At 73.3% G+C, this 57,671-nt stretch carries 40 protein-coding genes (1 of these 40 only partly in view); 17 read left to right on the forward strand and 23 right to left on the reverse strand.

Annotation, left to right across the window (positions count from 1 at the left end; genetic code table 11):
- Positions 1 to 944, forward strand: the 3' portion of a protein-coding gene (locus tag ACFW9Z_RS27605) for a glycosyltransferase (protein ID WP_384645274.1). Its footprint begins 220 nt before the window's first position; the window shows 944 of its 1,164 coding nt (coding positions 221-1,164); its start codon lies beyond the left edge, outside the window; its stop codon occupies positions 942 to 944.
- A gap of 13 nt (positions 945 to 957) precedes the next feature.
- Here ACFW9Z_RS27605 and ACFW9Z_RS27610 read toward each other — a convergent pair whose 3' ends face one another.
- The 5 genes from ACFW9Z_RS27610 to gmd are packed head-to-tail and all read right to left on the reverse strand — an operon-like array spanning position 958 to position 8,420.
- Positions 958 to 1,797, reverse strand: coding sequence for a glycosyltransferase family 2 protein (locus ACFW9Z_RS27610; protein ID WP_384645275.1), 840 nt, complete (start codon positions 1,795 to 1,797; stop codon positions 958 to 960).
- Complete coding sequence (locus ACFW9Z_RS27615) at positions 1,794 to 2,564, reverse strand: hypothetical protein (RefSeq protein ID WP_384645276.1); 771 nt, start codon at positions 2,562 to 2,564, stop codon at positions 1,794 to 1,796. Before ACFW9Z_RS27615 ends, ACFW9Z_RS27610 begins: the two co-directional genes overlap by 4 nt.
- A gap of 4 nt (positions 2,565 to 2,568) precedes the next feature.
- Positions 2,569 to 4,824, reverse strand: coding sequence for a LamG-like jellyroll fold domain-containing protein (locus tag ACFW9Z_RS27620; RefSeq protein WP_384645277.1), 2,256 nt, complete (start codon positions 4,822 to 4,824; stop codon positions 2,569 to 2,571).
- A complete protein-coding gene (locus ACFW9Z_RS27625; RefSeq protein ID WP_384645278.1) occupies positions 4,825 to 7,410 on the reverse strand; it encodes a LamG-like jellyroll fold domain-containing protein in 2,586 nt (861 codons plus the stop codon).
- Positions 7,407 to 8,420: a GDP-mannose 4,6-dehydratase gene (gene gmd, locus ACFW9Z_RS27630; protein WP_384645279.1), complete on the reverse strand. Its 1,014-nt coding sequence runs from the start codon at positions 8,418 to 8,420 to the stop codon at positions 7,407 to 7,409. The genes ACFW9Z_RS27625 and gmd overlap by 4 nt, the downstream gene beginning before the upstream one ends.
- A gap of 116 nt (positions 8,421 to 8,536) precedes the next feature.
- Between gmd and ACFW9Z_RS27635 the strand changes: the two genes are divergently transcribed.
- Complete coding sequence (locus tag ACFW9Z_RS27635; RefSeq protein ID WP_384645280.1) at positions 8,537 to 9,502, forward strand: GDP-L-fucose synthase family protein; 966 nt, start codon at positions 8,537 to 8,539, stop codon at positions 9,500 to 9,502.
- Positions 9,503 to 9,585: 83 nt separating this feature from the next.
- On the opposite strand, the gene ACFW9Z_RS27640 is transcribed toward ACFW9Z_RS27635, so the two are convergent.
- The 9 genes from ACFW9Z_RS27640 to ACFW9Z_RS27680 form a co-directional block, all read right to left on the reverse strand.
- Positions 9,586 to 11,136 carry a sugar transferase gene (locus ACFW9Z_RS27640; protein WP_384645281.1) on the reverse strand — a complete coding sequence of 517 codons (1,551 nt, stop codon included), beginning with the start codon at positions 11,134 to 11,136 and terminating at the stop codon, positions 9,586 to 9,588.
- A gap of 373 nt (positions 11,137 to 11,509) precedes the next feature.
- Positions 11,510 to 13,804: a hypothetical protein gene (locus ACFW9Z_RS27645; RefSeq protein WP_384645282.1), complete on the reverse strand. Its 2,295-nt coding sequence runs from the start codon at positions 13,802 to 13,804 to the stop codon at positions 11,510 to 11,512.
- Between the two features lie 93 nt (positions 13,805 to 13,897).
- Entirely contained in the window at positions 13,898 to 14,434 is a 537-nt protein-coding gene (locus ACFW9Z_RS27650; RefSeq protein WP_384645283.1) for a hypothetical protein, read from the reverse strand.
- 133 nt (positions 14,435 to 14,567) lie between these two features.
- Positions 14,568 to 17,081, reverse strand: a complete 2,514-nt coding sequence (locus tag ACFW9Z_RS27655; protein ID WP_384645284.1) for a SpoIIE family protein phosphatase — start codon at positions 17,079 to 17,081, stop codon at positions 14,568 to 14,570.
- Between the two features lie 136 nt (positions 17,082 to 17,217).
- Positions 17,218 to 17,847 carry an alpha-ketoglutarate-dependent dioxygenase AlkB gene (locus tag ACFW9Z_RS27660; protein WP_384645285.1) on the reverse strand — a complete coding sequence of 210 codons (630 nt, stop codon included), beginning with the start codon at positions 17,845 to 17,847 and terminating at the stop codon, positions 17,218 to 17,220.
- A gap of 52 nt (positions 17,848 to 17,899) precedes the next feature.
- Positions 17,900 to 19,471 carry a GMC family oxidoreductase gene (locus tag ACFW9Z_RS27665; protein ID WP_384645286.1) on the reverse strand — a complete coding sequence of 524 codons (1,572 nt, stop codon included), beginning with the start codon at positions 19,469 to 19,471 and terminating at the stop codon, positions 17,900 to 17,902.
- A gap of 14 nt (positions 19,472 to 19,485) precedes the next feature.
- The gene (locus ACFW9Z_RS27670) at positions 19,486 to 21,087 is read right to left on the reverse strand and encodes an APC family permease (RefSeq protein WP_384645287.1); all 1,602 of its coding nucleotides are present in this window, start codon (positions 21,085 to 21,087) and stop codon (positions 19,486 to 19,488) included.
- Positions 21,075 to 22,544, reverse strand: a complete 1,470-nt coding sequence (locus tag ACFW9Z_RS27675) for an aldehyde dehydrogenase family protein (protein ID WP_384645288.1) — start codon at positions 22,542 to 22,544, stop codon at positions 21,075 to 21,077. The genes ACFW9Z_RS27670 and ACFW9Z_RS27675 overlap by 13 nt, the downstream gene beginning before the upstream one ends.
- Before the next feature lie 176 nt (positions 22,545 to 22,720).
- Entirely contained in the window at positions 22,721 to 24,217 is a 1,497-nt protein-coding gene (locus ACFW9Z_RS27680; protein ID WP_384645330.1) for an MFS transporter, read from the reverse strand.
- A 310-nt stretch (positions 24,218 to 24,527) separates the two neighbouring features.
- Between ACFW9Z_RS27680 and ACFW9Z_RS27685 the strand changes: the two genes are divergently transcribed.
- A complete protein-coding gene (locus ACFW9Z_RS27685) occupies positions 24,528 to 27,815 on the forward strand; it encodes a BTAD domain-containing putative transcriptional regulator (RefSeq protein WP_384645289.1) in 3,288 nt (1,095 codons plus the stop codon).
- Here ACFW9Z_RS27685 and ACFW9Z_RS27690 read toward each other — a convergent pair.
- Positions 27,760 to 28,464: a response regulator gene (locus ACFW9Z_RS27690; protein ID WP_384645290.1), complete on the reverse strand. Its 705-nt coding sequence runs from the start codon at positions 28,462 to 28,464 to the stop codon at positions 27,760 to 27,762. The genes ACFW9Z_RS27685 and ACFW9Z_RS27690 overlap by 56 nt on opposite strands.
- Positions 28,461 to 29,822, reverse strand: coding sequence for a sensor histidine kinase (locus ACFW9Z_RS27695; protein WP_384645291.1), 1,362 nt, complete (start codon positions 29,820 to 29,822; stop codon positions 28,461 to 28,463). Before ACFW9Z_RS27695 ends, ACFW9Z_RS27690 begins: the two co-directional genes overlap by 4 nt.
- A 160-nt stretch (positions 29,823 to 29,982) precedes the next feature.
- On the opposite strand from ACFW9Z_RS27695, the gene ACFW9Z_RS27700 reads away from it, so the two are divergent.
- A complete protein-coding gene (locus ACFW9Z_RS27700; RefSeq protein ID WP_384645292.1) occupies positions 29,983 to 30,690 on the forward strand; it encodes an ABC transporter ATP-binding protein in 708 nt (235 codons plus the stop codon).
- Entirely contained in the window at positions 30,687 to 33,035 is a 2,349-nt protein-coding gene (locus ACFW9Z_RS27705) for an ABC transporter permease (protein ID WP_384645293.1), read from the forward strand. Before ACFW9Z_RS27700 ends, ACFW9Z_RS27705 begins: the two co-directional genes overlap by 4 nt.
- Before the next feature lie 86 nt (positions 33,036 to 33,121).
- Here ACFW9Z_RS27705 and ACFW9Z_RS27710 read toward each other — a convergent pair whose 3' ends face one another.
- Together ACFW9Z_RS27710 and ACFW9Z_RS27715 are read right to left on the reverse strand one after the other, a co-directional pair.
- On the reverse strand, positions 33,122 to 34,720 hold the full coding sequence (locus ACFW9Z_RS27710; protein WP_384645294.1) for a PQQ-binding-like beta-propeller repeat protein: 1,599 nt from the start codon (positions 34,718 to 34,720) through the stop codon (positions 33,122 to 33,124).
- Entirely contained in the window at positions 34,720 to 35,277 is a 558-nt protein-coding gene (locus tag ACFW9Z_RS27715) for a hypothetical protein (protein WP_384645295.1), read from the reverse strand. Before ACFW9Z_RS27715 ends, ACFW9Z_RS27710 begins: the two co-directional genes overlap by 1 nt.
- A 221-nt stretch (positions 35,278 to 35,498) precedes the next feature.
- Here ACFW9Z_RS27715 and ACFW9Z_RS27720 point away from each other — a divergent pair, with 221 nt between their 5' ends.
- The 7 genes from ACFW9Z_RS27720 (at position 35,499) to ACFW9Z_RS27750 (ending at position 44,246) form a co-directional block, all read left to right on the forward strand.
- Positions 35,499 to 38,750, forward strand: a complete 3,252-nt coding sequence (locus tag ACFW9Z_RS27720; RefSeq protein ID WP_384645296.1) for a BTAD domain-containing putative transcriptional regulator — start codon at positions 35,499 to 35,501, stop codon at positions 38,748 to 38,750.
- Between the two features lie 155 nt (positions 38,751 to 38,905).
- Positions 38,906 to 40,066, forward strand: a complete 1,161-nt coding sequence (locus tag ACFW9Z_RS27725) for an NAD(P)/FAD-dependent oxidoreductase (protein ID WP_384645297.1) — start codon at positions 38,906 to 38,908, stop codon at positions 40,064 to 40,066.
- On the forward strand, positions 40,063 to 40,326 hold the full coding sequence (locus ACFW9Z_RS27730; protein ID WP_384645298.1) for a (2Fe-2S)-binding protein: 264 nt from the start codon (positions 40,063 to 40,065) through the stop codon (positions 40,324 to 40,326). Before ACFW9Z_RS27725 ends, ACFW9Z_RS27730 begins: the two co-directional genes overlap by 4 nt.
- Positions 40,327 to 40,399: 73 nt before the next feature.
- Positions 40,400 to 41,887, forward strand: coding sequence for an NAD(P)/FAD-dependent oxidoreductase (locus ACFW9Z_RS27735; protein WP_384645299.1), 1,488 nt, complete (start codon positions 40,400 to 40,402; stop codon positions 41,885 to 41,887).
- A 9-nt stretch (positions 41,888 to 41,896) separates the two neighbouring features.
- On the forward strand, positions 41,897 to 42,823 hold the full coding sequence (locus tag ACFW9Z_RS27740) for a dihydrodipicolinate synthase family protein (RefSeq protein WP_384645300.1): 927 nt from the start codon (positions 41,897 to 41,899) through the stop codon (positions 42,821 to 42,823).
- 1 nt (position 42,824) lies between these two features.
- Positions 42,825 to 43,826, forward strand: coding sequence for a proline racemase family protein (locus ACFW9Z_RS27745; RefSeq protein ID WP_384645301.1), 1,002 nt, complete (start codon positions 42,825 to 42,827; stop codon positions 43,824 to 43,826).
- Between the two features lie 192 nt (positions 43,827 to 44,018).
- Positions 44,019 to 44,246, forward strand: coding sequence for a proline racemase family protein (locus tag ACFW9Z_RS27750; RefSeq protein ID WP_384645302.1), 228 nt, complete (start codon positions 44,019 to 44,021; stop codon positions 44,244 to 44,246).
- Here ACFW9Z_RS27750 and ACFW9Z_RS27755 read toward each other — a convergent pair.
- Positions 44,225 to 44,935 carry a GntR family transcriptional regulator gene (locus tag ACFW9Z_RS27755; RefSeq protein ID WP_384645303.1) on the reverse strand — a complete coding sequence of 237 codons (711 nt, stop codon included), beginning with the start codon at positions 44,933 to 44,935 and terminating at the stop codon, positions 44,225 to 44,227. The genes ACFW9Z_RS27750 and ACFW9Z_RS27755 overlap by 22 nt on opposite strands.
- A gap of 394 nt (positions 44,936 to 45,329) precedes the next feature.
- Between ACFW9Z_RS27755 and ACFW9Z_RS27760 the strand changes: the two genes are divergently transcribed.
- From ACFW9Z_RS27760 to ACFW9Z_RS27770, 3 genes are all read left to right on the forward strand, one after another.
- Positions 45,330 to 47,630: a collagenase gene (locus tag ACFW9Z_RS27760; RefSeq protein WP_384645331.1), complete on the forward strand. Its 2,301-nt coding sequence runs from the start codon at positions 45,330 to 45,332 to the stop codon at positions 47,628 to 47,630.
- A 235-nt stretch (positions 47,631 to 47,865) separates the two neighbouring features.
- Positions 47,866 to 49,083 carry an MFS transporter gene (locus ACFW9Z_RS27765; RefSeq protein ID WP_384645304.1) on the forward strand — a complete coding sequence of 406 codons (1,218 nt, stop codon included), beginning with the start codon at positions 47,866 to 47,868 and terminating at the stop codon, positions 49,081 to 49,083.
- Positions 49,080 to 50,195, forward strand: coding sequence for a sugar ABC transporter permease (locus ACFW9Z_RS27770; protein ID WP_384645305.1), 1,116 nt, complete (start codon positions 49,080 to 49,082; stop codon positions 50,193 to 50,195). Before ACFW9Z_RS27765 ends, ACFW9Z_RS27770 begins: the two co-directional genes overlap by 4 nt.
- Here ACFW9Z_RS27770 and ACFW9Z_RS27775 read toward each other — a convergent pair.
- Positions 50,182 to 51,396, reverse strand: a complete 1,215-nt coding sequence (locus tag ACFW9Z_RS27775; protein WP_384645306.1) for an acyl-CoA dehydrogenase family protein — start codon at positions 51,394 to 51,396, stop codon at positions 50,182 to 50,184. The two genes, ACFW9Z_RS27770 and ACFW9Z_RS27775, sit on opposite strands and share 14 nt — an antisense overlap.
- A gap of 145 nt (positions 51,397 to 51,541) precedes the next feature.
- On the opposite strand from ACFW9Z_RS27775, the gene ACFW9Z_RS27780 reads away from it, so the two are divergent.
- Together ACFW9Z_RS27780 and ACFW9Z_RS27785 are read left to right on the forward strand one after the other, a co-directional pair.
- Entirely contained in the window at positions 51,542 to 53,452 is a 1,911-nt protein-coding gene (locus ACFW9Z_RS27780) for a CoA transferase (RefSeq protein ID WP_384645307.1), read from the forward strand.
- Entirely contained in the window at positions 53,449 to 55,137 is a 1,689-nt protein-coding gene (locus ACFW9Z_RS27785) for a class I adenylate-forming enzyme family protein (RefSeq protein ID WP_384645308.1), read from the forward strand. Before ACFW9Z_RS27780 ends, ACFW9Z_RS27785 begins: the two co-directional genes overlap by 4 nt.
- A gap of 54 nt (positions 55,138 to 55,191) precedes the next feature.
- Here the strand turns inward: ACFW9Z_RS27785 and ACFW9Z_RS27790 are convergent, their stop codons facing one another.
- Genes ACFW9Z_RS27790 through ACFW9Z_RS27800 form a run of 3 tightly spaced genes read right to left on the reverse strand, consistent with a single transcriptional unit; the run spans position 55,192 to position 57,460 of the window.
- On the reverse strand, positions 55,192 to 55,995 hold the full coding sequence (locus ACFW9Z_RS27790) for an ABC transporter substrate-binding protein (RefSeq protein ID WP_384645309.1): 804 nt from the start codon (positions 55,993 to 55,995) through the stop codon (positions 55,192 to 55,194).
- A complete protein-coding gene (locus ACFW9Z_RS27795; RefSeq protein WP_384645332.1) occupies positions 55,953 to 56,777 on the reverse strand; it encodes a metal ABC transporter permease in 825 nt (274 codons plus the stop codon). Before ACFW9Z_RS27795 ends, ACFW9Z_RS27790 begins: the two co-directional genes overlap by 43 nt.
- A 47-nt stretch (positions 56,778 to 56,824) precedes the next feature.
- Entirely contained in the window at positions 56,825 to 57,460 is a 636-nt protein-coding gene (locus tag ACFW9Z_RS27800) for a metal ABC transporter ATP-binding protein (RefSeq protein ID WP_384645310.1), read from the reverse strand.
- Between the last annotated feature and the right edge of the window lie 211 nt (positions 57,461 to 57,671).

The following is a 57,671-nucleotide window of genomic DNA, read 5'->3' on the forward strand; positions in this document are numbered from 1 at the left end:
TCAGCGGCATCACCTCCGCCGCCCTCCTGCGCACCGCACACCGCATGATGCGCGGCGCCGACCTCGTCCACATCCATCTGATGCGGGACCTGGTGACCCTGCCCGCGGCGCTGCTCGCCCTCGCGACCCGTACGCCCCTGGTCGTCCAGACCCACGGCATGATCGACCCCACCGAGAAGAAGGTCGCCCAGCTCACCGATGTGCTCGGGGTCCGCAAGGTGCTGCGCGAGGCCGACGCCGTCCTGCACCTGACCGAGATGGAGCGGGTCGATGTGAACGCCGTCGCCGCCCCCGTCCCGCTCACCCGCACCGTACGGCTGGTCAACGGTGTCCGCCCGCAGGAGCGCAAGCCCGCCCGTGAGCCCGGACGGCCGCCCACCGTGCTCTACCTCGCCCGGATCCAGGAGCGCAAGCGGCCCGAGGATTTCGTCTCCGCGATCCCGCACGTCCTGGCCCGCCACCCCGACGCCCGCTTCGTCCTGGCCGGACCGGACACCGGCTCGCTGCCCGGCACCCTCGCCCTCGCCCGGAGGCTGGGTGTCACGGACTCCCTGGACCATGTGGGCCCGCTGGAGCACGACGAGGTGCTGGCCGCCCAGCGCGAGGCCGATGTGTATGTGCTGCCCGCGATCGAGGAGCCGTTCCCGGTCTCGGTCCTGGAGTCGATGTCCGTCGGCACCCCCGTGATCATCACCCGCACCTGCGGGCAGGCCCCCGATGTGGCGGAGGCCGGGGCGGGCCGGGTCATCGACAGCCGGGTCGGCGAGGACGCGGCCAACGCCCGCAAGGTCGCCGACGCGATCCTGGAGCTGCTGGAGCCGGAGGCCGCCGAGCAGGCGGGCAAGGCCGCCTGGGAGCTGGTCAACGAGCGGTTCACCATCGAGGCCGTCACCGCCACCCTCCGGCGGACCTACGATGACGTGGTCCGCCGGAGGCGAGGGTGAACGGCCCGGCCCGTCAACGTACGGGCTTCTCACGGGACTTGAGGGCGATCTGCCAGCGGTAGAAGCTCATGGCCAGCGCGAAGTCGAACCCGGCCCGGCCGTCCAGGAAGCCCCGCCGGTAGAGGTACATGTATGCGAACGACACCACCGGCTTGAACGGCGCCTTGTGGAACAACTGCCCCTGGCGCGACTTGACCTGACGCACCTGCTCCTTCACCTCGGGGTGCTGCTCCAGCCAGGCCTCCCAGTCCGAGTACCGGTTGTGCCGCTCGAACCAGGCGGTCACCGGGTCGAGATCCTGGTGTTCGATGGAGTGCTCCAGCGTCCCCACACTCGCCGCGACCGGCTGGTAGTGGCCCTCCACCTCCCCGATCCCCGGCGCGTCCAGGTCCCCGACCTCCGGGTAGTGGCAGCGGGTCCGGTCGGTCAACGACCGCTTGCGGATGGTGTATCCGTGCCGCAGCCGCTTCCCCGAGAACCAGTAGCCGAGCGGAATGTCGTACGCGGCGGGCTTCGGCGCCGCCGGATCGCGGAAGGTCTCCCGCAGCTCGGCCAGCAGCCCCGGGCTGAGCCGCTCGTCCCCGTCGAGCAGCAGGATCCAGTCCAGATCGGTGCGGACGTTCTCCAGGCACCACTGCTTCTTCCGGGGGTGGCCACCGTCCCAGGTGTACGTGATCACCTCGGCCCCGCACTCCTCGGCGATCTTCACGGTGTCGTCGGTGCTGTGGGAGTCCACCACGACGACCGCCTCGAAGTGGCCGAGCACCGATTTCACCGCCTCGGCGATGTTCAGGCCCTCGTTCTTCGTGGGGATCGCCACGGCTATGGGCAGCTTCCTCTTACCAGCGGTCATCCCTTGGCTCCTTCGGCCAGCCAGGCGTAGCAGCCTGTGGAGGTGAACGTGCGGGCGGACTTCGGGATCGTGATCTTCCGGGACTTGCCGGTGTCGGAGCTCCCGGAGGCCAGCTCCTTCCCGCCCGCGCCCTCGATCTGCCAGGAGCAGTTCGTGGTGGGGGAGGCGGAGCGGTAGACGCCCGGCCGCAGCGCCTTCCCGGTGTGGGTGCCGTCCGGATAGGCGTACGCGGCCTCGTCGACCAGGTCCTGGTGCTGGGGGCAGAGCCCCGCCACCGCGGCCGGGGCGTCGGTGATCTCCTCGGTCGCGATCGCGCCCACGGCGGTGTCCCGGTCGACCCTGACCAGATAGCGCAGCTTGTCGCAGGTCTCCTGCCCGGTCTGGAGCACGGCGGCCGGGTCCATGCCCTGGGGCACCCGGTCCTCCAGGTACTCCTTCTGCTTCTTGGTGAAGCTCCCGGTGGCGGGGGTGAGTTGGTCGGTGGGTGTCTTGGGGCCCTCGGCGGTGGCGGCGGGAGCGGACGGCGGCCCGGGGGCCGCCGGATCCTCGGTGGCGGGCTCCGCGGGTGCCTTGGGCGGGGCGGGTGCCGTCGGTGTCGCGGGCGGGTCGGAGGCCTCGGTGGACGGGCCGGGGACGGCGGGCCCGGAGGCCGCGGGGCGCTGGGCGCCCGCGGCCTCCGGACCGTTCCCGTCCGCGGACGAGCCGCAGGCGGCCAGCGCCGCCACCGTCAGGACGGTGACGGCGCCGGCCAGGAACGGGTACCTCATCGGATCAGCTGTTCCTCAGGGCGTAGTGCGCGCTGACCTGGGAAGCGGTCAGTGCGGTCGGGTAGACGGCGGTCTCGTCGATCTGTCCGGCGAAGAAGTTGCTCGTCGGCCGGTTCGGCCAGCCGGAGAGGTTGTCCCCGCCGACCCGCCAGTACCCCGGGTAGTTGTCGTTGGTGGTGTACAGGATGCTCGACGCGCGCAACTGCCCGTCGACGTAGAGCGCCATCCCCGAGGGGCCCTGGGTGGCGACGACATGGTGCCACTGGCCGTCGTTGTACGCCGCCGAGGTGGCGATCGTACGGGCCGAGCCGCTGCGCACCCCGAACTGGAGCCGTCCGTCGTTGCGCATGTAGACGAGCTTGTCGTGGCGGGTGCTGTTCTGCTGGGTCAGGTTCCCGAAGCCGATGATCCGGCCGCCCTGGGTGGTGGTGGTCTTGATCCAGGTCTCCACCGTGAACCGGGCCGGGTGCGGGTGGAGCCGGTTGCTGTAGGCGTACTGGTTGGTCCCGTTGAACCCGATCGCGGTGGACGGTCCGGCGACGGCCGCCGGGGTCTGCCGGTAGGAGGGGGAGTTGCGCATGAACCCGTTGTTGAGGTTGTCGCTGCTGTCGTGGGCGAAGGTGGAGATGCCCTCGTCGTACCGCCAGTAGAGCGAGGCCCCGTCGGCCCTGACCCGGGCCGGGTACGCCTGGGTGCCGGTCGCCACGGTGGCGGACTGGGCGGGGGACCGGGCGCTGGTGTTGGTGCCGTCGCTCGCGGTGATCCGGTACGAGTAGGTCTGGCCCGGTACGACGTCGGTGTCCGTCCACTTCAGCTGCGGCCGGTTCCAGAAGACGGAGTAGCCGGTCGTGGTGTGGACGGGGGTGTACGAGCCGTCCTTGTAGATCCGGTAGGTCAGCTCCCCGTCGTCGGTGTCGAAGCTGGTCTGCCAGTTGACGTCGATCTGCCCCGGGGTCAGCGTGGACAGGCTGACGTTGGGCACCCAGGGCGCCCCGGTGTCCGGACCGTCCCAGAACCGGGTCAGCCCCTGCTGGGGGGAGCTGTTGACGGTGGTGAACTCGCCGCCGACCCAGAGGTAGTGGCGGTCGCCCTTGCCGGTCTGGGCCATCACACGCGGCCCGACCGGCTCACCGATGCCGTCGTTGGTGTCCGGGAACCACGGCAGCAGCGTCGGGTCGTCGACCGACTGGGCCAGCAGGTGCTTGCGCGGCTGGTCCGGGAAGGCGCCCATGGAGGAGCAGTCATGGGCGTGGCTGCCGCTGTAGAGCACACCGGAGTAGACCGCCACCGACTGGGTGGCGCCCAGGCAGGTGTCCCGCCAGCGCTGCTGGAAGTCGCTGAGGTTCAGGGCGATCCGGCCGTCGAACACCCCGCCGCCGGTGCCCTCGTTGGCCGTGTAGAAGCCGGTGGCGTCGGTGGTGATGTCCATCACCGTGGACCGGTCGTGGATGAACCCCGGGTAGGACTTGGTGAGTTGACCGGTGGTGGCGTCGACCACGGCCAGTGCGTGGGTGTTGGTGCCGTTGATCCGGAAGAAGTCACCGCCGAGCAGCACGTGCTGTCCGTCCGGGGTCACCTCGACGGCCCGGCCCACCTCGTCGCCGTTGGCCGTGAACGGCAGCAGGGCGGCGCCTGCGGTGCTGACGGCCGCGAACCTGCTTCTGGTCTGGCCGCCGACGGTGCTGAAGTCCCCGCCCAGATAGACCGTGTCGGCGGTGACGGCGAGCGCCCGCACGGTGGCCGAGACGGAGATCTTGAAGTCGTTGCGGACGGTGCAGGTGGCGGTGTCGATGGCCGCGATGTTGCTGACCCCGATCCCGTTCACCGCCCCGAACTGCCCGCCCGCGTACAGGGTGTTCCCGTCGGGGGAGAGCGCCAGCGAGCGTACGGTCGCGGTCCCCGAGGAGACCGTGAACGACAGCGAGCAGTCGGTGGGCGCCCCCGTCGCCGCGTCGAACGCGGCGAAGTTCACCGCGGGCTGCTGGTTGGTGCCGGGTGCGGCCTTGGGGGGCCGCAGGGTGGAGAAGGTGCCGCCCGCGTAGACGACGCCGTCGCCGGCCGCCATGGCCCAGACGATGCCGTTGGTCTGCCAGGTGGAGAGATCGTCCGCGGTGAGGGCCACCGGAGGGGTCAGCGCCGCTGCCGGGGCGGTCCCGGCCGCGGTCGCGGACAGGGCTCCGGCGAGTAGGCCGAGAGCGGCGGCGACGGCCCGGACACGGCCCCGCCTTCCGGTTCTCTGCCCCGTGCTTTCGTTCATCATTCAGCTCCGAAGGTGAGATTCGTGCTGCGGCCGGAAGGCCGCCGATCCTGCCTCGCCCGGCCAGCCACGCGGACGGTTCGTCCCGCCGCTGGCCGGGACGAGTGGGTAGGCGGGGCCGAGGGCCCCGCCCGGTGCCGACGCGATGAGCTCCACCGAAGGGCCGGTGGAGACGGCGGTTGCGCCGGTATGGATCCCCGGCCCGGACGCGGGAAGCGCCGGCCGGGTGTCGTGGGTGACCGCCGACTCGGTCCGGGTGCCGGTGAGCGGCGCCCCGGTGTGGCTGTCGGTGGGGCCCGGCGCGGCGGGCGCCTGGGCCAGTCGGTGGTGGGCGGCGACCTGGGCGGCGGTCAGTGCGGAGGGGTAGACGGCCGTCTCGTCGACCTGCCCGGCGAAGTAGGTGCTGGTGGGCCGGTTCGGCCAGGCGCTGTGCATCGCGTCACCGCCGACCCGCCAGTACCCGTTGTACGAGCGGTTCCCCGCCGTCGTGTTGGAGGCGACCCGCACCCCGTCCACGTACAGCGTCATGCCGCCCGGCCCCTGGGTGGCGACGGCGTGGTGCCACCGGCCGTCGTTGTAGCTCGCCGGACCGGTCAGGGTGGGGCGGCTGTTGGTGCTGCCCACCTGGACACCGAAGGCGAGCCGCCCGTTGTCCGTCAGGTAGAGCAGTTTGTCGGAGATCGAGCTCGTATGGCCCTGTGCGGTACCGATGTTGTTGCCGAACCCGACGATCCGCCCGCCGCGCGTCGATGTCGTACGGAACCACGTCTCGACGGAGTACGGGGTGGGGGAGGTGTAGCGGTGCAGCCGGTCGCTGTACACGTACTCGTCGCTGCCGTTCAGCGAGAGCGCGGCCGAACCGGCGACGGCCGAGGGCGTGGACCGGTACGTCGGGGCGTTCACGTACACCCCGCCGTTCCGGCTGTCCGAGGCGTCCGCCGCGAAGGCCCCGCCGGGCTCGTCGTAACGCCAGTACAGATCGGCCCCGTCGGCCAGCACCCGCTCCTGGTAGGGGGAGGCGGCGGAGGCCGCGGTCACGGAGGCGGCGGGGGAGAGTGCGCTGGTGTTGCCCGCGCCGTCGGTCGCCGTGATCCGGTAGGAGTACGTCTGCCCCGCGACCACGTTCCGGTCGGTGAAGGTCAGTTGGGGGTGGCTGAAGAAGAGGGACGAGCCGGTCGTCGTGTGGACCGGAGCCGAACTCCCGTTGCGGTACACCCGGTACGTCAGCAGGCTGTCGTCCAGGTCCAGCGAGGACCGCCAGCTCACCCGCACCTCACCCGCGCGCGGCGCCGACACACTGGCAGCGGGCGTGCTCGGCGAGCCGGTGTCCGGGCCGTTCGCGAACCGGGTCAGCGACTGCTGCGCCACCCCGTTGACCGTGGTGAACTCCCCGCCCACCCACAGGAAGTCACGGCCCTCGCGCGAGGAGACGGTCAGCGCACGCGGCCCGACCGGCTCCCCGATCCCGTCGTTCGTGTCGGGCAGCCAGCCCAGCAGCGCCGGATCGTCCACGCGCTGCGCGGTGAGGTGCTTGCGCGCCTGGTTGGGAAAGCCGCCCATCGACGAGCAGTCGTGCACATGGTTCGCCGCGTAGAGCACCCCCTTGTAGACCCGCACCGCCTGCGTCGCGCCCTGGCAGGTGTCCCGCCAGCGCTGGCCGAAGCCGTCCAGCTCCATCGCGAGGCGGCCGTCGAAGGAGTTGCCGCCCCGGCCCTCGCCCGCCGCGTACCAGCCGCCGGACGCGGAGTCCGTGACGATGTCCTTGATGACGGCGGTGGACGGGATGAAGTTGTTCGGATAGCCCCGGGTGAGCGACCCGGTGGTGGCGCTGACCACCGCGATGGCATGGGAGTCGGCGCCGCCCACGGTGAAGAAGTCCCCGCCGATCAGCACCGACCGCCCGTCCGGTGTCACCTTCAGGGTCCGGCCCGGGTCGTCCGCGTTCGGATTCCACCCGGTGACCGCGCCCGCCGGGGTCACCGCGGCGAAGAAGCGCCGGGTCTGCCCGCTGACGGACTGGAAGTCGCCGCCCGCGTAGACCGTGCCGTCCGCCGCCACGTCCAGCGCGCGGACCGTCGCCGAGAAGCCGGGCGAGAACCCGGCCCGCCGCGTGCAGGTGGCGGTGTCGACGGCGACCAGCCCGTTGGCGCTCGTCCCGTTGACCGCGTTGAAGTAACCGCCCACGTACAGCGTCGACCTGTCCGGCGAGACGGCGAGCGCCCGCACGGTGGCGGTGCCGCTGTTCCGGGTGAAGGAGAGCGAGCAGCCCACCGGGGCCCCGGTCGCCGCGTTGAACGCCGCGAAGTTGACGGCGGGTGTGGAGCCGCCGCCCGAACCCGCCGGGCGGACGGCGGAGAAGGTGCCGCCCGCGTAGACGACCCCGTTCGCCTCCGCCAGCGTCCACACGATCCCGTTGGTCTGGTACGTGGGCAGATGGTCGGCGGTGAAGGCGACCGGCGGGGTCAGCGCGGCGGCCGGGGGCGCGGCGGCCACCGGGGCGAGCACCCCGGCGGCCAGCGCGAGGACCGCGGTGAGGACCCCGCCGCGCAGTCGGCCCAGGACCCCGGGGGGCCGCCCCGGCGCCCTCATCTGTCCACCCGGACGGCGGCCCCGGTCAGCTGGTCGGAGAGCTGCCGGATGTCCGCGTCCACCATGATCCGGGCCAGCTCGCGCGACTTCACCTCGGGCTTCCAGCCCAGCAGCTCCTCCGCCTTGGAGGCGTCCCCGATCAACGCGTCGACCTCGCTGGGGCGTTCGTACTTCGGGTCGTAGCGCACATGCTCGGCCCAGTCGAGGCCCGCGTGCTCGAAGGCGAACTCCAGGAACTGCCGGACGCTGACCCCCTCGCCGGTCGCCACCACGTAGTCGTCAGGGGTGTCGCACTGGAGCATCCGCCACATCGCGTCCACGTACTCCGGCGCGTACCCCCAGTCCCGGACCGCGTCCAGGTTGCCCAGGTGCAGCCGGTCCTGGAGCCCGGCCTTGATCCGGGCCACCCCCCGGGTGATCTTCCGGGTCACGAAGGTCTCCCCGCGGCGCGGCGACTCGTGGTTGAACAGGATCCCGTTGACGGCGAACATGCCGTACGCCTCACGGTAGTTGACCGTCGCCCAGTACGAGTAGACCTTCGCCACGCTGTACGGGCTGCGCGGGTGGAACGGGGTCTTCTCGTTCTGCGGCGGCGGGCTCGCGCCGAACATCTCGGAGGACGACGCCTGGTAGATCCGGGTCTCGATCCCGCTGGCCCGGACCGCTTCGAGCAGCCTGATGGTGCCGAGCCCGGTGACGTCACCCGTGTAGAGCGGGGCGTCGAAGGAGACCCGCACATGGGACTGGGCGCCCAGGTTGTAGACCTCGTCGGGCTGGATGTCGCGCAACAGGTTCACCAGCGCCACCCCGTCGGAGAGGTCGGCGTGGTGCAGGACGAAGGAGCGCTCCGGCTCCTCGGGGCCCTGGTAGATGTGGTCGATCCGCTCGGTGTTGAAGCTCGACGAGCGGCGTATGAGGCCATGGACCGTGTATCCCTTGTCGAGCAACAGCTCCGCCAGGTACGAGCCGTCCTGGCCGGTCACTCCGGTGATGAGCGCGGTCTTCGCCACGATTCCCCCTTCTCTGCTGTCCGTCCGTGCGACGAACAGGTCACCGACATATCGGAATTGGAGCGTTCTGCGGCAAAACATCACCGCAGTCCCTTACTGCTGGCACAATCCGAGCCATGACGACCGAACTCCCCGTCCCACCCCAGGAATCCGCCCGCCCCCTACTGCGCCCGGGCTCCCGCATATTCGTCGCGGGCCACCGCGGTCTGGTCGGCTCGGCGGTGGCCCGCCGCCTCGCCGACGACGGCCACGAGGTGCTCACCCGCGGCCGGGACCTCCTCGATCTGCGCGACGCCGCGCGGACCGAGACGTATCTGAAGGACATCCGCCCGGACGCGGTCGTGCTGGCCGCCGCCAAGGTGGGCGGGATCATGGCCAACAGCACCTACCCGGTGCAGTTCCTGGAGGACAACCTGCGCATCCAGCTCAGCGTGATCGCCGGGGCGCACGCGGCGGGGACCGAGCGGCTGCTCTTCCTCGGCTCGTCGTGCATCTACCCCCGGCTCGCCCCCCAGCCGATCCGCGAGGAGTCGCTGCTCACCGGGGAGCTGGAGCCCACCAACGAGGCGTACGCGCTGGCCAAGATCGCCGGCATCGTGCAGACCCAGTCCTACCGGCGGCAGTACGGCGCCTCCTACATCAGCGCCATGCCCACCAATCTCTACGGGCCCGGCGACAACTTCGACCTGGAGACCTCGCACGTCCTGCCCGCGCTGATCCGCCGCTTCCACGAGGCGCAGCGGGACGGCGCGCCGGAGGTCACCCTCTGGGGCTCCGGATCGCCGCGCCGCGAGTTCCTTCACGTCGACGACCTGGCCGCCGCCTGTGTCCGCCTGCTGGAGGCGTACGACGGTGACGAGCCGGTCAACATCGGCTGCGGCGAGGACCTCACCATCCGCGAACTCGCCGAGACTGTCGCCGAGGTGACGGGCTATCAGGGCCGGATCGGCTGGGACACCTCGAAGCCCGACGGGACCCCCCGCAAGCTCCTCGACGTCTCCCGCCTGACCTCCCTCGGCTTCAAGCCGCAGATCCCGCTGCGTGACGGCATCGCCCGTACCTACGCCTGGTGGCTCGGCTAACTCCCGCCCGCCGCCTGACCGTTCGCCGCCGCGCGAGCGGCGGCGAACCGCGGCCCCTCCTCGTATCCGCACGCCCGCCGCCCTCAGTAGGCCCCGCGGCCGTCGGTGACGGCACGCACCGTACGGGCGAGGAGTCCCATGTCCGTGGCCACGGACCAGTTGTCGACGTACCAGAGGTCCAGCGAGACCGTCTCCTGCCAGGAGAGGTCGGAGCGCCCGCTGACCTGCCACAGCCCGGTCAGCCCCGGCTTCACGGCGAGCCTGCGGTGCTCCCGCTCGTCGTACCGGGACGCCTCCTCGGGCAGCGGGGGCCGGGGCCCCACCAGCGACATCTGACCCAGCAACACATTGAAGAGCTGCGGGAGTTCGTCGATGGACGTCCGGCGCAGCGCCCGCCCCACGGGCGTCACCCGGGGGTCCCGGCGCATCTTGAAGACCGGACCGTCGACCTCGTTGGCCTCGGCGAGCTGGGCCTTGCGCGCCTCCGCGTCCGCCACCATCGTGCGGAACTTCCACATGGTGAACGGCCGGTTGTGCTGCCCCTGGCGGACCTGCCGGTGGAAGACCGGGCCGCGCGAGGAGAGCCGTACGCTCAGCGCCACCGCGAGCAGCAGCGGGGCGAGCACCAGAAGCCCGAACAGGGCGCCGAAGCGGTCCAGCACCGCCTTGAGCACCCCCTGCGGGCCCCCGCGCAGCGGCGGGGCGATGTGCAGCAGGGTGAGCCCGGCCACCGTCACCGGGCGCACCCGGGACGCCGCGACGCCCGAGAGCTCGGAGAGCACGCAGAGGGCGACGCCCGCGTCGTGCAGCCCCCAGCCGAGCCGCCGCAGCCGGTCCCCGGTCAGCCGGGGCCCGGGAGCCACCAGCACCAGGTCCGCCTCATGGGCGTAGGCCCCGCCGAGGACCGTCGTCACATCGTCGTCCGCCGGGCACGAGGCGAGCCGCCCCGGCACCTGCACGCCCTCGTGCGTCGGCCGGTCGGGCCCGACCGGGATCGCGGCCACCAGCTGATAGCCCTGATCCGTACGGGAGCCGAGCTCCGCGGCCGCCCGGTCCAGGCCCGCCGCCTCGCCCACCAGCAGCACCCGGCGGACCGCCCGGCCGCGCCGTGCGGCATGGAGCCGGTGCCGCAGCCCCTCCACGGCGGTGGCGGCCAGCAGCCCCGGCGCCACGGCCACGACGGCCGTCGCCGGGTCGACATGGCCCCCCGCCGCCGCGTGCAGGACGGCGAGCACCCCGAGGAGCACCAGCCAGTCCCCGAGGGAGCCGAGCGGACCGCCCGGCCCGGGCCGCACCGGGTCCGCGTACCGGCCGCGTGCGCCGCGTAACCCGGTCCACACCAGACCGGCCACCGCGGCGGCGAGCCACGGCCGGGGCTGCTCGCCGAGGTGCAGCAGCAGCCAGGCCGGGCCGGCCAGGCCCACCAGGTCGGTCAGTGCGGCGAGCGACGGGTGGTGCCCCGGCTTCCTGCGGGCCGGAGCCCTTCCTGCCGGGTCGCGCTGTGCTGTCGGGGCCTTCCAGAGCTGTTCCAGGGCGGCCGTACGGTTCCGGGACGCGGCGGTGCGGGGGCGCGGCGCGCCCCGGAGCCCCACCGGCCCGGATATGTCAGTCTCCGGTATTTCGACATGCCCCATGAACCCCCCAGTCACAGTCGCACCCCAAACGGGACGCATCCGTCGATCCCATGGACAGACGGATGCGCCCTCGCTCGGTGCACGATATCCACACACGTGCCATTTCGCTGGAGTTCTCGTGAAGTTCAGACGGCCCGGGCCGGGCACCCGCGATGCGCCGGAAGCGCGCGATCTCGCTTGTGGCGGACGGTTGTTGACGGATCAACATGTCCGCAAGCGCTTGTGCGGTGCGGCCCCCGGCGGCCGCAGGCGGAGGCTCTCGCTCCGGCGCACGCCGGTCCCAACGCGCGAACCCCCTGGCGGCGACCTGCGCAGCCAGGGGGTTCGTGGTCCGTGGGCGGCCCGCCCGGGGTGGAAGGGGGCGCCCACGGGGTCAGGCGAGGCCGGTCGTGCGCCTCCTGGCCTGTCGGTGGATCAGCAGCCCGCCGCCAAGGAGCGCTGCCGCAAGGAGAGTTACCGAGATCACAGTGATCCCGGTCGCCGCGAGACCGCCCCCGGAGGTCGTCTCCACGCCGTTTCCGCCGCCGACGGAACCGCCGCCCGCCGTGGCTCCGGTGGCCCCGGCCGAGCCCGTACCGCCGGAGTTGTCGCCGCCGCCCGTGGCAGCGGAGCCGACGGAGGAGCCGCCCGTGGAGGCGTCACCCGTCGAAGCTCCGCCCGCCGAGTCACCACCTGTCGATCCGTCACCGCCGGTGTCCGAGCCGCCGGTTGAGGAGTCGCCCGGCCCGCCGCTGTCACCGCCTGTGTCTCCACCCGTGTCCCCACCGCTGTCCCCGCCGCCGGTCGCCGCGGTGACCGTCAGCGTGATCGGGGCCGTACGCGTGGTGCCGACGTCGTTGCGGAACTCGGCGCGGTAGCGGTAGCCGTCCTGGGCCGTCCGCGCGGTGAACGTGAGCACCGGCTCGGTGGCGCCGTCCAGCTCCCGCCAGGTCTGCGCGTCGTCGGTGGAGACCTGCCAGCGGACCGTGGGCTCCGGGGTGCCCTCCGTGCGGGCGGTCAGGGCCACTTCCTCCCCGGCCCGCACCGTGCGGTCGGCGGGCGCCTGGGTCACCAGGGGCGAGACCTGCCGGGTGAGCCGGGTGATCTTCCCCTCGGCCGGGCTGGTCACGAAGACCGTGTCCCCGCCCGGCTCCACGGCGAGCGAGGCGGCGCCCGCCTGCGAGTGGTTCCCGGGCAGGGAGAGCTCCGTGGCCGCCGGAGCGAGGCTCTCGGTGTCGTACACCGTCAGGGTGCCGTTGTTGTCGTTGGCCGGCTCGGAGAGGTTCCCGCCGTCCTGCCAGACGACGAAGGCGCGGCCGGTCCGCGGGTCGAAGGCGGCGTCCCGGGCCAGGTCCTTGCCGGGCAGCGTCTGCACCAGCGTGCCCGAGGCGTCGAAGACCAGGACGGACCGGCCGACGCCCACCCACACGGCACCGCTCGCCGGGTCCGCCGCGGTGAATCCGGCGATCCAGTCGGTGCCCGGCAGGTCGAAGGAGGCCGTCACGGAGAACGACACGAGGTCGACCCGGTGGAGCTTCCCGGCCGTGAAGTCGGTGAACCACAGCGCGCCCCGGGCGTGATCGGCGGCGAACCGGTTGCCGCCCGGCAGCGTGAGGCTCCGGGTGGCCGTACCGGTCGCGGTCTCGATCTCGGAGAGCTTCGCGCCCTGGGCGATCAGCACCGTGCCCGGAGCCGTCCCGGGGGCGATCTCCGTGATCGTCGTCCCGGCGAGCCAGACGCCCGAGGCGGCCGCGTCACCGGACTTGGCGGAACCGACGCCCCGCAGCGGGTAGTTGTAGACCACGCCGTCGTCCGGCAGCGGGCCGGAGATCCGTGCCGCCGTCGAGGCGCGCAGCTCTCCGGTGGGGCCGGGGGCCTGGCTGATCCAGCTCTCGGCCTTTCCGTCCTGCGGGTTGAGCACATACAGGCCGCGCTCGTCGACGTCGGCCGTGTCGGGGAGGTTGTCCGCACCGACGTACAGCTTCTTGGAGTCGGGGTGCAGGAGCAGGTCCAGCGGCTTGCCCGCCGAGGTGAAGTCGGCGACCGGCTTGTACGAGACGGTCCCGGCGGGTACGTCGACGCCCACGCCGCCCGGTTCGCCGGGCTCCTGGTCCGAGAAGGTGACGGGTATGCGCACGTCCTGCGTACGGTCGCCGCTCGCGCGGTGGTCGGCCCGGGTGACGACGGAGCACGGTACGTCGGCGCAGTCCAGCCCGTCGCCCTTGGACCGGATCTCGATCTCCACGTCGAAGGAGCCGCCGGGGCCGAACGGCGAGGCCAGCTCGCCCTCGTACGGGTCGCCCGGGGGCACGATCCACTGGGAGTTCTTCGAACCGCCGCTCATGTCGGCGCCGCCGAGGCAGGGGGAGGGGACCCGGTTCGCCCCGTTGTCCTTGCAGAGCGCGACGTAGATGCCGGTGGTGAGGCCGTACCCCTCGCCGGTCACCCGGACCTTCTCGCTCGCCGGGTCGAGCCCGGTGGTGGCCGAGACGGTGAGCTTCTGGCCCTTGGGGCCGGTGGCGCTCTTGGGGGTACCGGCGTCGGCGCTGCTCGCGGCGCCCGCGGGGATCGCCGCGAGCAGCAGGGCGGCGACGGCCGCCGCACCGGCCCGGCGGCCTAGTCCGGCGGCTCCGCGGGGGCCGCGTGGTCTGCCGGGGCCGGAGAGCGGGGTGCCCGGAGTGGGTGTCATGTCATTCCTCGTCACGACGCGGGGAGCCCGGCCCCGGCGAGGAGCGCCGGGGCCGGGCCGATGGCTGGTGGGGCGGACGGCTGGTGGTGGGTCCTACACGAAGTCGATCGGGGTGTGGACGTCGTACCCGCGCTCGTTGGTGTTGGTGTGGTCGGCGCGGGTCACGATGGCGCAGTCGACGGTGTCGCCGCAGACGTTGCCGCCGCCGAGGTCGGCCTTGACGTGTATCTGCACGCTGAAGGTGCCGCCGGCGCCGAACGGCGAGGTGTTGGGGAGGCCGCCGCCCAGGCTGGAGACCCAGTGGGAGGCTCCGGTCGTGCCGGACTCGTCCTGGCCGCCGAGACAGGGGGAGGGCTTGTTGGCACCCTGCTCCCCGTCCACCACGCAGAGGCTGACGTAGACACCCTGGCCGACGTTGTACCCGCTGCCGGTGACGGTGATGTTCTGCCCCGTGGCGTTCGCCGTGTCGGGGGCGGTCAGCGACAGGTTGTAGGTGGTGCCCCCGACGGAGACCGTGCGGGTCCCGGTCGCGGCGGCGGCGGGGGAGGCGAGGGAGAGCGCCAGAGCGGCGGCGGAGAGGACGGCGAGGCCCGTGCGGGCGACGGTACGGGTGGAGGGAACAGCACTCATCGAATGAGCACCTTTCTCGGCATCGGAACCAGGACCACGGACACCCAGTCGACTTAGGTAAGGCACACCTAAGTCCAAGAATGATTGGGTTGTCAACAAAAGGGCCCGCGGAGGCCGGGGAAAGTGATCGGAATCAGCCGAAGTCGACCGAGGGGAAGGCCTGTTCCGTCCAGATGGTCTTCCCGGCCGGGGTGTAGCGCGTCCCCCACCGCTGGACGAGCTGCGCGACGATGAACAGCCCGCGCCCGCCCTCGTCGTCCTCCGCGCTGTGGCGCAGGTGCGGCGAGGTGTGGCCGGTGTCCGCCACCTCGCAGAGCAGCGTGCGGTCACGGATCAGCCGCAGCCGCAGCGGCCCGCCCCCGTACCGGACCGCGTTGGTGACCAGCTCGCTCACGACCAGTTCGGTCGCGAAGGACAGCTCCTCCAGCCCCCAGGCGGCCAGTTGACGAGTGGTCAGCTCGCGCGCGCGGCTCACGGTCACCGCCTCGGCGGGCAGCTCCCACTCGGCCACCCGCGAGGCGTCCAGCTGACGGGTGCGGGCCAGGAGGAGGGCCGTGTCGTCGGCGGTCGTGGCGTCCGGCACCAGCGTGGAGACGGCTCGGTCGCAGAGATCCTCCAGCGAGGCGCCGGGGTCGCCGAGCACCCGGCCCAGCGCGTCCAGCCCCTGGTCGATGTCGTGGTCGCGCGCCTCCACCAGGCCGTCCGTGAAGAGCGCCAGCAGGCTCCCCACCGGCAGTTCGATCTCCATGGACTCGAAGGGCAGGCCGCCCAGACCCAGCGGCGGCCCGGCCGGCAGGTCCGGGTAGGTGACGTGTCCGTCGGGGTGTACGACCGCCGGCGGCAGATGCCCGGCGCGGGCCATGACGCACCGCCGCGAGACCGGGTCGTACACGGCGTACAGGCAGGTCGCCCCGGTGGTCAGTTCGTCGTACGCGTCCGAGGCCGGGCCGTCACGGCTGCCCGGCCGCTCCTCCAGCGGCTGCCCCACCAGATCGTCCAGCCGGGTCAGCAACTCGTCCGGGGCCATGTCCAGTTGGGCGAAGGCGCGCACGCTGGTGCGGAGCCGTCCCATGGTGGCGGCCGCCTGGAGACCGTGGCCGACCACGTCCCCGACCACCAGGCCGACCCGGGTCCCGGAGAGCGGGATCACGTCGAACCAGTCGCCGCCGACCCCCGTCACATCGTCCGACGGCAGATAGCGGTAGGCGATCTCCACCGCCGACTGCGGGGGCACATGGTGGGGCAGCAGCTGCCGCTGGAGGGCGAGGGAGGCGGAGCGTTCGCGGGTGAAGCGGCGGGCGTTGTCGATGCAGACGGCGGCGCGGGCGGCCAGCTCGTCGGCCAGGGCGACCTCGCCGTTGTCGAAGGTGGTGGCCGGACCGTGGGTCACCGCACGCTCGTACGGGTCGGGGCGCGGACCGCGTACGAAGGTGACGAGCCCCAGCACGCTGCCGCCGACGCGCAACGGGACCACCAGGACGTTGTCGTCGAGCACCAGACCGCCGGAGGCCAGGCTGCGGTCCTGCGGCGAGCCGGGCGGATAGGTGACCGGGGGGTAGCGGTTGGCCGGGCTCCCCGGCCCCTCCGGGTGCAGTGCCGCGTCGGGCACCCCCGGGGGCACGGAGTGCTCACCGACCCGCAGGAGGTCCATGGCCGCCGAACTCCCGGCCGCCGGGATCTCCCCGGTCATCACCGTCGCCCGCGCGACATCGACCCGTACGGCGGCGGCGAACTCCGGCACGGTCACCTCGGCGATCTCCTCGGCGGTGGTGACCACGTCCAGGACCGTGCCGATCCGCCGGCCGACCTCCACGAGCAGGGCCAGGCGCTGCTGGGCGCGGTACCGGTCGGAGATGTCGAAGGCGTCCTCGCAGACCCCGAAGACATGCCCGTGGGCGTCCTCCAGCCGGTAGTAGGAGCACGACCACAGGTGCTCCGTGCCCGGGTCGCTGGGCGGGATCCCCTGGAAGTGCAGGTCGAGGACGGGCTCGCCGGTGTCGAGCACGTGGTGCATCACGGCGTCGAGCGTCGAGGGGTACCCAGGGGTGACGAAGCGGCCGCCGGAGTACAGCTCGTCGGCCCGCATCCCCAGGTACTCGGCGAGCGGCCGGCCGATCTCCCGCTCGTAGGCGGTGTTGCTCCAGGTCAGCCGGAGCTCGGTGTCGTAGATCGCCAGACCGACGGGCGACTGGGTGGCGAGCCCCTGGAGCAGCGCGAGCCGGGACTCCCACTGCCGCAGCGCCCCCAGCTCGGCCGCCACGAGCACCCGCCCCGGCGCCTCGCCGCCCGGCCCGCCCGCCGCCGCACCCGCCAGCGGGCACATGATGGTGGCCACCAGCAGCTCTCGCCCGTCCCGGTGACGCGCGAGACGGATCTCATTGCCCGGGGGTGGCGGGCCGGGGCGGGGGTGGTCCGGCGGGCCCCGGCGGTCCGTGGCCGCCGGGAGGGGCCCGTCAGTGGGCAGCGGTGACAGGAACGCGCTCAGGGGCCGTCCCGCGGCCTCCCGTGCCTCGTAACCCAGCAGCTCCGTGGCGGCGGGGCTCCACCCGACGACGGTGTCCCGGCCGTCCAGAACCACCGTGGCCGCCCTGGAGATGTCCAGGGGGCCACGGAAGTCGGCGGCGTCCGCCGCTCTGGTCGCGCTCACCGCGCCACACCGGCCTGGTCCATGGTCTTCAGAATCCGCCCTGCCCCCGGTCGGCACAACTGCGGTACGCCCGTGGCACGGCCGATCGGGGCGTGCGGGGTGTGCGGGGCGGCTTCCGGGGGGCGGCCCGGTGGGCTCAGCGCACCCCGGCCGGCCGGAACTGGACGCTGATCCGCGGCCCCACCGCCCGTGCCGTCTTCGGGACCGCGTGCTCCCAGGTGCGCTGGCAGCTGCCGCCCATCACGATCAGGTCGCCGTGCCCGAGGGGCCTGCGTACGGGGGCGGGGCCCGGACGGCGGGGCCGCAGCGCGAGATGGCGCGGGGCTCCCAGGGAGACGATCGCGACCATGGTGTCCTCGGTCGAGCCCCGGCCGATCGTGTCACCGTGCCAGGCGACCCCGTCCCGGCCGTCCCGGTAGTAGCAGAGCCCCGCCGTGGTGAACGGCTCACCGAGCTCGGCCCCGTAGTGCGCGCTCAGCGCCGTACGGGCGGCATCGAGCGCGGGGTGCGGGAGGGGGTCCCGGTCGCCGAAGAAGGCCAGCAGGCGCGGCACGGCCACCACGCGCTCGTACATGACCCGCTGCTCCGCCCGCCAGGTCACACCGCCCGCCAGTGCCTCGAACAGGGCGTCGGCCCCCTGGAGCCACTGCGGGAGCACGTCGATCCAGGCGCCGTGGCCGAGCTGCTCGCGGCGCAGCCCGCTCAGAGGGCGGACGGCGATCTCGTCCCCCTGGTCGAAGAGCGAGGTCTGGAGGTGGACGGCCATGGAACGAGCGTAACGTTATTCGTACAGGTGTGCGAACGAAGAGGGTGGCCGGTCAGCTCTCCTTGATCAGGTCCGCGCACTTCTCGCCGATCATCATGGTCGTGATGCACGGATTGGCCGTGGTCAGCACCGGCATCACCGACGCGTCCGCCACCCGCAGCCCGGTGACGCCCTTGACCCGCAGCTGTGGGTCGAGCGGGGAGTCCGGGTCGTCCGCCGCGCCCATCCGGACCGTCCCCGCCGGGTGGTAGACGGTGTTGTGGGTCTCGCGGATGTAGTCGAACAGCTCGGCGTCCGTGGTCGCGCCCGGCCCCGGGGCCAGCTCGGCGCCCGCCCAGGCGGCCATCGCGGGCCGCGCCACGATCTCCCGGGCGAGCCGGAGCCCGTACGTCATCACCCGTACGTCGTGCTCGTCGGTGAAGTAGCGCGGATCGACCCGGGGCTTGTCCCGGAAGTCCCGGGTGCGCAGGCGGACCGTGCCCCGGGAGCGGGCCCGGGTGACGTTCGGGGTGAGGCAGAACGCGTTCTCGGAGGTGGGGTAGCCGCGCCGGTAGGTGTTCAGGTCGAACGGCACCGAGCCGTAGTGGAACATCAGGTCCGGCCGGTCGAGCCCCGGTTCCGTGTCGGCGAAGATGCCGATCTCCCACCACTGGGTGGAGGCGGTGACCATGGGCTGCTTCGCCTCCCACATGATCACGCCCTCGGGGTGGTCCTGGAGGTGCGAGCCGACACCGGGGGAGTCCACCCGGACGTCGATCCCGGTCTCCCGCAGATGTCCGGCCGGGCCGATCCCGGAGAGCATCAGCAGCTTGGGGGAGTCGATCGCCCCGCAGGCCACGACCACCTCGCGCCGGGCGTGCACCCTGCCGCTGTGGACGGTGTCGGGCTCCAGATACTCCACTCCGGTGCACCGCTGCCCGTTCTCGCCCTCGAAGAGCAGCCGTTTCGCCTGGAGCCCGGTCCGTACGTCCAGGTTGGGCCGCTTGCCCAGGACCGGATGCAGGTACGAGACCGAGGCCGAGGCCCGGGTGCCGTCCTCGCGGGCGTTGATCTGGAACCAGTGCGCGCCCCTGAGCACCGTGGTGCCCGTGTTGAACGGGGTGGTGGGGATGCCCGCCTGGGCGCAGGCCGCCAGCAGGGCCGTACCGCACGGGTCGTCGGGCGGGACCGTACGGAGGGTGACCGGGCCCGAGCGGCCGTGGTGGTCGCCGGGCGCGTCGTTCGTCTCCAGCCGCCGGTAGAGCGGGAAGCAGTCCGCCGCGCTCCACCCGGTGCAGCCCAGCGCGCCCCACTCGTCGAGGTCCTCGGCCGGGGCCCAGAACGCGATGCACGAGTTGTGCGAGGAGCAGCCGCCGAGCACCTTGGCGCGGGCGTGGCGCATGAAGCTGTTGCCGTACTCCTGCGGCTCCACCGGGTAGTCCCAGTCGTAACCGGATTCCAGCAGCGCCATCCACCGGTCCAGCCGCAGGATGCTCTCGTCGCCCACGTCCGAGGGGCCCGCCTCCAGGACGCAGACGGTGATGGCGGGGTCCTCGGTCAGCCGGGCGGCGACGACGGCACCTGCCGTACCGCCGCCGACCACGACGTAGTCGTACGTGGGCACAGGGCTGCTCTCTGCGGGCATCGCGTCTCCAGGACTCAAGGACGGGTCGGCGGAACGGTGGGGTCCTCGGCCAGGACGCGGTGCTCGGCGAGCACTCCCGTACGGTGCCGCTGGACGAACCAGTAGTAGGCGAAGCCGCCGAGCGCGACGACGCCGATGAACAGGAACGCGCCCCACCGCAGATACCAGTGCTGCGGGCCCGTCGCGTTGTAGACCTCGGCGCGCGGCCAGGCCAGGTTGATGGACATCGCCGTGCCCCAGAGCACCGCGAGGACGTTGACCGGCAGCCCCCAGCGGCCCAGTGAGAACGCGCCCTCGCGCGGCTCCCACGTGCCGCGCAGCCGGCGCAGCAGCATGGGCACGGTGACCAGCAGATAGGCCACGTAGATCATGATGATCGCGATGCTGGTGATCACCGAGAAGATCTGCGGCTGGTTGATGTTCACCACCAGGATGACCACGCCCACCACCCCGATCAGCACGGCGGGCACCACGGGCGTCTGGAAGCGGGGGCTGACCTTGGCCAGCGTCGATCCGGCGGGCAGGTTGTTGTCCCGGGCCATGGCGAACATCAGCCGGATACCGGCCGCCTGCACGGCGAGCACGCAGATGGTGATCGCGACGACCACCGACCAGAGGAAGATCTCCCCGATGGTCTCGCCGAGCGTCGCCAGCACCACGTACTGGAGCCCGCCCGTGGACAGCTCCTCGGCGTGCAGGTCCGGCACGGCCAGCAGGGCGAAGAGCAGGATGAACGCGCCGATGGTGAACGACGCGATGAGCGCCCGGAGGATGGCGCGGGGCGCGTTGCGGCCCGGGTTGTGCGACTCCTCGCCGAGGGAGGAGGCGGTGTCGAAGCCGTACATGACGTACGCGGAGGCCAGCGAGGCGGTGAGGAAGGCGCCGAGGTAGCCCAGGTTCGTGCCGCTGCCGAGCCCGTACGTCTCCGTCAGCGCGGTGCTGGGCCCCCGGGTGATGTGGGCGCCCAGGAAGATGATCAGGGCGACGGCGGCGATCAGCTCGATGAAGACGCCCGCGGAGTTGATCCGGGCCATCAGCTTGATCCCGAACGCGTTGACCAGCGTGGAGAAGAGGATGAGCACCGTGCCGAGCAGGACCGCGTTGGCCGCCTGGTCGTTCTGGCCGCTGCCGTCCCCGATGAACTGGAACCAGCCGTCGATCTGCGGCAGCGTGATCTGGTAGGCCAGCGCCACCGCCGAGAGCGTGACCATGGTGGCCGTCATCATCATCCAGCCGCCGAGCCAGCCCACGTGCGGGCCGCCCATCTTCTTGGCCCAGTTGTAGACCGAACCGGCCACCGGATAGCGGGCCGCCAGCTCGCAGAAGCACAGGGCCACCATCAGCTGCCCGCAGAAGACCATCGGCCAGGACCACCAGTAGGCGGGGCCGCCGAAGCTGACGCCGAAGTAGAAGAGCTGGAAGGTGCCGGTGAGGATCGAGATGTAGCTGATCCCGGCGGCGAAGGTGTGGAAGTTGCCGAGGGTGCGCCGGAGTTCGGGGCGGTAGCCGAGCTCACCGAGCGCGTCGTCGTCGTGCTGGGTCTGGGTCCGGTCCCGGGGCCTGTTCCCGGGTACGGGGTCGGGCCCCGGACCCGTATTCGTACTCACTCGAACCACCGCTGCGGGGTCGCGGCGACATTGCGCCAGATGTGTTTGGCCTCCTGGTACTCCGCGAGCCCTGTCGGCCCCAGCTCACGGCCGAAACCGGACTGCTTCATACCGCCCCACTCCGCCTGCGGTACGTAGGGGTGGAAGTCGTTGATCCACACGGTGCCCGCCCGCAGCCGCGCGGCCACCCGGTGGGCACGCCCGCCGTCCCGCGTCCAGACCGCGCCCGCCAGCCCGTACACCGTGCCGTTGGCCAGCCGGACCGCCTCGTCCTCGTCCCGGAACCGCTCCACCGTGAGCACCGGCCCGAACGACTCGTCCCGCACCACCGACATGGACGAGCGGCACTCGTCCAGCACGGTCGGCGGGTAGTAGAAGCCGTCCGCCAGCGCGGGATCCTCGGGCCGCGCGCCCCCGCAGCGCAGTACGGCGCCCTCGGCGATCCCCTCGGCCACGTACGTCTCGACCTTGTCGCGGTGGGCGGCGGAGATCAGCGGGCCGCTGCGGGCGTCCTCGTCGAAGGGGCCGCCGAGCCTGATCCGGCGGGCCCGCGCGACCAGCTCGTCCACGAACCGGTCGTGCAGCTCGTCCTGGACCAGGAGCCGGGCCCCGGCGGAGCAGACCTGGCCGGAGTGGAGGAAGACCGCCATCAGCGCGTAGTCGACGGCGGTCTCGAAGTCGGCGTCGGCGAACACGATGTTGGGGTTCTTGCCGCCCAGCTCCAGGGCGACCTTCTTCACCGAGGGCGCGGCGGCCGCCATGACGGCCCGCCCGGTGACGAGCCCGCCGGTGAACGACACCATGTCCACGCGTGGGTCCTCGCTGAGCGGAGCCCCCACCGCAGCCCCCGCCCCGAGCACCAGATTGGCCACCCCCTCCGGCAGCTCGGCCTCGACGAGCAGCCCCATGAGGAGGACGGCGGTGTGCGGGGTCAGCTCACTGGGCTTGAGCACGAAGGTGTTGCCCGCCGCGAGCGCCGGGGCGACCTTCCAGGCGGTCTGGAGGAGCGGGTAGTTCCACGGGGTGATGAGCGCGCAGACACCGACGGGCTCGTACACGATCCGGCTGTCCACGTCCGGCATCCCGGTGTCGACGACCCGGTCGGTGGTCCCGGCGGCGACGAGGTTGCCGAAGTAGCGGAAGCAGTTGGCGATGTCGTCCATGTCGTACGCGCTCTCCACCAGCCGCTTTCCGGTGTCCAGCGACTCCGCCCGAGCGAAGGTGTCCTTGTCGCGCTCCAGCAGCTCCGCGACCCGCAGCAGCAGCCGCCCGCGCTCGGCGGCCGGGGTACCGGGCCAGGGCCCGTCGTCGAAGGCCCGGCGCGCGGCGGCGACGGCCGCTTCGGCGTCCTTCGGCCCGCCCTCGTCGACGGTGGCCACCAGGGTGCCGTCGGCGGGGCAGCGGATCTCCCGCGTCCCCCCGTCGGCGGCGGTGGTCCACCGGCCGTCGATGAACAGCTCCGGCATGGGCTCCTCCTGTACGGGGGCGGGGCGGGCGGCCCGCCGCCCTTCTGGCACCTCGGCACCTTCTGTGGCGACTTCAGGACAGACAGTAAGGTCGCCGGGGGGTGCGCGCAGCGCGGGCGGGGCCGATCCGGGGGCTTGGCTGTGCGGGGGCGTCCCCGCCGTCCGCCGCTCGCCGATCATGTGCGCGGCGGAGACCCCGGGGCCTCCACCGCCTCGCCCCCGGCCGGGATGTGCCGCAGCAGCACGATCGCGGCGACGGCGAGCACGATCACGATGACGCCCGCGAGCCCGGCCGCGATGTTCAGGCCGCTGGTGAACGCCTCCCGGGCCCGGTCCAGGAGTTCGGTGCCCGCCGGGCCGGACAGGTTCCCGGCCACGGAGTCGGCACCGGCGAGCGTGTCCCGGGCCGTGTCCGCCACCGGGGCGGGCAGGTCCGGGGACAGGGCGCCGGTGATCTCGTCCCGGTACACGGCGGTGACGACGCTGCCGAGGCCCGCGATGCCCAGCGCGATACCGAACTCCATGCCCGCCTCCGACATGGCGGCGGCCGAACCGGCCTTCTCCGGCGGTGCGGAGCCGACGACCAGGTCCGTACCGAGCACCATCATCGGGCTGATGCCGGTGTAGACGAGCACGAAGCCGGTCACCAGCAGCGGCAGCCCTCCGTCGCTGCCGACCTGGCTGATCAGGCCGTACCCCAGCACCGAGAGGAGCAGGGAGCCGCCGACGACGTACCCGGGACGGACCCGCTGGGCGACGGCGGGCGTCAGCGAGGAGGCGATGATCAGCGCCCCGGCCGCGGGCAGCAGCCACAGCCCCGCCTCGATCGGCGACAGGCCCTCGACCAGCTGGAGGTACTGCGTGATGAACAGGTAGAGCCCGCCCATCAGACCCAGGCCGAGCAGCAGCACCAGCAGTGCGGCGCCGAACGCGCGGTCGGCGAAGAGCCGCAGGTCCAGCAGCGGATCGGCCAGCGCCCGCTGACGCCGGACGAAGACCACGCCGAAGAGCAGGCCGGCCGCGAGGGAGCCGAACGCCAGGGCTCCCGGGCCGTGCTCGGCCAGGCGCTTGATCCCGTAGATCACCGGCAGCACCGCCACCAGGGACAGCACCACACTGGCCGGGTCGAGCCGCCCGGCGTCCGCGTCCCTGTACTCGGGGAGCAGGACCGGCGCGACGACCAGGAGCAGCACCATCACCGGCACGGCGAGCAGGAACACCGAGCCCCACCAGAACCACTCCAGCAGCGCACCGCCCAGCACCGGGCCGACGGCGACACCGACGGAGAAGCAGGTGACCCAGATACTGATGGCGACCCCGCGCTGCCGGGGGTCCTTGAACATGTTGCTGATCAGGGCCAGCGTCGAGGGCATCAGCGTGGCGCCGGTGACACCGAGCAGTGCGCGTGCCGCGATCAGCATCTCCGGACTGGTGGAGAGCGCGGCGAGGACCGAGGAGAGACCGAAGCCGAGCGCCCCGATCATCAGCAGCCTGCGCCTGCCGATGCGGTCGCCCAGGGTGCCCATGGTCACCAGCAGACCGGCGATCATGAAGCCGTAGATGTCCACGCTCCACAGCAACTGGGCGCTGGTGGGCCGCAGGTCCGCGCTGATCTGCGGAACCGCGAGGTTCAGCACGGTCGCGTCGAGGGCCAGCAGGAGGGTGGGGAGCATGAGGACGAAGAGCCCGAGCCACTCCCGCCGTCCGGCTCTCTCCTCCGTGGCGGCCGGAGCCGTGGGTGTTCTGCCGGGGGCCGGGGACTGTCCCTCGGGGGCCGGGGACGGCCCTTCGAGGGCCTGGGGCTGTCCCTCGGGGGCGGGGGACGCTGTCGTCATGTCGGGCATCGGACACTCCTGCTCGGGGTCGGCCGGGCGCCGACGGTGATGGACGGTGCCCACACTGCGGTGGGCCGCTCACGACCGGCTCTCCACTCGCTGTCGACCGGCTCACCGCACGTCACAGCGCTGCGTTACGGTGACGACCATGCGATTCGGGGTGCTGGGGTCACTGGCCGTGTGGACGGCCGACGGCAGCCCCGTCACGGTGCCCGGTGCCAGGACCCGGGCGCTGCTGGCCGCCCTCCTCGCGCACGAGGGGCACCCGGTGAGCGCGGACCGCCTCGTGGACGAGGTGTGGGGCGGGGGCGGACTCCCGGGCAACCCCGCCGCCGCCCTCCAGACCAGGGTCTGGCAACTGCGCAAGGTGCTCGGCGACGCAGAGCCGGGGGGCCGCGACCTGCTGACCCTGCGCGATGACGGATACCTGCTGCGTACGGGGCCGGAGAGCGTCGACCTGGGCCGGTTCCTGGCCCTGGTGGCGCGCGCCCGGGCCGCCGACGGCCCACGGTCCCGCGCGGCTCTGCTGACCGAGGCGCTCGGCCTGTGGCGTGGCGCCCCGTTCTCCGGGTTCGAGGACACCGCCTTCGCCCGTCCGCTCATCACTCGCCTCGAAGAGAGCCACCTCGCCGCCGTGGAGGAGCTGGCCGAGGCCCGGATCGAGCTGGGTGAACAGGTCGCCGTAGCGGGGGAGTTGCAGGAGCTGGTCGGGCGCCACCCGCTCCGTGAGCGGCTGCGCGGCCTTCAGATGCGCGCGCTGTACGCCGCCGGGCGGGCGGGTGAGGCGCTGGCCGGATACCAGGAGCTACGGGCCCGGCTCGCCGACGAACTCGGCCTGGACCCGGGCCCCGAACTCACCGCCCTACACCAGGCGATGCTGGAACGGGCCCCGGAGCTGACCGCCCCCTCCGCCGCCCCGGACCGGCGGCGCCCCGCCACGAACCTGCCCGCCCCGCTGACCGAACTCATCGGCCGTGAGGAGGCGTTGGCCGAAGTGGAGCGCCTTCTCGCCACCGCGCGCCAGGTGACTCTGACCGGCTCCGGGGGCGTCGGCAAGACCCGCTTGGCGCTGGAGGCGGCGGCCCGGCTCGCCGACGGCTTCCCCGACGGTGCCTGGCTGGTCGAGCTGGCCGCGCTGGGCCGTACGGACAGCGCGGACACGGTGGACGCGGTGGCGGAGGCCGTCATGGCGGCGCTCGGCATCCGGGAGGACACGGGGCCCGCCTCGCCCGGTGAGCGGGGCCTCTCCCCGGCCGCCGGGCGTCTCGCGGAGGCGCTGTCGGGCAAGCGCCTCCTGCTGCTCCTGGACAACTGCGAGCACATCGTCGACGCGGTCGCCGAGCTCGCGGCACTCCTGCTGAAGCGCGCACCTGGCCTACGGCTCCTGGCCACCAGCCAGGAGCCGTTCGGGGTGCTGGGCGAGGTGGTGTGGGCGGTTCCTCCGCTGGAGGTGCCCCGGAACGACGGGACCGGGCGACCGCCCCGCGAGCCGGAGTTCGACGAGGTGGCCCGTTCCAGTGCCGTCGCGCTGTTCGCCGCCCGTGCCGCCGCCGCCTCGCCCGGCTTCACGCTCGACGCGCACAACGCCCGGGACGTCGCGGTGATCTGCCGTCGGCTCGACGGAATCCCCCTGGCACTCGAACTGGCCGCCACCCGCGTACGGGCCCTCGGCGTACGGGGGTTGGTCGCCCGGCTGGACGACCGCTTCCGGCTCCTCGCCACCGGCTACCGGGGCGCCCCGCCCCGTCAGCAGACGCTCCGGGCGATGATCGACTGGAGCTGGGACCTGCTGACCGGGCCCGAGCGCGCCGTCCTCCGTCGGCTCGCCGTGCACGCCGACGGCTGCACCCTGGAGGCGGCGGAAGAGGTCTGCGCCGGGCAGGGTGTGGACCGGGACGAGGTCCTGGACCTGCTGGCCCGGCTGGTGGACCGCTCCCTGGTCGTCATGGCCGACGGCGGCGACGGGCCCCGCTACCGGCTCCTCGAATCGGTCGCGCAGTACGGCCTGGCCCGCCTGGACGAGGCGGGCGAGAGCGACGCGACGCACCGCCGCCACCGCCGCTACTACACGGAACTGGCCGAGCGCACAGCCCCGTTGATCCACGGCCCCGGCCAGCGCCACCGGCTGGGCGCCCTGGACACGGAGACCGCCAACCTGCGGCGGGTGCTCCGGTCCGGGGACGGCGACGGTGCGGCCGAGGAGGCCCTGCGCCTGGCCAACGCGCTGACCTGGTACTGGTTCCTGCGGGGCAGGCTGCGCGAGGCCACCCGGTCCCTGGACACGGCGCTCACGGCGGCCGGGCCGGGGGCCCCGGAACCGCTGCGGTCCCGGGCGCGGGCGTGGCGGGCCGGGTTCGCCGTGCTCATCGGCGACGGTACGGAGCGGGCGCGGTACGGCCGGGTCGCCGTGGAGCTCGCCCGCGATGTCACGGACCGGCGGGAGCGGGCCAGGGCCCAGTGGTTCCTCGGCTTCGCCCTGTTCGGCGTCGGGGACCAGGCCACCAGCGAGGAGCTCATCGAGGGGGCGCTGGAAGGGTTCCGGGTGCTCGGCGACACCTGGGGCACCGCCGCGGCACTGAGCGTACGGGCCAACCAGGCCCATGTCCGGGGCGACCTGGACGGGCTCGCGCGCGACGGACACCGCAGCACCGAACTCTTCGCCGAACTGGCCGACGACTGGGGCCAGTTGCAGACCGTCGAGCCGCTTGCCGCGCTGGCGGAGATGGCCGGCGACTACGACCGTGCGGCCCGGCTCCACCAGGAGGGGCTGCGCCGGGCCGAGGACCTGGGGCTCTGGCCGGAGGCCGCCGACCGGCTGACCGGCCTGGGCTCCACCGCCATGCTCACCGGGGACCACGCCCGGGCCCGCGCCTTCCACCAGCGGGCGATGCGGCTGGCGGCCGAACACAGCTTCAAGCCGGGGGAGATCCACGCCGGGATCGGCCTCGGCCTCGGTGCCCGCCGCGAAGGCCGGCTCGACACCGCCGAGACCCATATGCGCCACGCGCTGGAGTGGCAGACGGCCATGTCCTTCGAACCCGGCCGCGCCCTGGTCCTGGCCGAGCTGGGCTTCATCGCCGAACAGCGGGGCCAGGCGGCCGAGGCCCTGCGCCTCCACCGGGAGGGCTGGACCTCCGCGTACAACACCGGCGACCCCCGGGCCATGGCGCTCGCCCTGGAGGGCCTGGCCGGAGCACACGCCCTCGCGGGACACCCCGCGTACGCGGCCCTGCTGCTCGGCGCGGCCCGCACGGCCCGGGAATCGGTCGGCATGCCCCTGCCCCCCGCCGAACGCGGCGACGTCGACCGCATCACGGCGGCGGTCCGGGCCGCCCTCGACGAGGACGCCCACCGGGCGGCGTACGACCGGGGCACCGGGCTCACCCCGGCGGAGGCGCTTGCGGACTGCTGGGCGCCTCGCGAGCTCCGGCGCTGACCAGCCCCGTCTCGTAGGCGACGATGACGGCCTGGACCCGGTCGCGGAGCCCGAGTTTGGCGAGGATGCGGGCGACGTGGGTCTTCACCGTCGCCTCGGCCAGATGGAGGCGGGTGGCGAGTTCGGCGTTGCTCAGTCCTCGGGCCAGCAGACCGAGGACCTCCAGTTCGCGCGGGGTGAGCGAGGCGAGGTCGCGGTGGAGGGCGGCGGTGTCGCCGTCGCGCTGGGCGAACCGCCGCACGAGGCGGCGGGTGATGGCGGGCGCCAGGAGCGCGTCGCCGGTACGGACCGTGCGGACGGCCGCGGTCAGATGCTCGGGGGTGACGTCCTTGAGGAGGAAGCCGCTGGCCCCGGCCGAGAGCGCCGCGTAGACGTACCGGTCGAGGTCGAAGGTGGTCAGGATGATGACGCGGGGTTCACCGGGGGCGCCGGTGAGAATGCGGCGAGTGGCCTCCAGACCGTCCGTCCCGGGCATCCGGACGTCCATCAGGACCACATCGGGACGGGTGCGGCGGACCGCTTCGACCGCCTCGGCCCCGTTGACGGCCTCGGCGACGACGTCGATGCCGTCGGCCCCGAGGATCAGCCGGAAGCCGGTCCGTACCAGAGTCTGGTCGTCGGCGAGGAGCACGCGCAGCGGCTCGGTCACGGGGTCTCCAAGGGGATCAGTGCTTCCAGCCGGTAGCCGCCGGTCAGCCGTCGGCCGGTGTTCAGGGTTCCGTCGTGGACGGCGAGGCGCTCGCGCAGCCCGATCAGGCCCCGGCCGTTTCCGGCGGGCGCGCCCGCGCCCGGGTCCCCACCGGTGTCGGTGACCTCCACCCGGAGCCGCTCCGGTCCGTACTCGACGGTCACGGCGGCGGAGGCGCCGGACGCGTGCTTCACGGTGTTGGTCAGGGCTTCCTGGACCACACGGTACGCGGCGAGTTCGAGGCCGGGCGGCAGGGGGCGGGGCGCTCCGGTCACGGTCAGGTCGACGGGCAGCCCGGTGTCCCGGACCCGACCGACCAGCGTCTCCAGCTGGTCCAGGCCGGGTTGCGGGGCCAGCTCCGCCGGGTCGGCCAGGTCCGCGCCTCCGCCCGCCGCCTCGCCCTCGTCGGCCATGGTGAGCAGCCCCATGACATGGCGCAGCTCGGTCATGGCGGCCCGCCCGCCCGCCTCGACGGCGAGCAGCGCCTCGCCGGCCTGCTCGGGGGAGGTTCCCATGATCTTGCGTGCGGCGCCCGCCTGGATGATCATCACGCTGACGTTGTGCGTGACGACGTCGTGCAGTTCGCGGGCGATCCTGGCCCGCTCGTGCTCGACGGCCCGGCGCAGCGCCTCGGCCTGTTCGTGCTCCAGGGCGGAGAGCCGGGTGCGGCCCTCGTCGGTCCGGAGCTTCCAGGTACGCAGGCCGACGGCGGTCACGGCCATCGGGACCAGGATCAGCAGGGCGATGTGCTCGGTGGGGACGATCGGGGTCACCGAGTTCGCCGAGGTGCCGACCAGGACGACCGACACCGGCAGCGCCCCCAGGGCCGCCACCCGGTACGGGCTGTACACGACGGCGCTGTAGACGGCGACGACGAACGCGTAGAACGTCAGCCGCAGGACGCTCTGCGGAGTCGCCAGGGTCGCGACCGTCACGACGCACAGCACGGCGAGCGGGTAGCGGCGGCGCAGCGCCAGAGCGCCCGAGGCCAGGGCCGCCAGGGTCACCATGAAGGCCAGGCCGCCGGGGCCGGACGGGCGCGGAACGACGTGCTCCACGCCGGGCGTGATCGTACGCACCACGACGACACCGACGTTGTCGATGGCGTAGTAGACGGTGGCGATTCCGAGTACCAGCGCCACCAGCCCGTCGAACTGCCGGGCCCGCCGGGTGGGCCGCAGTGGTGGACCGCTCGGAAGCCCGGCATCGCGGACCGCCCGGCGGGCACCTTCCCGCAGCCGCTCCAGCGTCGTACGTACGTCCGTCACGGGTTCATTCTCGCCGCCGCACGGAGCTGCGGAGTCCGTCCCGGTGGCCATTCCCACCGCACCGGATACATCACCCGACTACATCGCGGGGATGACGTCTCCGGGGATCGTCCCGGCGCGGTACCGCAAGGGGTCCGGACGGGCGACGCGCGCGGGCCGGGCCCGCTCCTAGCGTTCACGGGGCCGACCACCCGTATGCAAGGAGCCCTTCATGACCACGCCGGTGATCGAACTGCGCGAGGTGAGCCGCCGCTACGACGACGGCCCGCCCGCTCTGGACAACGTGTCGCTGACGGTGCGGCCCGGCGAGGCCGTCGCGGTCCTCGGCCCCTCCGGCAGCGGCAAGTCCACGGTGCTCAATCTGATCGCGGGCCTGGACCGGCCCGATACGGGAACCGTCACCGTGGACGGGGTGCGGGTGGACCGGCTGGGCGAAGCAGGATCGGCGCTCTACCGACGGTCGAAGATCGGCATGGTCTTCCAGTTCTTCAACCTGCTCGACGATCTGACCGTCACCGACAACGTCGTCCTGCCCGCGCGCCTCGCGGGTACGGCACGGGGCGAAGCGGACCGCCGGGCGGCGGAACTCCTGGAACTGCTGGGCATCGGCCGGCACGCCCGCGCCCACCCGGGGCGGCTGTCCGGCGGCGAGCGCCAGCGCGTCGCGGTGGCCCGGGCGTTGATGAACCGGCCGGCGCTGCTCCTGGCCGACGAGCCGACCGGGGCCCTGGACACCGCCGCCGGACAGGACGTCAGCAAGCTGCTCACCGAACTCAACGCGGAGGGCCAGACCGTCGTCGTGGTCACCCACGACCTGGCACTGGCCCGGTCCTGCACGAACCGTACGGTCCGGATCGCCGACGGCCGGATCACCGAGGACGTCCGGACGCAGGCCGTCGCCCCGGAGGCCGTCCGATGAGCGCGCTCGGCACGGTGGTGCGCTCGGGGGTGGGACGGCGCCGGGTGCAGACGCTGGTGATCGGGCTCGCCACGATGATGGCGGTGGCCGCCTCCGTCCTCGGCGGAACGCTGCTGGTGGTCTCCGGCGCGCCCTTCGACGACGCCTTCGCCCGGCAGCACGGCGCACATCTGTCCGTGCACTTCGACGCGGGCGAGGTGAGCGCCGGGCAGCTGTCGCGGTCGAAGGAGGCCGAAGGGGTGAGCAGCGCGGCCGGGCCGTTCCGTACGGCGACGGTCACCCCACGGTCGGACGGGCCGGGCCCCGGGTGGCCGATGACCGTGGTCGGCCGGGGCGATCCCGGCCGGGACGTCGACGAGGTGGCCCTGCTCGACGGGCGGTGGCCCACGCGGCCCGGCGAGATCGTGCTGTCCGCCGACTCCTCGCTCCTCCCCACCATGGGCATGGAGATCGGCTTCCCGGCTCTGCCCGGCGGTCCGACGCTGACGGTGGTCGGTGTGGCCCGCTCGGTCACGGGGACCGCTGACGCCTGGGTGGTGCCGTCCCAGATGGCGGCCCTCACCGCGTCCGGCGGCGGCGGCCACCAGATGCTCTACCGCTTCACCGACGCGGACACCGCCGCGCAGATCACCGCGGGCGGCAAGGCCGTCACGGAATCCCTGCCGCCGGGATCGGCCGTCGGCGAACAGTCCTGGCTCACCGTCAGGAAGTCCGCCGAGCGCGACACCGCCCTCTACATCCCGTTCCTCATCGCGTTCGGCGCCCTGGGCCTCGTCATGTCGGTGCTCGTCGTCGGCAACGTCGTCGCGTCGGCCGTGGGCACGGCGACGCGCCGCATCGGCATCCTCAAGGCCGTCGGCTTCACCCCGGCCCAGGTCGTCCGGGCCTACGTGGGCCAGGCGCTGATCCCGGCCGCCGTCGGCACGGCCCTCGGTGTCCTCGTCGGCCATCTGCTCGCCGTCCCCGTACTGGCCGAGACCGGGGAGGTGTACGGCACCTCGTCCCTGGCCGTCGCCCCCTGGGTGGACCTGACGGTGATCGCCGGGGTGCTCGGGCTGGTGGCGGTGACCGCGTGGGCGAGTGCCTTGCGGGCCGGGCGGCTGCGTACGGTCGACGCGCTCGCCGTGGGCCGTACGGCTTCGGCGGGGCGCGGCCGGTGGGCGGCCCGTCTGGCCGGACGGCTGCCGTTGCCACAGCCGGTCGCCCTGGGCCTGGCGAGGCCCTTCGCGCGGCCCGCCCGCGCGCTGGCCCTGGGCACGGCGGTCCTGTTCGGCACCATCGCCGTCACGTTCACCGTGGGGACGGTCGCCTCGCTCGGCGAGGTGATGAAGGCCCGGGCCCACGATGCCGCCGATGTCGTCGTGCCCGCGCCCCCGCCGGACTTCGGACCTCAGAGCCCGGCCCCCGGGAAGCGGCCCGAGGTCGATCCCGCCGCCGTCACGGCGGCCATCGGGGCCGCCGCCGGAACCGGGAAGCACTACAGCGCCGCGAAGGTACGGGCGACCGTGTCGGGCCTGACCGGCACCGTCGACGTGATCGCCTTCACCGGCGACGCCTCCTGGGGCGGCTACACGATGGTCTCGGGCCGCTGGATCGACCAGCCCGGCGAGGCCGTGGTCCCCACCCCCTTCCTGGCCGCCACCGGCACCCGTATCGGCTCCACCGTCACCCTGGACGGCCTGGCCGAGCCGGTCACGGTCCGGATCGTCGGCGAGGTCCTCGACCCCCGCAGGGGCGGCATGCAGGTCTTCACCGACGCCACGACCCTCACGGCCGCGCATCCCGACCTGACGGAGACGAGCCATCACATCGCGGTCACGTCGGGCACCGACGTGACCGGTTACGTCGACGCGCTGAACGAGGACCTGGCGCCGCTGGGGGCCGGCGCCCGGACCGGCGGGCTCGACACCGGCGGCGACATGGCCGTCACGCTCAACGCGCTGTCCGTGACCCTCACGCTGATCCTCGTCGCCGTCGCCGCGCTCGGGGTGCTCAACGGCGTGCTGCTCGACACCCGCGAGCGCGTCCGGGAGATCGGGGTCCACAAGGCGCTCGGCATGACCCCCCGGCAGACGGTCGCGACGGTCCTCACCCCGGTCGCCGTGACCGGGCTGGTCGCGGGGGCTCTGGGCGTGCCGCTCGGCGTCGCCCTGCACGGCTGGGTCGTCCCCGCGATGGGCGACAGCGTGGGGCTCCGCCTCCCCGATTCCGTCATCGCCGTCCACCACGGGGCCGTACTGCTCCCGCTCTCACTCGGCGGCCTGCTCATCGCCACCCTGGGCGCGCTCCCGCCCGCCTGCTGGGCCGCCGGAGCCCGAACCTCCACGGCTCTGCGCACCGAATAGGGAGGCCGGGTCCGGGGCTCGCGCCTCTCACGGGCTCCCGGGGGCCTTCATGGGCCCCCGGGACCCTTATGGGCTCTCGGGGACCCTCATGGGCTCCCGGGAGCGAAGGAGATCATGCGGGCCTCGCGCCTGGTGTCCTCGCCGTCCACGATCGACGGCGTGATGACGATCCGGTCCTTCACATAGGCCAGGCGCCCGGCGAACATCCCGGACTCCGTGGCACGGGCCGACTGAGGATGGAGCAGCACCTGCTTCTTCGTCTCCACCCCGCCCGGCCCGAGCCGGATGATCCCGCCCTCCCGGCCCGGCAGGGACCGCTCGTAGACGTGCGCGAACGTCCCGTTCTCCTCGCGCAGGGGGTGCAGGGTGCTCTCCTCGGACTTCACGCCCCAGACGAACTTCCCGGTGGAGAGGTCGTAGGCGCCCACCTGCGCGGTGCCCCCGACATGGACGGCGTTCTTGCCGACGATCATTCCCGGACAGTTCTGGATGCCCTGGCCCGAGTCCCCTGAGTCGCCGCAGTACGCGAAGCCCTTCGGCCGGGCGTCGATGGTGGTACGGAGCTTGCCGCCGGGACCGAGGACGGCGATCCGCCAGTTGTTGATCCTGTCCTCGACGTCGCGTGTGGTGAAGACGGCGGGGGCGACGGAGATCACCTTGCCGACCGTCCAGCCCGCCTTGGTCCGGTGGCGCCAGCGGACCTTCCCGGTGCGCGGGACGATCTCGCGGAGCTGGCTGTACGTCTTGCCCCGGTCGGCGCTGATCGCGCAGGTGGAGTGCAGCAGGAGCCGGGGGCCGCCCGCCACGTCGTCCGGGTAGCACCTCCCGGGGTTCTCCATCGGGATGTCGTAGAGCTTCTTGCCGTCGTCGACCCCGTACGCGGCGGCCTTCATGCCCTGGACGACCGCGAGGACATCGCCGCTGATGGCGGTGTGCACGATGATCGTGTCGCCTCTGGAGGCCTCGGTCAGCTCCTTCTGCCACCCCGCCTTCCCGGTCCGCAGATCGATCATCTGGAGCTGGTTGCACCGGTTCCCGCTGTGCGCCTGGCTGTTCTTGTAGACCACGACGACCTTGCCGTCGGGGGTCGGGTTGACCGGCGTCTCGCAGACGGGCGCGGGCAGCGGCACGCTCCACACCTCGGCGCCGTCCGAGAGCCGGTAGGCGGTGACCTTCCGGTGCATGGCCTGGACGACCGTGTCACCGACGATCCACAGATCGTGGAGCAGGATGTTGCGCCCCGGCAGATCGGTCGGGTCGTCGACGACCCACGCCGTGGCGTCGCCCGGCGCGCGCCCGGCGTTGATCTCCTCCGACGTCGGGATCCGCTTCGGCTCGGGCGTGCCGACCGAGGGCGAAGGGGGAGCGGAGGGCGTCCCGGAAATGGACGGTGTCTCCGCAGGAGTCGGTGTCTTCTCCTTCGCCGCAGGAGCCCCGGGCGCGGCGGAGCCGCCCCACCTGCCGTCGGTGACGGCGTACACCCCTCCCCCCGCCACCAGGAGCAGCAGGACGACGGCGGCGGCGATCAGCGGCACCTTGCTCTTGCTCTTGCCCTGGCCCGACCGCGCGGGGCGGCCCGGCTCCACCGGAGGGCCGAAGCTCTCGGTGGCGTACGGGTTCCCCGGCAACGGCCGGTTCTCCGGGGGCAGTTCCCAGGGGTGGGGCGGGCGCGGCCGGTCCGCCATCAACGGTCCCGCTGGGAGGCGAGGCGTTCCCCGGTCGGCTCGGCGACGACGATCTGGATGTGCGCCGGGGCGTACTTGCGGGCCTTGCGGACCATCTTGTCCAGGTCGAACTTGCCGCTCGGGACGGCGACATGGAGCTGGGCGGGCATGGCCGGGTGCGGGGCCGGGCCGTTCGCACCGGGCGGCAGTGCAGCTCCGGGGCGCAGCCGGGCACCGATCAGCGTCTGCCGGTCGTCCGGCGTGGCCACCACGAACTGCGTGACGTCCGGCCACGGCAGCAGCAGCTCGCCGAACCGGGCGCCGGCCGCGTCGAACTGGAAGGCGGTGCGCCGCTTCTCGTACCAGGAGATGATGAAGGGGATCGCCAGGACGATGACCGTGCCGCCCTTCATGTCGAGCGCCCAGCCGAACAGCAGGGCCAGCGCCACGACACCCAGGATCAGCCCCCACAGGCCCGCCTGGTCCTGGGCGGAGAACGGGTGGGCGACCCGGTAGCGCTCCCAGCGCGCACCCCGGCGGGTGGGCTGCGCGGCGGGAGCGCGATTGCCGTGGGACATGGTGTTCTTCCTCTCTCGACGACGCGCCGGCCTGCTCGGTTCCCCGGTGACCGAGCAGGCGCCCCGGCGGCGCCGACACCGACGCAACCTGGCAAACTCTGTCGCGGCGCGCTGAAATACCGAAGAAATTCCGCTGAAGCAGGTACGGGAAGCAGGTACCTGAAGCAGGGGCCGGGGAGTTGCGCGGGCTCGGGGCGCACGGGGGACGTGGGGACGGCGACATGGACGTGGACGCAGAGACACCGGCCGCGCATCCGGCCGGTGCGGACGGGTCCGTACGGATCGATCTGCTCGGGCCGGTCAGGGCCCGGCGTGGCGAGGTGGGGCTCGCACTCGGCCCGGTACGGCGGCAGGCGGTGCTCGCGGCCCTGATCCTGCGGGCGCCCGCCTTCGTGACGTACGGGCAACTGCTGGACGACGTATGGGGATCCGAGACCCCGGGTACGGGCCACCGGGTCCTGTCGAGCTACGTCTACGCGCTGCGCAAGGCCCTGGACGGGGCGGCCGCCGGAGCGTACACCGGTACGGGTTCCGGGGCGGCCCGGTCGGTCATCCGGGGCGGGCGCGGCGGCTACCGCTTCGCGCCCGAAGGAGCCCGGACCGACCTCGCCGACCTCGCCGAACAGGCCGGGCTCGCCCAGCGCGCGAAGGCCGCCGGTGACCTCGGCGCGGCGCTCGTCCACGGCGGCCGGGCCCTGGAGCTGTTCCGGGGCGAGCCGCTGCCCGGACTGCCCGGACCGCTCGCCGACACCGAGCGCACCCGCCTGGCCCGGCAGCGGCGCACCCTGCATCAGGACCGGGCGGAGTGCCTGGTGCTGCTCGGGCGCCACCCGGAGGCGCTGGACGCCCTCATGGCGGCGCCCCTGGCCCAGCCCCTGGACGAGCCGCTCGCCGGACTGCGGATGCGGGCGCTGTACGGGAGCGGCCGGCAGGCCGAGGCGCTCGACCTCTACCAGGAGACGCGGCGCCGCCTCCTCGACGAGCTCGGTATGGAGCCGGGCGATGAACTGCGCCGCGTGCACCAGGCGGTGCTGCGCCGGGACGAACTGACGCTGCTCGGCCGCGAGGCGGGGTCGACCACGACCGGCAGCCGTGAGGCAGGGCCGACCGCAACTGGCAGCCGCGAGGCGGGGTCGACCACGACCGGCAGCCGTGAGGCAGGGCCGACCGCAACTGGCAGCCGCGAGGAGAGGCCGACCGCGACCGGCAGCCGAGAGGCGGGGCCGACCGCGACGGGCAGCCGCGAGGCGGGGCCGACCGCAACCGACACCCCAGCCGCCGTCCCAGCCGCTGCCCCCGCCTTCGCCTCCGCCTCCGCCCCAGGGCCGCCCGACCCCTCCCCCGACCGCACCACCCCCACCCCCGCCCCCTCCCGCCCCCGGCGCAACGACCTCCCCGGCGACACCGCCTGCCTGATCGGCCGGGAGGAGGAACTGACCCTGCTCACCGCCCCCGTCTCCCCGGAGGGCGTCTCCGTGGTGGCGGTCGACGGCACGGCGGGCGTCGGCAAGACGGCCCTGGTGGTGCGCGCCGCCCGGGCGCTCGGTGATGCCTACCCCGACGGCTGCCTCTTCGTGGACCTGCACAGCCACGGCGCCGCCCACGAGAGCGTCACCCCTCAGAGGGCCCTGCGCCGACTGCTGCGGGCGGTCCGGGGCGGGGACGCGATCCCGGACGACCTGGACGACATGGCGGACCTCGTCGCGGCCTGGCGCGCGGCCACGAGTGAGCTGCGCCTGCTCCTGGTCGTCGACGACGCCCGCAGCGCCGCGCAGGTGCGCCCGCTGCTGCCCGCCGGACCGGGCAGCCGGGTCCTGGTGGCGGGGCGGCAGCGGCTGCTCGGCCTCGACGCCGATCTGCGGCTCACCGTGGAACCGCTGGACACCCCCGGAGCCGTCGGCCTGCTCCGGGCGCTCATCGGGGAGTCCCGGGCGGAGCGCGAGCCGGAGGCGGCCCTCGAACTCGCCCGGCGCTGCGGCGGTCTGCCCCTGGCGCTGCGCATCGCGAGCGCCCGGCTGCAGAACCGCCCGTCCTGGACCCTGGCCTTCCTGGCCGGCCGGATGTCCGACGACGCGCGGAGCCTCGGCGAGCTGCGGGCCGGGGACCGCAGCGTGGAGGCGGCGTTCCGGATGTCGTACGACCAGCTCACCCCGGAACTGCGGCGCGGTTTCCGGGCGTTGGGCCTGGCCCCGACCGCCCGCTTCGACGCGCTCACCCTCGCCGCGATGCTGGACGTTCCCCGGGAGGAGGCCGAAGACCTCCTGGAGGACCTGGTCGACGCGAGCCTGCTCCAGCAGCCGCACCCCGGCCGCTACCGGCTGCACGACCTCGTACGGGCCCACGCGCGGCATCTCGCCACCGAAGCGCCCGAGGAGGCGGACGCGGACCGCACCGCGATCCTGGACCTCTATACGGCGGCGGGCCGCATCGCCGGGGACTGGGGGCCCGAAGGCTTCTCCGGCGACCCCGACGTCACGAGCGGTTCGCCCTTCCCGGGCTGGCGGGAGGCTTCGGCGTGGCTGAGGGCGGCGGGCGGCGAACTGGTCGATGTGGTGGCGTACGCGGCTGCCGCCGACCGGTTCGACCACGCCTGCCGGATCGCCGAAGCCCTGGTCGACCCGCTGGTCCACCAGGGCCGCTACCACGAGTGCCGTGCCGTCCTGGAGCTCGCGCTGCCGTGCGCGGACCTGGGGGCCGACCGGCGGATGGCCGCGTCGCTGCGCAACTGCATGGGGATGGTCGACATCTACCAGGGGCGGTTCCGGCAGGCGCACGCCTGGTTCACCGAGGCGCTGCGTCTCGGCCGTGGCCAGGACGACCCGCGGGAACAGGCCCGGGCGATCGCCGGGCTGGGCTCCACCGCATGGATTCTGGGGGACATCGAGGGGGCCGTCGCGCACCTGGGCGAGGCGGTGGCGTCGGCGGCCCGGATCGGCGACGACTGGCTGACCGGGATCGCGTCCTGCAACCTCGGCGCGCTCCTCTCCCAGCAGGGCCGGCACGAACGGGCCCTGGAGCACTACACCACCGCGCTCACCATCGCCGAGAAGAACGGCCGCCCCAGAACGATCAGCAACGCCCTGTGCTTCGTCTCCGACGCCCAACTGGCCCTCGGGCGGCACGCGGAGGCCGCGCACCTGCTGCGGCGGGCGGTCGGGCTGGCCCGGGAGGCGGAGGACCTGACCCTGCACGCGGCGACCCTGTCCCGGCTCGCGACGGCGGAGCACGTCCAGGGCAGTCTGTGCTCCGCCGTCGACATCCACCGCGAGGCCCTGTCCACGCTCACGCCGGGCGCGAGCACCTGGCTGGAGATGGAGGTACGCATCCGGCTGGGCAGTACGTACGCGGCGGCGGGCCGACACGCCGAGGCCCGGCAGGAGTTCGAGACCGCCCTCGCCCTGCCCGGAGCCGCCGACCACCCCCGGCAGAACGGCATGGCCCGCGAGGGGCTGCGCGGTCTCGACGCCCTCTAAAGGGGACGCCCTCTGAAGGGACGCCCCCTGAAGGGCGCCTCCACGGGGTGCCGGACCCGGCCGAAAGTCACCCCGTCGGCGCCGTTGTCTTCGGATCGGGCGGATGTATAGCCTGAGCAATGGCATGTGACATTGCACTAGCTGCTGGGGGTGACATGGAAGTCGTCGTCGTGGGCGCGGGCATCGTGGGTGCCGCGTGCGCGTTCCACGCCGCCTCGGCGGGCCTCGGCGTCACGGTCCTCGACCGGGGCCCGGTCGGTGCCGGGACCACCAGCCGGGGCGAGGGCAACATCCTCCTCTCCGACAAGGCCCCGGGCCCCGAACTGGAGCTGGCCCGCCTCAGCCGCGCCCTGTGGGACGAGGCCGCCGGGGAACTCGGCGCAGAGAGCGTCGAGTTCGAGGCCAAGGGCGGCCTGGTCGTCGCGAGTACGCCCGAAGCCCTCACCACCCTGCACGCGTTCGCCGCGAGCCAGGCGGCGTCCGGTGTCCGCACCGAACCCGCCGACCGCGTCCGCGACCTCGAACCGCACCTCGCCCCCGGGCTCCCCGGTGGCGTCCACTACCCCCAGGATGCCCAGGTGCAGCCCGTCCTCGCGGCGGCCGGACTGCTGCGCGCCGCCGTCCGGCGAGGGGCACGGGTGCGGACCGGCGAGGCTGTCGCGGCGGTCACCGGGCCCGGCGGCCGGATCACCGGAGTCCGTACCGCCGACGGCGCGGTGCTCCCCGCCGACGCCGTGGTGAACGCGGCCGGGACCTGGGGCGGCGAGGTCGGCCGACGGCTCGGCGCCCCGGTCGAGATCCTGCCCCGCCGGGGCTTCGTCCTCGTCACCGAACCGCTGCCGCCGATGATCCGGCACAAGGTGTACGCCGCCGACTACGTCGCCGATGTGGCCTCCAGCAACGCCGGGCTGGAGACCTCGTGCGTCGTCGAGGGCACCAGGGCGGGCACGATCCTGATCGGTGCCAGCCGCGAGCGCGTCGGCTTCGACACCGCCATGAACCCGGCCGTCGTCGCCGCGCTCGCCGCCCAGGCGTGCCGCCTCTTCCCGTTCCTGCGCACCACCCATCTGATCCGCGCCTACCGGGGCTTCCGCCCGTACTGCCCGGACCATCTGCCGGTCATCGGCCCGGACCCCCGCGTCCCCGGCGTCGTCCACGCGTGCGGCCACGAGGGCGCGGGCATCGGGCTCGCCCCGGGGACCGGAGCCCTGGTCACCGCCCAGCTGCTCGGCCGCCCCTGGCGCGGCGCCGACCCGGCCGCCCACACCGGCCTCCTGCCCGACCGACTCCTCACCACCGGAGGTGTGCCGAAGTGACAGCAGTGACCGCGTTCACCGTGGACGGCGAACCGCTGCCGTTCGTACCGGGACAGACCCTGGCCGCCGCGCTCGTCGCCTCGGGCCGGGTCGCCTGGCGGACCACCCGGACCGGGCAGCGGCCCCGGGGCATCTTCTGCGGGATCGGCGTCTGTTACGACTGCCTGGTGACCGTCGACGGAACGGGCGGACAGCGCGCCTGCCTGGTCCGGGCCCGCCCGGGCATGGCCGTCACGACGGGGGAGGCCGACGATGAGTGAGCCTCATGAACTCGTGGCGACGGGTGAACCCCGTGACCTTGTGGCGACGGGTGAACCCCGTGACCTCATGGCGATGAGTGATCCCCGTGATCCCGTGGCGTTGAGCGAGCCCCATGACCTTGTGGTGGTGGGCGCGGGCCCGGCCGGTATGGCGGCCGCCGCCACCGCCCTGGACGGCGGGCTCCGCGTCGTCCTCGTCGACGCGGGCGCGGCCCCCGGCGGCCAGTTCTGGCGCCACCCCCCGGACCACGCACGGCAGGCCCTCCCCACCGCCGGACTCCACTACGGCCTGCGCACCTACCGGGCCCTGCGCGCCACCCTCTCCGCGCACGAACGCACCGGCAGGCTCACCCTGCTGCTGGACCACCACGTGTGGACCACGGCCCGCGAGGAGGGCGGCTTCACCGTCCACGCCGTGGACCGCACCCGGGCGCCCGAGGAGCGGGCCGTCGTGCTGCGCGCACCTGCGCTGCTGGTGGCGACGGGTGCGTACGACCGTCAACTCCCCTTCCCCGGCTGGGATCTTCCCGGCGTGCTCACCGCCGGGGGCCTTCAGTCGCTGCTCAAGGGCGGGGGAGTGGTGGCGGGCCGCCGGGTGGTCCTCGGCGGTACGGGCCCCTTCCTGCTGCCGGTCGCCGCCGCCCTCGCCGAGCGCGGGGCCGAGGTCGTGACGGTGTGCGAGGCGGCGGCGCCCTCGGCCTGGCTGCGCCACCCCGTACCGCTGCTGCGCAACCCGGCCAAGTGGGCCGAGGCGGCCCGGTACGCGGGCACGCTCGCCCGGCACCGGGTCCCGATCCGCACCCGTACGGCGATCGTCGGCGCCGAGGGGGGCGGAGACGGGCGAGTCGCCGTCGTACGCACCGCCTCCCTCGACGCCGACGGCCGCCCGCGCCCGGGTACGGAACGCCGTATCGAGGCCGACACCGTGGGCGTCGGCTGGGGTTTCGTCCCGCAGCTCGACCTCCTCCTCCCGCTCGGCTGCGACCTCACCGACGTGGGGGACGGCACCATGGCCACCGCCGTCGACGACGGACAGCGCACCACGGTGCCCGGCCTCTACACGGCGGGCGAGACCTGCGGTGTGGGCGGGGCCGCGCTCGCGGTGGCCGAGGGGCGCGTCGCCGCCGTATCGGTGCTCACCGACCTCCGTGCGCCCGGTCGGCCGAACGCCCGGCGCCTGGCCGCCGAGCGTGGAGCCGTGGCCCGGCACCGCGCCTTCGCCCGCGCGATGGGGCGGGCGCACACCCTCCCGTCGGCCTGGCCCGCATGGCTCACCGACGACACCCCCGTCTGCCGGTGCGAAGAGGTCACCGCGGGGGCGGTCCGGTCCGCCCGCGCCGACGGTCCGGCCACCGGTCACCGGCAGGTCAAACAGCTGACCCGGGCCGGTATGGGCTGGTGCCAGGGCCGGATGTGCGGGCCCGCCGTGCACTGCCTCGTGACCCGCGACGAGCCGTACGCCCCCGCCGAACGGCTGATCGCGACCCCCGTCACCCTCGGCGTGCTCGCCGATTCCGGAGAGTCCGGAGAGTTCGGAGAGTCCGCTTCCGATCACACCTGAGGAGTTCCCATGGACTGCACCCGCACCGGCACCGGCACCGGCCCCCGTACACGTACGCCCTGGCACGGTGTCATCGTCGCGACCAGCCTCCCCTTCGGCCGGGACCTCGCCGTCGACTTCGGCGCGTACGGGGACAACGTCGCCTGGCTCGCCGAGCAGGGCCTGCACGGCGTCGCCCCGAACGGCTCGCTGGGCGAGTACCAGACCCTGACGTACGAGGAACGCGACCGCGTCGTGGAGACCGCCGTCGCCAACGCCCCCGAGGGCTTCACCGTGATGCCGGGCGTCGGAGCGTACGGGGCGATCGAGGCGAGGCGGCACGCGCTGTTCGCCAAGGACGCGGGCTGTCAGGCTGTCATGTGCCTGCCGCCCAACGCCTACCGGGCCGACGACCGCGCCGTGCTGGAGCACTACGCGATGGTGGCCTCCGCCGGTCTCCCCGTCACCGCCTACAACAACCCCATCGACACCAAGGTCGACCTGCGCCCGGAGCTGCTGGCCAAGCTGCACGCCGAGGGGCTCATCGTGGGCGTGAAGGAGTTCTCCGGCGACGTCCGCAGGTGCTACGCCATCAACGAACTCGCCCCCGGGCTCGACCTCATCATCGGCACCGACGACACCCTCCTGGAGGTCGCCGTCGCCGGGGCGAAGGGCTGGGTCGCCGGCTACCCCCAGGTCTTCCCGCGCGCCTGCCTCGACCTCTACGACGCCTCGCTGGCAGGCGATCTCGACACCGCGCTCCCGCTCTACCGCCGGCTCCACTCCGTACTGCGCTGGGACAGCCGGACCGAGTTCGTCCAGGCCATCAAGCTCGGCCAGGACCTGATCGGGCGGACCGGCGGTGCCTGCCGTCCGCCCCGGCAGGCGCTGGACCCGGAGACCGGGGCCGTGGTCCGCTCCGCCACCCAGGCCCTCATCGACGCAGGGGTGAACTGACGTGCGTTCCCAGGTCTGTTACCACGCGGTCGACTCGCACACCGAGGGGATGCCGACCCGGGTCATCACCGGTGGGGTGGGCGTCCTGCCGGGGGCGACCATGGCCGAACGGCGGCAGCGGTTCATGGCGGAGCGCGACGGGCTGCGGACCCTGCTCATGTGCGAGCCGCGCGGCCACGCGTCCATGTCCGGAGCCATCCTCCAGCCCCCGACCCGGCCGGACGCCGACTTCGGCGTCCTGTTCATCGAGGTCTCCGGCTGCCTGCCGATGTGCGGTCACGGCACCATCGGGGTGGCGACGGTCCTCGTGGAGACGGGCATGGTCGAGGCGGTCGAGCCGGAGACCGTCGTCCGCCTCGACACCCCCGCCGGGCTGGTCACGGCCCGGGTCGCCGTGCGCGAGGGCCGCGCCGAATCGGTCACCCTGGAGAACGTCGCGTCCTACAGCCACGCGCTGGACCAGGTCGTCGAGGTCGAGGGGTTCGGCCCGGTCCGCTACGACATCGCGTACGGCGGCAACTTCTACGCCGTCGTCCGCACCGAGGAGCTCGGCATCCCCTTCGACCGGTCGGAGAAGCAGCGGCTGCTCGACGCGGGCCTGGCCGTGATGGAGGCGGTCAACACGCAGAACCCGGTGGTACATCCGGAGGACCCCGCGATCGACGTCTGCCACCACGTCTACCTGGAGGCACCCGGCTCGACCGCCGAGCACTCCCGGCACGCCATGGCGATCCACCCCGGCTGGTTCGACCGCTCGCCCTGCGGTACGGGAACCAGCGCGCGGATGGCCCAACTGCACGCGCGGGGCGTGCTGAAGGCCGGAGCGGACTTCGTCAACGAGTCCTTCATCGGCTCCCGGTTCACCGGCCGGATCCTCGCGGAGACCACGGTCGGCGGCCTCCCCGCCGTCCTGCCCTCCGTCACCGGCCGCGCCTGGATCACGGGGACCGCGCAGTACCTGCTCGATCCGACGGACCCGTACCCGGCGGGGTTCACGGTATGACGCCCGGCCCGCACACCGGGCCGATCGGGACCGCGCACCCGTGCACCGAGCCGATGAGGACTGTCCACCCGCCGTACACCGGACCGATCGGGACCGCCCGCCCGTACACCGGACCGATCACGACCGCCATGGCCGACGCCGGGGTGCAGGGCCCGGGCCCTGCTGTGCGGCGAACCACGCGGCCACGCCGACATGTACGGGGCCTTCCTGGTCCCACCGGACGACACGGGGGCCCACCTCGGCGCCCCCTTCCGGCACAAGGACGGCTTCTCCACGGCCTGCGGCCACGGCACGATCGCCCTCGGCGCCTGGGCGGTCGCCACCGGACTGGTCCCGGCACCGGGCGACGGCACGACGGACGTCGTCAACGCGCCTTGTCCCGCCGGTACTCAGGACTTTCAGCGGGCGCCGAGCCTGTGAGCCGGGGAGAGGCGCTCGGCCTCCTGCTTCCGGGCCGCCCACAGGGTCCGCACATGCGCGAGATGGCGGCGCATGTGCTCCTCGGCCCCCTCCGCGTCCCCGGCGATCATGATGTCCAGAAGGGCGGTGTGCTCCTGCGCCGAGCCCACCAACGACCCTTCCTGGGACAGGTCGGTGAGCCCGTAGAGCCGGGAGCGCTTACGCAGGTCGGCCACGGTCTCGACGAGCCGGGCGTTCCCCGCGAGGGCGAGCAGGTCGAGATGGAAGCGGCGGTCCGACTCCAGATAGCCGATCAGGTCGCCGCTCTGCGCGGCGGCGACGATCTCCTCGGCCACCGGCCGCAGCGCCTCCAACTGCTCGCGTGAGGCGGACCGGGTCACGCGGCCGATGGTGGGGATCTCGATGAGCGCACGGATCTCGGTGTACTCGTCCAGGTCGCGTTCGGAGAGTTCGGTGACGCGGAACCCCTTGTTGCGCACCGCCTCGACCAGGCCCTCCCGGGCCAGATCCAGCATGGCCTCGCGGACGGGGGTGGCGGAGACGCCGTACTCGGCGGCCAGGGTGGGCGCCGAGTAGATCACGCCGGGCTGCAGCTCTCCCGCTATCAGCGCGGCGCGCAGGGCGTTGGCCACCTGGTCGCGCAGGTGCTCCTGCACCGAGATGAGTTTGCGGGACTTCAGCTCACTCATGCGTTCCCCTTCAAGCGATTTGTCACCTCACTATACAATGTCACGTTGCGCAGCTCCTCAGGGTTCATGGTTCCCGGGTCGGTAAGAGTCCCCCGGGCCCCCAACGGCGTTCTCTCTAGGCGTCGTTCACCCGGAAGTCGCATCGGATTCGCCCTCAGGTCTTCCCCATCGGGTGTGCCCTGTGACATTGTACATAACACAGGGTGTGGGCATGTCAATTCAGGCCTCGACCCCATTTCGTACGGCCGCTGACACAACACCCCCGGTCCACGCCCTGTCCATCCCATCGGTCACGCATGCGCGTGCCCCGATCCCTCATGGGAGGAAACACGTGAGAACCACACTCGTCCGCCGAGGTGTGGGTGCCGTTCTGCCCCTGGCTCTGGCCGGGGTGATGGGCGTCGCGCTGCTCGCGCAGCCGGCCCAGGCGCAGCCGGACTCCCCACCGGCCGCCACGGCATCGAACGCGTCCCAGCCGTCCCGCCCCGACGTGACGCCCGCCTCCGACGCGACGGCCGCCCCCGGCGCGACGGCCGACCCCGCGCCGCAGGCGCAGCAGTCGCCGACCTCGGAGGCCGGTCATGCTGCAAAGGAACGGCTCAAGGCACCTCAACTCCCCCCGCTGAACGCCGACAAGTCCCCGCTCAGAGTGGCTTACAGCCACGGCCACGACGACGCCCCGCACGAGCCGGCCGCGGCCGCGAAGGGTACGGCGAAGGCCGCCGCCGCATGCGATCCGGCCGACTTCACCAGCCGTACCGGAAGCGAACTGGTGCGGCAGATCAAGGCGTCCACCACCGCGTGCGTCAACACCCTGTTCGGCCTGACCGGCAACAACGCCCGACTGGCCTTCCGTGAAAGCCAGATGACGACCGTCGCCCACGCCCTGCGCGACAACTCCGCCTACTACCCCGGGGATGCGAGCACCGGCACCCCGCAGCTCGTGCTCTTCCTCCGGGCCGGGTACTACGTGCACTGGTACCACCCGGACGCCGTCGGACCGTACGGCAGCAGCCTGCGCACCGCCATCCGCTCGGCCCTGGACACCTTCTTCGCGAGCCCCCGTTCACGCGACGTCAACGACGACAACGGCGAGACGCTGGGCGAGGCGGTCATCCTGATCGACAGCGCCGAGGAGAACGCCCGTTACCTGTACGTGGTCAAGCGGCTGCTGGCGGATTACGACTCCAGTTGGAACGCGTACTCCCGGATGCTCGGCGCGGCCAACAACGTGTACACGGTGACCTTCCGGGGCCACTACTCACCCGAGTTCGTCCGAGCGGTCGAGGCGGACCCGAGCGTCGTCGACGCCCTGCACCGCTTCGCCGCCGACCACCTCTCCCTGCTGGGCGGCGACCGGGCCTACCTGACCTCCAACGCCGGTCGGGAGCTGGCCCGTTTCCTCCAGCACGCGAGCCTGCGCGCCACGGTTCGTCCCCTGGCCACCGAACTGCTGGGCCGGAGCGCCATCACCGGACCCACGGCTCAACTGTGGGTGGGCATAGCGGAGATGGCCGACTACTACGACCGGGCGAACTGTTCCGCGTACGGCATCTGCGACTTGCAGGAACGCCTCAAGCGCGAGGTCCTGCCGGTACGTCACACCTGCAGTCCCAGCATCCGCATCCTGGCCCAGCAGATGACATCCGCCGAGCTGAGCGCGAACTGCACCAGCCTGCTGGGGCAGGACGCCCACTTCCACCGGATCGCACGGGACAACGGCCCGGTCGCCGACGACCACAACACCACCCTGGAGGTGGTGGCGTACGACTCCAGCGCCGACTACCAGACGTACGCCGGGGCGATGTACGGCATCGACACCAACAACGGTGGCATGTACCTGGAGGGCAACCCCGCCGCCGTGGGCAACCAGCCCCGCTTCATCGCCTACGAGGCGGAGTGGCTGCGGCCGGAGTTCCAGATCTGGAACCTCAACCACGAGTACACCCACTACCTCGACGGCCGCTTCAACATGTACGGCGACTTCGCCGCCAACATGACCACCCCCACCGTCTGGTGGGTCGAGGGCTTCGCCGAGTACATCTCCTACTCCTACCGCGACCTGCCCTACACCGCCGCGATGACCGAGGCGGGCCGGGGCACCTACGCCCTGAGCACCCTGTTCAGCACCGACTACAGCCACGACACCACGCGCGTCTACCGCTGGGGCTACCTCGCCGCCCGGTACATGCTGGAGAAGCACCCCGCCGACATGGACCGGGTGCTCGGCCACTACCGAGCGGGCGAGTGGAACGCCGCCCGGACCCACCTCACCACCACCATCGGCACCCGCTACGACAGCGACTGGCGGACCTGGCTGGCGGGATGCGCGGCCGGTGACTGCGGGGAGGGCGGCCCCGCCGTCACCGAGTGCACCGGCGAGGACCCGCGGACCCTGGGCAAGAACTGCGGCCGCAGCAATCTCTCCGCCACCACCGGCAACTACGCCTACCTCTACCTGTACGTCCCGGCCGGCACCGCCCAGCTGAAGATCACCACCACCGGATCCACCGGCGACGCCGACCTCTACTACAACGCCTCCGCCTGGGCCACCACCACCTCCCACACCAGCCGCGCCACCGGCCCCGGCAACACCCACACCCTGACCGTCACCAACCCACCCGCAGGCACCCACTACATAAGCCTGCACGCCGCCACCACCTTCACCGGAGCCACGGTCACGACGACGTACTGACCTTCAGCCCCTCCGACTCGACTCGACTCGACACGGCACTGCCCGGGACCGGCGCAACGCGCGTCGGCCCCGGGCCTGTTCCTGTGCGCATACCATCGTCTTTCCATACGTGTGCAGTGCAGTGCAGTGCAGTGGAGTGCGGCGCAGCGCAGGCGGCAGGGAACCAGCACGCCGGTTCATCCGACTGTCTTCTCGACAGGCTGTCATTTCCGCGCGAGGAACGGAGACTTCTGTGGTGGCGGAGAGGAAGACGGCGGCGGCGACGGCGCCGGGTGCGCGGGACCGGGAGTCCCGCACCGTGACTGCCCTGCTCACCTGCGCCATGGCGTTCTCGATGATGCAGTTGTTCCTGATCGGTGCCCTGGGCCCGCGCATGGTCGAGGCGCTGGACCTCTCGCCCGCCGTGCTGGGGCTGACGGCCACGGTCGGCTTCGGGACGGCCGCCGTGCTCTCCCCGAGCGGGGGGCGGATGGTGGACCGTATCGGGCCCCGGCGTGCGCTGGTGTTTCTGTTCCTGATCTCCGCCCTCGCGCTCGCGCTCATCGGGGCCGCCCCCGGTGTGGGGCTGCTGCTGGGGGCCGTCGCGCTCGGGGGGATACCGCAGGCGCTGGCCAACCCGGCCACCAACAAGGCGATCCTGGCCACGGTCCGGCCGGACCGGCGGGGTGCGGTGACCGGTCTCAAACAGTCCGGTGTGCAGCTGGGGGCGTTCGCCGCCGGGCTCCCGCTGGCCGCACTCGCGGGCGGACTCGGCTGGCGCGGTGCCGTGTGGACCGCTGCCGGGGTGGCCCTGCTCGCCGGGGTGTGGGCGCTCCGCGCGCTGCCCGCGGACCCGCCCGCGGCAGCGGCCGCGCCCGCCCCGGCCTCGTACGTTCCACGGGGCATGGTGGCCTGGCTGGCGGGGTTCTCCCTGTTCCTGGGAGCCGGTATCGCCTCCGTGAACACCTACCTCGCCCTGTACGGGGCGGACCGCCTGGGGATGGGCCCCACCCTGGCCGGTGCTCTCGTCGCCGTCCTCGGGGTGGCGGGCATCCTCGGCCGGATCGGCTGGTCGAAGGTGGCCGTCCCGGGCCGGGCCGAGTGGCTTCCGGGCCTGCTGGCCTGCGGTGCGGTCGGTGCGGTGGCCCTGCTGGCGGGCGGGCTCCTCGCGGTGCCGCTGGTGTGGGCCGGGGCCGTCGCCATCGGGGTGTTCGCGGTCTCCGGCAACGCCGTGTCGATGGTGCTGGTCATGCAGCGTGCCGCGCCCGGCCGGGCCGGGACGGACTCGGCGCTCGTCGCGGCCGGGTTCTTCGCCGGGTTCGCCGTGGGGCCGCCCCTGTTCGGCCTGCTCGCGGGGAGCGGCCGGTACGGGGCGGGCTGGTCGCTCGTGGCGGCGGAGTTCGCCGTGGCCGGAGCGGTCGCCTTCCTCTGGTGCGTACGGGACCGGCGTGCGCGGGCGGAGAAGGCGGCATGACCACCGGCGACGCCTGGCCCGGCCGCGCCCTCGCCGCCGTCCTCGGCCGGGTGACGGTGACCGAGGCCGAGGTCGGCGAGCGCTTCCCGTTGTACGCCGACCCCGGTGACGGGCGCTGGACGACGACCGGCCGGGGCTCGTGGACCGGTGGCTTCTGGGCCGGACTGCTGTGGCTGCGGGCCCGCGCTACGGGGAGTGCGGCGGACCGGTCCGCCGCCGCCCGGTGCACGGCCCGCCTGGCGCCCTGGGCGACCGCAGACACCGCCACCCGGGGGCTGATCCTCTGGTACGCGACGGCTTTGGCCTTCGATACGGAGGAAGCCGACGCGCTCCAGGAAGCGGCGGGCCGGGCCTGCCTCGCTTCGTACGACCCCGAGTCCGGGACCGTGCCCTGGGGCGCGGCGTTCGGCGGGCCCCGGCTGCTGGCCCGGGCCGACGGCGTACCGGGCCTGGTGCCGCTCCTGGCCCGGACCGGCGGCGAGGGACCGGCCGTGGCGGCGGCCCATCTGCACCGGCACCTCTGCCTCTTCCTCGGCGAGGAGCACGAGGAGCACGAGGAGCACGCCGACAGCGGCGGCCGGCCCCGGCCTGCCTGGCGGTTCGACGCGGCGACGGGATGGCACCCCTGCCCGGACCCCGCACCGGGGTGGAGCCGGGGCGAGGCGTGGATGCTGCTGGCCGTGGCCGACGCGCTGCTGTGCCCGGAGGTGGCCGGGCGGCGGCCGGAGCGGCTCACCCGCGCCGCCGAGCAGCTCCTGACGCGGACGGAGGCGCTGACGGGGCCACTCGTCCCGCCCGATCACGCGTCCTCGCCGCAGCCGGTGCTGGACACCTCGGCCGCCGCCGTCACCGCTGTCGCGCTGCTCAAGCTGGCGCGTGCCGGGGTGCCCCGGGCCGCGCTGTGTTCGCTCCGGGCCGAGGCGGTCCTGAAGCGTCTCGCCGAGGACCATCTCACCGGGCCGGGCTCCGGGCGTCCGGCGGGCATGCTCCTGGACGGCTGCTACGACGCCGCCCAGGGCGTCGCGGTCCGCCATGAACTGATCTGGGGCGACTTCTTCCTGGCCCTCGGGCTGGCCGCGCTCGACGGGCTGGTCGACATCACCCGCGTATAGGGGAACTGTTCCCCGGGTCGTAGCCGCGCAGGACCCGGGCGGCCACCGAGGTGATGTGCAGTTCGTCCGGGCCGTCCAGGATGCGGGCCGCCCGCCCGCCCCGGAACAGGGACGGCAGCGCGGTGTCGGGGCCGAGCCCGGCGGCGCCGTGGACCTGGATGGCGGAGTCCGTGACCCGCTGGAGCATCCGGGCGGCGGCGACCTTCGCCAGCCCCACCTCCGTACGGGCGTCCTCTCCCGCCGCGATCAGCGCCACCGCCTCGTGCACCAGGGGGCGGGTGGTGCGCAGGGCGAGGAGCGCGTCGAAGACGTGCTGCTGGACCAGTTGGTGACCGGCGAGCGGCCCGTGCGATCCGCCGTGGGTGGCGGCACGTTCGCACATGAGGTCGAAAGCCCGCTGGGCCTGGCCGAGCCAGCGCAGACAGCGCAGGGTGCGGCCGAGCGCGAGCCGTTCGCCCGCGATGGCCAGCGCGTCGCCTCCCGTACCGAGGAGGTGGTCGGCGGGGACGAGGACCCGGTCGAGCTCGATCTCGTACTGGCCCGTGGCCCCGAGTACGGGCAGTTCGCGTACGACGCGGAACCCGGGTGAACCGGTCGGCACGACGAACAGGGCCAGCCCGTCACGGTCGGGTGCCGTCCCTCCGGTGCGGGCCAGCACCGTGACGAGGTCGGCGTCGGCCGCGCCGGAGGTGAACCATTTGCGGCCGCTGACAAGCCAGTTGCCGTCGGGCCGCGCCTCGGCCCGGGTCCCGGTGAGGAGCGGGGCGGTGCCCGGTACACCGGGTTCGGTCATCGCGTAGCAGCTGCGCAGTCCGCCCGCGACCAGCCCCTCCAGATACTTTTCGCGGACCCGGGGGGAGCCGTGGCGGGTCAGCATGGTGACGTCGAGCAGCGCGGCCGAGCCCAGCGCGGCGGGGCCGTGGTCGCTGGCACCCTCGGCCTCGGCGAGCGCCGCGTACGTACGGAAGGGCAGGCCGCCGCCGCCCAGCTCCGCGGGGAGCGGCAGGGCCCACAGCCCGGCGGTGCGTGCCGCTGCCCGCAACTCCGCCAGGGCGGCGGTCGCGTTGCCTCCCCCCGCGTCGAGCACCGGTTCGGCGGGGATCACCCGCGTACGGACGAAGGTGTCGATCCTCTCCCTCAACTCCGCCTCATCCGCTTCGGGTTGATCCGGCCCGATGGGGGCGATGGCCGCATTCTTCACCGTATTCCTCCTCATTCCCGGGAACTCGTGGGAACTGCTGTCCGACTCTCTGTCTGTGGAACTGGTCGGGTCAGCACCTCTCCGAGTTCCCGCGTCCCGTTTTCGACCTGGGCGACGGCCACCGCCGCGCCGGGAGAGGAGAGGCATGGCGTTTCCCACCACCACGCAGACGGTCCGGCCGCTCGACACACTGGGTTTCGGTGCGTCAGGGCCCCCGCAACTGACCGAAGTCGTGGCCCGGCACCTGAGATTGCTCGGTGCGAGACCCGATGTGACGGATAATCAGGAGCCCTCGGGTCGTATCACCCTCACCGGCGGAGGCTTCGAACCGGCCGGTGCCACCGTCACCTGGGCCCACCCCGCGAACGGGCTCGTCGACGAGGCGACCGTGCAGGCGGCAACCGGCATCATGGCGGTGCACGGCCGGCGTGACGGAAGCCCCCGGGGCCTGGCCGTCGACTACGTGGCGACGGCCACCGCCGTCCTCACCGTCCAGGGGCTGCTCGCCGGTCTGGTCGGGCAGGCTCGGGGTGCCGGGCCCGCGCACCTGACCGTCCGGGCGGACCGGGCCGGGCTGCTCGCCGTCTCCCAGTACCTGGCCGCATCCGGTGCCGACGAGGGCGAATCCACCGAACTCGCCCCGGGAGGACCGCCCTTCACCTCGGCCGAAGGCGTGCTGTTCGAGCTGGAGACCCTCGACCCGGAAGCCTGGGCCGCGTTCTGGCGGGCCCTGGAGGCCCCGGCCGACGCGATGCAGGCCGGGTGGCGGCCGTTCCAGTTCCGCTACGCCACCGCCTGCGCCCCCTTCCCCGAGGCCCTCCACGCCGTGACCCGGGCGCACCCCCTCCCACGCATCCGGCAGGCGGCAGCGGACTCCGGCGCGGAGGTCTGCGTCCTACGGACCCTGGGGGAGCGGGCCTTGGAGGCCGACGGCTCGGCGCCCTGGTCGCTGCGGACACTCAACAGCCTTGCTGGGCAGGAGAGTTACCGCGAGTCGGCCGCACCCTCCAGACGCACTGCGCGGGAGGGGTCCCGCGATGCGGCCATGCTCACCGCGCGGGAGAGTTCTCGTGAGGCGGCCGTGCCCTCCAGGCTCACTGTGCCCGAGAGTTACCGCGATGCGGCCCTGCCCTCTCCCGCCCGGCCGCTCGCCGGGCTGACCGTCCTGGAGGCGGGCCGGCGCATCCAGGCACCCCTGGCCGCCCACCTCCTCGGCCTGCTGGGGGCCGAGATCATCCGGATTGAGCCCCCGGGCGGCGATCCGCTGCGGGGCATGCCCCCCGCCTGCTCCGGGACGTCGGCCCGCTGGCTCGCCCTCAACCGGGGCAAGAAGGCCGTGGAGATCGACATCAAGGCGGCGGGCGACCGGCGCCGCCTGCGCGAACTGGCCGCCGAAGCCGATGTCTTCCTGCACAACTGGGCGCCGGGCAAGGCCGCCCACCTCGGCCTCGACGCCGACGACCTCGCCCCCGTCAACCCCGCCCTGGTCTACGCCTACACGAGCGGTTGGGCCGGCCGGCTCCAGGACGCCCCCATGGGCACCGACTTCATGGTGCAGGCCCGCACCGGGGTGGGCGAGGCGGTCCGTCCGGAGGGCGAGGCGCCCGCCCCGTCGCTGATGACCCTGCTCGATGTGCTCGGCGGGCTGCACGGCACCGAAGCCGTCCTCGCGGGGCTGCTGCTCCGCGAACGCACCGGCCGCGGCGTGCGGGTGGACTCCTCGCTCCTCGGCGCCGCCGACACCCTGACCGGCCCCGCGCTCCGGCGGGCGGCCACCGGGAAGAACGCCCGGCGGCCCGCAGGTTTCCGGCACCCGCTGCCGACGGCCGACGGCTGGGTCGCCCCTTCCGACGCGAGCGCCCGGGCCGCTTCCTCGTACGACCTGCGCGAGCTCTCCACCCCCGACGCCCTGGCCCTGCTGGAGGAGCGGGGCCTCGCCGCCACGGCCGTCACCACCGACCTCTCCGCCCTCCACCACGACGTGCGCTTCCCGGGCGCCATCAGCCGTGACGCGCACGGTGCCCCCGCCGTTCCCGACCCCTGGAGCTTCGCATGACCGTCGCCCTGAACGATCTGCTGCCCGCCGAACTCCGCCGGTCCTGGGTGGTCGACGGAACCTGCCCCGGACTCGACCTCTACAGCCTCTTCCGGGCCCGCCAGATCGCCGACCTGCACCGCACGGCCGTCCTGGACGCCAAGGGCAAGCTCTGTTACACCGCCCTGGACCGCAAGGTCCGATGTCTGGCCACCGGGCTCAGAGCCCTCGGCATACGCGAGGGCGACGTGGTCGGCGTGCAGCTGCCCGACAACCGCAACGCCGTCATCGCCGATCTGGCCCTCGCCGCCCTCGGCGCCGTCGCCCTCCCCTTCCCCGTGGGCCGGGGCCCGCGCGAGGCCGAGTCCCTGCTCGGCCGGGCCGAGGCCGTCGCCGTCATCGCCCCGGTCGACCACCGCGGCTTCTCCCACGCGGCCGACCTGCTGGCTCTCTCCCCGCAACTTCCCTTCCTCCGCGACGTGGTGGCGGTCGGGCCCGGCACCGCACCCGAGGGGACGGTCCCCTGGGCGGAACTCCTGCGGAGCGACCCCGGCGGGTTCGTTCCCGCCCGCCCCGATCCCGACAGCGCCGTACGCATCCTGGTCTCCTCCGGCTCCGAGGCCGAGCCGAAGATGATCGCCTACTCGCACAACGCGCTGGCGGGCGGGCGCGGCAACTTCCTCGCCTCACTCGTCCCCGACGGAAGACCGCCGCGCTGCCTCTTCCTCGTACCCCTAGCCTCCGCCTTCGGGTCCAACGGCACCGCCGTCACCCTCGCCCGGCACGGCGGCACACTGGTCCTGCTCGACCACTTCACGCCCGAGGCCGCCCTCGCGGCGATCCGCGAACACGAGCCGACCCATGTCCTCGGTGTCCCCACGGCGGTCCGCATGATGCTGGAGCGGCTGGACGGGACGGGCGAACGACTGCCCGCCCCCACCGCGCTGGTCCTGGGCGGCGCCCCGCTCGACGAGACCACCGCCCGCGCCGCCGCCGAGGTCTTCGGCTGCCCCGTGGTCAACCTCTACGGCTCCGCAGACGGCGTCAACTGCCATACGGGACTGGGCAGTACGGTTCCCCCGACCAGCGTGTCGGGGATCGTGGCGGGCCGCCCCGACCCCCGGGTCGCCGAGATCCGCATCGTTGCCCCCGCGACCCACGAACCCCTGCCCGACGGCGAGACCGGCGAGATCGTCTCCCGGGGGCCCATGACACCGCTGTGCTACGTGGGCGCCCCCGACCTCGACGCCCGCTACCGCACCCCCGACGGCTGGGTACGCACCGGAGACCTCGGCCGCCTCGACGCGGACGGGGTCCTGCATGTCGTCGGACGGCTGAAGGACATCGTGATACGCGGCGGTGCCAACATCAGCCCGGCCGAGGTCGAACGCGAACTCCGCTCCCACCCGCAGGTCCGCGACGTGCTGTGCGTGGGCGTCCCCGATCCCCTGATGGGCGAGCGGCTGGCGGCCTGCGTGGTCGCGCGCGGCCCGCAGGCTCCCACGCTGGACGTCCTGGGCGACCATCTGACGGCCCGGGGTCTTGAGCGGCGCAAACACCCCGAACGGCTGCTCGTGGTGGGGGAGTTGCCCCTGACGCCCGCGGGCAAGCCCGACCGGGCCGCCCTGAGGGAACGCCTGACGGAGAGCGATCGGCAGGCTCGGCGCGCTGTCCCCGGGGGCGCGCCGCTCACCCAGGCCGGATGACGGAGGGGGCCCGGCAGCTCTTGGTGGCTGCCGGGCCCCGTGGGGGTGGGGCGGTCAGGAGGCGCCCATGGCCTTCTTCAGCCCGGCCGCCGCGTCGCGGTAGACGGACAGCAAGTCCAGTTCGTCGCCCGGGTAGTTGACGATACCGACCTGCTCGGCGCCGGAGTCCGGCAGCACCGTCCCGGTCGACATATGGGCGTTGTCCAGCACCAAGTCCGGCTTCTTGGAGGAGAGTTCGGCGAGCTGCGCCGGTGTCACCGCCTCCGGCCCGTACGTACCCGCCACGGTGGCACCCGCGAGCTCCGCAGCCCAGGCGGTGAAGACCTGGGAGACGACGGAGGGGGCCTTGCCGCCGGGCCACGCGGCCCGGACGTCCTGGTTCAGCCGGTCGTACTCGGTCTTGAACCCGGCCTTCCACTTCGTCGCGGCGTCCTCCGTACCGAAGAGCGCCCCGAGTCTCTCGACCTCCGCCGTGACCTTGGCGGGGTCGTTGTCGAGGTTGACCTCGACCAGCTCCGCCCCGGAGCCTGCCGCCTCCTTGATCTTCGCCGCGTACGGTTCGAAGGGCGCGTACAGCACGAAGTCCGCCGCCGCGACGGCGGCGAGGTCGGAGGGCTTGGGGTCGTAGTCCGGGGCGTGGTGGACGGACTGCGGCACGATGACCTTGATGTCCTCGGCCCCGGCGGCCTTCGCGAACGCGCCCTCCCAGGTGGTGGTCACGACCACCACGGGCTTGCCCTTCGCGGCGCCCGGGGCGCCGGAGGACTTGGGATCGCCGCTGTCTCCGCAGCCGGTGACGAGTCCGAGTACCGCGCTCAGTGCGAGGAGGGAAGTGATACGGACGCGGGTGCGCGCCATGAGCTGATTCTCCGTTCGGGTATGAAGTGCACGGCGAGGACCACGGCCCCCGCCGTCAGGACGAGTACGGGGCCGGGCGGCCAGTCCAGCCACAGGGCCAGCAGGAAGCCGGCCGTGTTGACGACGACCCCGATACCGATCGCCCAGAAGGTGATCGACTTCAGCGAGGTGCCCAGCCGACGGGCGGCGAGCGCGGGCAGCAGCGTCAGCGCGTCGACGAGGAGGGCGCCGGTGAGCTTGATCGCCCCGGCGACGGCGACGGCGACGAGGACGAGGAGGACCGCGGTCAGTACGCGGACGGGGACCCCGGAACACTGGGCGAGCTCGCGGTCGTGGAGGAGCAGGCCGATGTCGCGCCGCCGCCACCAGAACAGACCGGGTACGGCGACGGCCAGCGCGCCGAGCACGACGAGGTCGGACGTGGAGACGGAGAGGATCGACCCCCACAGCAGGGCGAAGGCCCCGGACGCGTTGACCCCCGAGACGGCGAGCAGCAGAAGTGCGGCGGCGATGGCCAGGCTCATCAGCAGCCCCATGGCTCCGGACAGCCCGTCCGGGGTACGGGCCAGTGGGGCGACCGAGACCCCGGCGAGCGCACAGGCGACGAGCGCGCAGAGCATCGGGTCCAGACCGGTGAGCAGCCCGACCGCGATGCCGAACAGGGCCACGTGCATCATCGCGAACCGGACCGGCATGATGTCGAGCCCGACGATGACCACCCCGATGACGGGCAGGCCGACCGCCGCGAGGAGCAGGGCGAGGCCGGCCCGCTGGACGGGCATCAGCTGAAGCAGCTCACCCAGATCGGCGGTGGCGAGGTGGACGGCGGTCACCGGACCTCCCGCAGCCGGCCCGCCGCCATCTCCAGGACGCGGTCGCAGCGGTCCGCCAGCGCCCGGTCGTGGGTCACCACGACCAGGGTGACGGGCAGCGAGGTGAGGACGTCCGCGGCCTCCTCCTGGCCGTCGAAGTCCAGGGCGGCGGTGGGCTCGTCGGCCAGGAGCACCTGTGCGCCCGCCGCGACGCAGCCGATCGCCCGGGCCAGGTACATCCGCTGGAGCTGGCCGCCGGAGAACGTGTGCAGAGGACGCCCGACCAGCTCCCCGACACCGAGCCGGGAGGCGGCCTCGCCCGCCTCCCTCGGCGCCGTACTGCTGGCCAGCAACTCGGCGCCGAGCAGGGGGAACCGGCCCGCCGCCGGCTTCTGGGGAATCCAGGCGCAGGCCCGGCGCCGCCAGGCCCACTCGGCGGGGGAGCCGGTCTCCCGGCCGCCGACCGCGATCGAGCCGGTCACCTGGTGGTGCAGGCCGAGCACCGCACGCAGCAGGGTGGTCTTGCCGGAGCCGTTGGTGCCCGTCAGTGCCACGCGCTCACCGGCGGCGATCTCCAGATCGACCTCGGACACCGCCTCGACGCGCCCGTGCCGGCAGCCCACCCCCCTCATGCGTACATCCAGCCCGCCCATCCCGCCCCTTTCCCTGGCCCCGAGCCGTGCGGGGCGACGGGTGTCCGCCACCCACGCCCCAGTAGTCGGGTGACCACGGGCCACAGTTCCCGTGGTTCCGGCGGGATTTCGCAGGCGTACGTACGGGCCGGGGGCCCTCGGACCGACGGCCTCGGACCGACGGCCTTCCGACCGGGGGCTCTACGACCGACGGACCTCCGGCCGAGGCCCG

This window comes from Streptomyces sp. NPDC059452 (assembly GCF_042750035.1).
In the GTDB taxonomy this organism is placed as follows: domain Bacteria; phylum Actinomycetota; class Actinomycetes; order Streptomycetales; family Streptomycetaceae; genus Streptomyces.

Bases quoted from the DNA above. Each gene is read 5' to 3' on its own strand.
- ACFW9Z_RS27660 (WP_384645285.1), bottom strand. From the start codon at position 17,847: ATGGCCGTCCACCTCCAGACCTCGCTCTTCGACCAGGGGGACGAGATC.
- ACFW9Z_RS27725 (WP_384645297.1), top strand. From the start codon at position 38,906: ATGGAAGTCGTCGTCGTGGGCGCGGGCATCGTGGGTGCCGCGTGCGCG.
- ACFW9Z_RS27720 (WP_384645296.1), top strand. From the start codon at position 35,499: ATGGACGTGGACGCAGAGACACCGGCCGCGCATCCGGCCGGTGCGGAC.
- ACFW9Z_RS27750 (WP_384645302.1), top strand. From the start codon at position 44,019: ATGTACGGGGCCTTCCTGGTCCCACCGGACGACACGGGGGCCCACCTC.
- ACFW9Z_RS27700 (WP_384645292.1), top strand. From the start codon at position 29,983: ATGACCACGCCGGTGATCGAACTGCGCGAGGTGAGCCGCCGCTACGAC.
- ACFW9Z_RS27800 (WP_384645310.1), bottom strand. From the start codon at position 57,460: ATGGGCGGGCTGGATGTACGCATGAGGGGGGTGGGCTGCCGGCACGGG.
- ACFW9Z_RS27780 (WP_384645307.1), top strand. From the start codon at position 51,542: ATGGCGTTTCCCACCACCACGCAGACGGTCCGGCCGCTCGACACACTG.
- ACFW9Z_RS27640 (WP_384645281.1), bottom strand. From the start codon at position 11,136: ATGGGGCATGTCGAAATACCGGAGACTGACATATCCGGGCCGGTGGGG.
- ACFW9Z_RS27705 (WP_384645293.1), top strand. From the start codon at position 30,687: ATGAGCGCGCTCGGCACGGTGGTGCGCTCGGGGGTGGGACGGCGCCGG.
- ACFW9Z_RS27740 (WP_384645300.1), top strand. From the start codon at position 41,897: ATGGACTGCACCCGCACCGGCACCGGCACCGGCCCCCGTACACGTACG.
- ACFW9Z_RS27790 (WP_384645309.1), bottom strand. From the start codon at position 55,995: ATGGCGCGCACCCGCGTCCGTATCACTTCCCTCCTCGCACTGAGCGCG.
- ACFW9Z_RS27735 (WP_384645299.1), top strand. From the start codon at position 40,400: ATGAGTGATCCCCGTGATCCCGTGGCGTTGAGCGAGCCCCATGACCTT.
- ACFW9Z_RS27715 (WP_384645295.1), bottom strand. From the start codon at position 35,277: ATGTCCCACGGCAATCGCGCTCCCGCCGCGCAGCCCACCCGCCGGGGT.
- ACFW9Z_RS27710 (WP_384645294.1), bottom strand. From the start codon at position 34,720: ATGGCGGACCGGCCGCGCCCGCCCCACCCCTGGGAACTGCCCCCGGAG.
- ACFW9Z_RS27755 (WP_384645303.1), bottom strand. From the start codon at position 44,935: ATGAGTGAGCTGAAGTCCCGCAAACTCATCTCGGTGCAGGAGCACCTG.
- ACFW9Z_RS27795 (WP_384645332.1), bottom strand. From the start codon at position 56,777: ATGCCCGTCCAGCGGGCCGGCCTCGCCCTGCTCCTCGCGGCGGTCGGC.
- ACFW9Z_RS27760 (WP_384645331.1), top strand. From the start codon at position 45,330: ATGGGCGTCGCGCTGCTCGCGCAGCCGGCCCAGGCGCAGCCGGACTCC.
- ACFW9Z_RS27685 (WP_384645289.1), top strand. From the start codon at position 24,528: ATGCGATTCGGGGTGCTGGGGTCACTGGCCGTGTGGACGGCCGACGGC.
- ACFW9Z_RS27695 (WP_384645291.1), bottom strand. From the start codon at position 29,822: ATGGCCACCGGGACGGACTCCGCAGCTCCGTGCGGCGGCGAGAATGAA.
- ACFW9Z_RS27785 (WP_384645308.1), top strand. From the start codon at position 53,449: ATGACCGTCGCCCTGAACGATCTGCTGCCCGCCGAACTCCGCCGGTCC.
- ACFW9Z_RS27620 (WP_384645277.1), bottom strand. From the start codon at position 4,824: ATGATGAACGAAAGCACGGGGCAGAGAACCGGAAGGCGGGGCCGTGTC.
- ACFW9Z_RS27650 (WP_384645283.1), bottom strand. From the start codon at position 14,434: ATGAGTGCTGTTCCCTCCACCCGTACCGTCGCCCGCACGGGCCTCGCC.
- ACFW9Z_RS27635 (WP_384645280.1), top strand. From the start codon at position 8,537: ATGACGACCGAACTCCCCGTCCCACCCCAGGAATCCGCCCGCCCCCTA.
- ACFW9Z_RS27625 (WP_384645278.1), bottom strand. From the start codon at position 7,410: ATGAGGGCGCCGGGGCGGCCCCCCGGGGTCCTGGGCCGACTGCGCGGC.
- ACFW9Z_RS27610 (WP_384645275.1), bottom strand. From the start codon at position 1,797: ATGACCGCTGGTAAGAGGAAGCTGCCCATAGCCGTGGCGATCCCCACG.
- ACFW9Z_RS27615 (WP_384645276.1), bottom strand. From the start codon at position 2,564: ATGAGGTACCCGTTCCTGGCCGGCGCCGTCACCGTCCTGACGGTGGCG.
- ACFW9Z_RS27770 (WP_384645305.1), top strand. From the start codon at position 49,080: ATGACCACCGGCGACGCCTGGCCCGGCCGCGCCCTCGCCGCCGTCCTC.
- ACFW9Z_RS27675 (WP_384645288.1), bottom strand. From the start codon at position 22,544: ATGCCGGAGCTGTTCATCGACGGCCGGTGGACCACCGCCGCCGACGGG.
- ACFW9Z_RS27665 (WP_384645286.1), bottom strand. From the start codon at position 19,471: ATGCCCGCAGAGAGCAGCCCTGTGCCCACGTACGACTACGTCGTGGTC.
- ACFW9Z_RS27645 (WP_384645282.1), bottom strand. From the start codon at position 13,804: ATGACACCCACTCCGGGCACCCCGCTCTCCGGCCCCGGCAGACCACGC.
- ACFW9Z_RS27680 (WP_384645330.1), bottom strand. From the start codon at position 24,217: ATGCTCCCCACCCTCCTGCTGGCCCTCGACGCGACCGTGCTGAACCTC.